Annotated in this window: 42 protein-coding genes; 11 read left to right on the forward strand and 31 right to left on the reverse strand. The window is 65.7% G+C overall.

Going from position 1 to position 40732, the window contains the following annotated elements:
- Positions 1 to 258 precede the first annotated feature (258 nt).
- The 4 genes from BN423_RS08655 to dnaK all read right to left on the reverse strand — a co-directional run bounded on the left by BN423_RS08655 (position 259) and on the right by dnaK (position 4588).
- Positions 259 to 669: a heat shock protein transcriptional repressor HspR gene (locus BN423_RS08655; RefSeq protein ID WP_019247004.1), complete on the reverse strand. Its 411-nt coding sequence runs from the start codon at positions 667 to 669 to the stop codon at positions 259 to 261.
- A 97-nt stretch (positions 670 to 766) separates the two neighbouring features.
- Complete coding sequence (locus BN423_RS08660) at positions 767 to 1723, reverse strand: DnaJ C-terminal domain-containing protein (RefSeq protein ID WP_019239858.1); 957 nt, start codon at positions 1721 to 1723, stop codon at positions 767 to 769.
- A gap of 91 nt (positions 1724 to 1814) precedes the next feature.
- Positions 1815 to 2594 (reverse strand): nucleotide exchange factor GrpE, encoded by a 780-nt coding sequence (locus BN423_RS08665; RefSeq protein WP_019239859.1) that lies wholly within the window; start codon positions 2592 to 2594, stop codon positions 1815 to 1817.
- A gap of 95 nt (positions 2595 to 2689) precedes the next feature.
- Positions 2690 to 4588: a molecular chaperone DnaK gene (dnaK, locus tag BN423_RS08670; protein ID WP_019239860.1), complete on the reverse strand. Its 1899-nt coding sequence runs from the start codon at positions 4586 to 4588 to the stop codon at positions 2690 to 2692.
- A 508-nt stretch (positions 4589 to 5096) separates the two neighbouring features.
- On the opposite strand from dnaK, the gene BN423_RS08675 reads away from it, so the two are divergent.
- Positions 5097 to 5282, forward strand: coding sequence for a DUF362 domain-containing protein (locus tag BN423_RS08675; RefSeq protein ID WP_019239861.1), 186 nt, complete (start codon positions 5097 to 5099; stop codon positions 5280 to 5282).
- 125 nt (positions 5283 to 5407) lie between these two features.
- On the opposite strand, the gene BN423_RS08680 is transcribed toward BN423_RS08675, so the two are convergent.
- A complete protein-coding gene (locus BN423_RS08680; RefSeq protein ID WP_019239862.1) occupies positions 5408 to 5995 on the reverse strand; it encodes a hypothetical protein in 588 nt (195 codons plus the stop codon).
- Between the two features lie 253 nt (positions 5996 to 6248).
- Between BN423_RS08680 and trxA the strand changes: the two genes are divergently transcribed.
- From trxA to BN423_RS08720, 8 genes are all read left to right on the forward strand, one after another.
- Positions 6249 to 6569 (forward strand): thioredoxin, encoded by a 321-nt coding sequence (gene trxA, locus BN423_RS08685; protein ID WP_019239863.1) that lies wholly within the window; start codon positions 6249 to 6251, stop codon positions 6567 to 6569.
- A 138-nt stretch (positions 6570 to 6707) separates the two neighbouring features.
- Positions 6708 to 6956, forward strand: a complete 249-nt coding sequence (locus BN423_RS08690; protein WP_019239864.1) for a hypothetical protein — start codon at positions 6708 to 6710, stop codon at positions 6954 to 6956.
- Between the two features lie 3 nt (positions 6957 to 6959).
- Complete coding sequence (nikR, locus tag BN423_RS08695; protein WP_019239865.1) at positions 6960 to 7403, forward strand: nickel-responsive transcriptional regulator NikR; 444 nt, start codon at positions 6960 to 6962, stop codon at positions 7401 to 7403.
- Positions 7404 to 7415: 12 nt separating this feature from the next.
- A complete protein-coding gene (hypF, locus tag BN423_RS08700; RefSeq protein WP_019239866.1) occupies positions 7416 to 10067 on the forward strand; it encodes a carbamoyltransferase HypF in 2652 nt (883 codons plus the stop codon).
- A 111-nt stretch (positions 10068 to 10178) separates the two neighbouring features.
- Complete coding sequence (locus tag BN423_RS08705; RefSeq protein ID WP_019239867.1) at positions 10179 to 10445, forward strand: HypC/HybG/HupF family hydrogenase formation chaperone; 267 nt, start codon at positions 10179 to 10181, stop codon at positions 10443 to 10445.
- Positions 10442 to 11533 carry a hydrogenase formation protein HypD gene (gene hypD / locus BN423_RS08710; RefSeq protein WP_019239868.1) on the forward strand — a complete coding sequence of 364 codons (1092 nt, stop codon included), beginning with the start codon at positions 10442 to 10444 and terminating at the stop codon, positions 11531 to 11533. The genes BN423_RS08705 and hypD overlap by 4 nt, the downstream gene beginning before the upstream one ends.
- Positions 11534 to 11576: 43 nt before the next feature.
- On the forward strand, positions 11577 to 12599 hold the full coding sequence (gene hypE, locus BN423_RS08715; protein ID WP_019239869.1) for a hydrogenase expression/formation protein HypE: 1023 nt from the start codon (positions 11577 to 11579) through the stop codon (positions 12597 to 12599).
- Positions 12600 to 12675: 76 nt separating this feature from the next.
- A complete protein-coding gene (locus tag BN423_RS08720; protein WP_019239870.1) occupies positions 12676 to 13341 on the forward strand; it encodes an HAD family hydrolase in 666 nt (221 codons plus the stop codon).
- 95 nt (positions 13342 to 13436) lie between these two features.
- On the opposite strand, the gene BN423_RS11030 is transcribed toward BN423_RS08720, so the two are convergent.
- The 3 genes from BN423_RS11030 to pyrE all read right to left on the reverse strand — a co-directional run bounded on the left by BN423_RS11030 (position 13437) and on the right by pyrE (position 16228).
- Positions 13437 to 14900, reverse strand: coding sequence for a zinc-ribbon domain-containing protein (locus BN423_RS11030; protein ID WP_081588358.1), 1464 nt, complete (start codon positions 14898 to 14900; stop codon positions 13437 to 13439).
- On the reverse strand, positions 14839 to 15396 hold the full coding sequence (locus BN423_RS08735; protein WP_019239872.1) for a DUF5105 domain-containing protein: 558 nt from the start codon (positions 15394 to 15396) through the stop codon (positions 14839 to 14841). The genes BN423_RS11030 and BN423_RS08735 overlap by 62 nt, the downstream gene beginning before the upstream one ends.
- Before the next feature lie 148 nt (positions 15397 to 15544).
- On the reverse strand, positions 15545 to 16228 hold the full coding sequence (gene pyrE, locus BN423_RS08740) for an orotate phosphoribosyltransferase (protein ID WP_019239873.1): 684 nt from the start codon (positions 16226 to 16228) through the stop codon (positions 15545 to 15547).
- 372 nt (positions 16229 to 16600) lie between these two features.
- Between pyrE and BN423_RS08745 the strand changes: the two genes are divergently transcribed.
- Positions 16601 to 17764 (forward strand): iron-containing alcohol dehydrogenase, encoded by a 1164-nt coding sequence (locus BN423_RS08745; RefSeq protein ID WP_019239874.1) that lies wholly within the window; start codon positions 16601 to 16603, stop codon positions 17762 to 17764.
- A 53-nt stretch (positions 17765 to 17817) separates the two neighbouring features.
- On the opposite strand, the gene BN423_RS08750 is transcribed toward BN423_RS08745, so the two are convergent.
- From BN423_RS08750 to BN423_RS08820, 15 genes are all read right to left on the reverse strand, one after another.
- Complete coding sequence (locus BN423_RS08750; protein ID WP_019239875.1) at positions 17818 to 18249, reverse strand: HIT family protein; 432 nt, start codon at positions 18247 to 18249, stop codon at positions 17818 to 17820.
- Between the two features lie 98 nt (positions 18250 to 18347).
- The gene (locus BN423_RS08755) at positions 18348 to 19232 is read right to left on the reverse strand and encodes an aldo/keto reductase (RefSeq protein ID WP_019239876.1); all 885 of its coding nucleotides are present in this window, start codon (positions 19230 to 19232) and stop codon (positions 18348 to 18350) included.
- A 141-nt stretch (positions 19233 to 19373) separates the two neighbouring features.
- Complete coding sequence (locus BN423_RS08760) at positions 19374 to 20861, reverse strand: UxaA family hydrolase (protein WP_019239877.1); 1488 nt, start codon at positions 20859 to 20861, stop codon at positions 19374 to 19376.
- A gap of 50 nt (positions 20862 to 20911) precedes the next feature.
- Positions 20912 to 22423 (reverse strand): tagaturonate reductase, encoded by a 1512-nt coding sequence (locus BN423_RS08765; RefSeq protein ID WP_019239878.1) that lies wholly within the window; start codon positions 22421 to 22423, stop codon positions 20912 to 20914.
- Between the two features lie 144 nt (positions 22424 to 22567).
- On the reverse strand, positions 22568 to 23524 hold the full coding sequence (locus tag BN423_RS08770; protein WP_019239879.1) for an aldo/keto reductase: 957 nt from the start codon (positions 23522 to 23524) through the stop codon (positions 22568 to 22570).
- Positions 23514 to 24131, reverse strand: coding sequence for a hypothetical protein (locus BN423_RS08775; RefSeq protein WP_019239880.1), 618 nt, complete (start codon positions 24129 to 24131; stop codon positions 23514 to 23516). The genes BN423_RS08770 and BN423_RS08775 overlap by 11 nt, the downstream gene beginning before the upstream one ends.
- A gap of 13 nt (positions 24132 to 24144) precedes the next feature.
- The gene (locus BN423_RS08780; protein WP_019239881.1) at positions 24145 to 24855 is read right to left on the reverse strand and encodes a YczE/YyaS/YitT family protein; all 711 of its coding nucleotides are present in this window, start codon (positions 24853 to 24855) and stop codon (positions 24145 to 24147) included.
- Complete coding sequence (iolC, locus tag BN423_RS08785) at positions 24852 to 25886, reverse strand: 5-dehydro-2-deoxygluconokinase (protein WP_019239882.1); 1035 nt, start codon at positions 25884 to 25886, stop codon at positions 24852 to 24854. Before iolC ends, BN423_RS08780 begins: the two co-directional genes overlap by 4 nt.
- Before the next feature lie 122 nt (positions 25887 to 26008).
- Positions 26009 to 26209 (reverse strand): hypothetical protein, encoded by a 201-nt coding sequence (locus BN423_RS08790; protein WP_019239883.1) that lies wholly within the window; start codon positions 26207 to 26209, stop codon positions 26009 to 26011.
- 65 nt (positions 26210 to 26274) lie between these two features.
- Positions 26275 to 27393: an iron-containing alcohol dehydrogenase family protein gene (locus BN423_RS08795; protein ID WP_019239884.1), complete on the reverse strand. Its 1119-nt coding sequence runs from the start codon at positions 27391 to 27393 to the stop codon at positions 26275 to 26277.
- Between the two features lie 180 nt (positions 27394 to 27573).
- Positions 27574 to 28251 (reverse strand): RpiB/LacA/LacB family sugar-phosphate isomerase, encoded by a 678-nt coding sequence (locus tag BN423_RS08800; RefSeq protein WP_019239885.1) that lies wholly within the window; start codon positions 28249 to 28251, stop codon positions 27574 to 27576.
- A gap of 259 nt (positions 28252 to 28510) precedes the next feature.
- The gene (locus BN423_RS08805; RefSeq protein ID WP_019239886.1) at positions 28511 to 29395 is read right to left on the reverse strand and encodes a class II fructose-bisphosphate aldolase; all 885 of its coding nucleotides are present in this window, start codon (positions 29393 to 29395) and stop codon (positions 28511 to 28513) included.
- Between the two features lie 87 nt (positions 29396 to 29482).
- A complete protein-coding gene (locus BN423_RS08810; protein WP_019239887.1) occupies positions 29483 to 30595 on the reverse strand; it encodes a PTS fructose transporter subunit IIC in 1113 nt (370 codons plus the stop codon).
- Positions 30596 to 30677: 82 nt separating this feature from the next.
- The gene (locus BN423_RS08815; protein ID WP_019239888.1) at positions 30678 to 30986 is read right to left on the reverse strand and encodes a PTS fructose transporter subunit IIB; all 309 of its coding nucleotides are present in this window, start codon (positions 30984 to 30986) and stop codon (positions 30678 to 30680) included.
- Between the two features lie 86 nt (positions 30987 to 31072).
- Positions 31073 to 31528: a PTS sugar transporter subunit IIA gene (locus BN423_RS08820; protein WP_019239889.1), complete on the reverse strand. Its 456-nt coding sequence runs from the start codon at positions 31526 to 31528 to the stop codon at positions 31073 to 31075.
- Between the two features lie 377 nt (positions 31529 to 31905).
- On the opposite strand from BN423_RS08820, the gene BN423_RS08825 reads away from it, so the two are divergent.
- Positions 31906 to 32700 carry a gluconate 5-dehydrogenase gene (locus BN423_RS08825; protein WP_019239890.1) on the forward strand — a complete coding sequence of 265 codons (795 nt, stop codon included), beginning with the start codon at positions 31906 to 31908 and terminating at the stop codon, positions 32698 to 32700.
- Between the two features lie 426 nt (positions 32701 to 33126).
- On the opposite strand, the gene BN423_RS08830 is transcribed toward BN423_RS08825, so the two are convergent.
- From BN423_RS08830 to BN423_RS08865, 8 genes are all read right to left on the reverse strand, one after another.
- Positions 33127 to 34035: a DeoR/GlpR family DNA-binding transcription regulator gene (locus tag BN423_RS08830; protein ID WP_019239891.1), complete on the reverse strand. Its 909-nt coding sequence runs from the start codon at positions 34033 to 34035 to the stop codon at positions 33127 to 33129.
- Positions 34036 to 34280: 245 nt separating this feature from the next.
- Positions 34281 to 35135: an HAD-IIB family hydrolase gene (locus BN423_RS08835; RefSeq protein WP_019239892.1), complete on the reverse strand. Its 855-nt coding sequence runs from the start codon at positions 35133 to 35135 to the stop codon at positions 34281 to 34283.
- Between the two features lie 262 nt (positions 35136 to 35397).
- Entirely contained in the window at positions 35398 to 36738 is a 1341-nt protein-coding gene (locus BN423_RS08840) for a 6-phospho-alpha-glucosidase (RefSeq protein ID WP_019239893.1), read from the reverse strand.
- Positions 36731 to 37252 (reverse strand): DUF3284 domain-containing protein, encoded by a 522-nt coding sequence (locus BN423_RS08845; RefSeq protein ID WP_019239894.1) that lies wholly within the window; start codon positions 37250 to 37252, stop codon positions 36731 to 36733. The genes BN423_RS08840 and BN423_RS08845 overlap by 8 nt, the downstream gene beginning before the upstream one ends.
- A 124-nt stretch (positions 37253 to 37376) precedes the next feature.
- A complete protein-coding gene (locus BN423_RS08850; RefSeq protein WP_019239895.1) occupies positions 37377 to 38684 on the reverse strand; it encodes a PTS sugar transporter subunit IIC in 1308 nt (435 codons plus the stop codon).
- An 80-nt stretch (positions 38685 to 38764) separates the two neighbouring features.
- On the reverse strand, positions 38765 to 39061 hold the full coding sequence (locus tag BN423_RS08855) for a PTS sugar transporter subunit IIB (protein ID WP_019239896.1): 297 nt from the start codon (positions 39059 to 39061) through the stop codon (positions 38765 to 38767).
- 25 nt (positions 39062 to 39086) lie between these two features.
- The gene (locus BN423_RS08860; protein ID WP_019239897.1) at positions 39087 to 39488 is read right to left on the reverse strand and encodes a PTS lactose/cellobiose transporter subunit IIA; all 402 of its coding nucleotides are present in this window, start codon (positions 39486 to 39488) and stop codon (positions 39087 to 39089) included.
- The coding region (locus BN423_RS08865; protein WP_154820260.1) for a BglG family transcription antiterminator at positions 39485 to 40732 on the reverse strand (1248 nt) is incomplete at its 5' end. The genes BN423_RS08860 and BN423_RS08865, both read right to left, overlap by 4 nt.

Below are 40732 nucleotides of genomic sequence, written 5' to 3' on the forward strand. Positions count from 1 at the left end.
GAAACGAGCGGTTTCTAGGCACCCCTTGAAGTAGCGCGGGGTTGCGCGCCAACGGAACCGCAGGTAGCGAGGCCGCTCCTTCGGGGGCTACTTGGCCATCCCCGTATAAACCGCTCGTTTCGCGTGCTTTGGGTTTCAACGCCGAAGCCAACCCAAGAAAAAACGGCGATATGGCATACAACATGCCATATCGCCGTTCCAACAACGTTCCGCCTACCGCGAACGCGTCCCACGCGCGCCTCGGCGCCCTCGCGCAGCCTAGATGCCGCCACCCAGCAGCCCGCGAAGCACCTGCTCGGGGTCGGCCGAACCGCCGCGCGGCACGAGCGCGGTGATCTTCTTCTGCACCTTGTACTCCGCCACCTCGTCCTCGAGCTCGCGGACACGGGTACGCAGCCGCTCGTTCTCGCGCTCGCGCTCCTCGGCGCGCTCCTTCATGTCCAGGATGCGCACCACACCGGCAAGGTTGATGCCCTCGTCGGTGAGCTGGTTGATGAGCTCGAGCCGCTCGATGTCGGCGCGCGAGTACAGGCGCGTGTTGCCGCCCGAGCGCTTGGGGTTCACCAGGCCCTTCGACTCGTAGACGCGCAGGGTCTGCGGGTGCATGCCCGTCAGCTCTGCCGCCACGGAAATCATGTACAACGGCTTGTTACGCTCGTCCTCTGCCATATCGAACCCCAAATCTCGTCCTCTTCGCGCGCCGCTCCGTGCGCGCACCGCGCATCACGGGAGCGGCTCATGTGGCCGCGCCCGCAGTGCAGCCCCCCTATGCGCTCGCCTTCGACGACGAGCGGTATTGATTGATCGTCGCGCGGTAGTCGCGCGCGTCGGCTTCCATGAGCTTCTCGAGCGATGCGCGCTCGGTGTCGCTCAGCCGCTCCGGCGTGCGGACCTCGACGGTCACGATCAGCGCGCCCGTGCGCCCGCGATGCTTCAGATCCGGCGCGCCCATCTCGTTGAACCGGAACTTCTTGCCCGTCTGCGTCCCCGCAGGGATGCGCAGGCGCACCGTCTTGCCGCCCGGCGTGGGCACGTCCACGCGGGCTCCCAGCGCGGCCTCGTACATCGAGATAGGCAGCGTGAGCAGCACGTCCGCGCCCTTGCGCTTGAAGATGGGGTGCTCGAGCACGTGCGTGCGCACGATCAGGTTGCCGCGGCTGCCGCCGTTCACGCCGAAGTCGCCGCGCTCCTTGAAGTTCATCTTGCCGCCGTCCACGGCGCCTGCCGGGATCTTGACGACCACGCTCTCGCGCGTGCCCGTCGACGGCACGGTGTAGCTCACCTTCTTCGTGACCCCGTGGAACGCGTCCTCGGCGCTCACGTCGATGGTCAGCGAGATGTCGTCGCCTTTGCGCGGGCGGTTCGCGGCGCGGCCGCCCATGCCGCCGAACCCCTGGGCGAAGCCACCGAACCCGCCGCCATCGGAACCGCCAAAGATGGAGCTGAAGAGGTCGTTCAGGTCGACGTTCGCCCCACCGCCGCTATATGTATACGAGCCGCCACCGCCCGGCATGCCGCCGAACATGAGCAGCTGGTCGTATTCTTTGCGCTTCTTCGCATCGGAGAGCGTCTCGTACGCTTCGCTGATCTCCTTGAACTTCTGTTCATCGCCGCCCGCGTCGGGATGGTACTTCTGCGCGAGCTTGCGAAATGCGGTCTTGATTTCCTTGTCGGAGGCGTCGCGCGAAACGCCCAGGACATCGTAGAAATTCTTCTGCGGCATGACGCCTGCCTCCTTCCCTGAGCCGGGGGCTCAGCGCCCCGTCTCATCAAAAGGGCTTCGGAACCTGTGTCCCGAAGCCCTTACCGGTCGTTTACTCGGACGCGCTCTCGGCATCCGCCTCGGGCGCACCCGATTCGGCTTCGGTGGCCGGGGCGGGCTCGTCCGCGGCCTCCGCTTCGGGCGCCGGGCGCTTCTCGCCGCCGTAGGTCACCGTGACCATCGCCGAGCGCAGCACGCGATCGGCCATGCGGTACCCCTTCTGGTACACGTCGTTCACCGTCTCGTCGTACTGCGACGGATCCTCGACGCGGCCCACCGCCTGGTGCTCGAGCGGGTTGAAGGGCTCGCCCTTCGGGTCGATGGCCTCGACACCCTCGTGCGCGAACACGTCGAGCATCTTGGTGCGCACCGCGTCCACACCGTCCACGAACTGCGCGAACGCATCGTCGAGCTGCTGCTGGCGCGCATGGGCGATGGCGCGCTCCATGTCGTCGAGCACGGGCAGCAGCGCGGTCACGAGCTTCTCGGTGGCGCGGGTCTGCTCGGCCAGGCGCTCGGCGGCGGTGCGGCGGCGGTAGTTCTCCCAGTCCGCCTGGAGCCGCTGGGCGCGCTCGTTCGCCTCGGCCACCTTGGCCGCGGCACCGTCACTCGCCTCCTTGGCCTCCGCGAGCTCGCGGCGCACGTCGGCCAGCTCGGCCTGGGCCTGCTCGTATTTGAGCTTGAAGTCGTTCTCGGCTGCTTCCTCGCCTGCGCGGATGGCCGCCTCGATCATTTCCTCCTCGCTCATGGCCTGCTCGGCCTGCGCCTGCTCGGGGGTGTCGTCGTGCGTGGCCTCCACGCCCGCGCCCTCGGCCTGCTCGGTATCGTCCACTGCTTCTACCGGAATCTTCACGTCCCTCTCCTTGGAGTCATCGGGGGCGGCGGCAGCTCCCGCCGCCCCGGTGCGAGCTTCGCGAGCGGGCATGGTTACTTATCCTGATCGTCGTCGACGACCTCGTACTCGGCGTCGACCACGTCGTCATCGGCCGCAGGCGACGCGCCGTCGGTAGCCTGCTGCGCGTCGGCGTACACCATCTGCGCGAGCTTGTAGGCGACCTCCTGCAGCTTGTCGCCGGCGCTCTTGATGGCGTCGACGTCCGAGCCCTCGAGCGCCTTCTTGGCGTCGGCGATCGCGGCGTCGGCCTCGGCCTTCACGTCGGCGGGCACCTTGTCGCCCAGCTCGGAGAGGGTCTGCTCGGTGGAGTAGCACAGGCTGTCGGTCTGGTTGCGGACCTCGACCTCCTCCTTCTGGCGCTTATCCTCCTCGGCGTGCGCCTCGGCGTCCTTCACCATGCGGTCGACTTCCTCGTCGGACAGCGCGGTGGAACCGGAGATGGTGATCTCCTGGCTCTTGCCGGTGGCCTTATCCTTCGCGGAGACCTTCACGATGCCGTTCGCGTCGATGTCGAACGTGACCTCGATCTGCGGCACGCCGCGGCGCGCGGCCGGGATGCCGGTGAGCTGGAACTTGCCGAGGCTCTTGTTGTCGCGCGCAAGCTCGCGCTCGCCCTGCAGGACGTTGATCTCGACGCTCGTCTGGTTGTCGGCGGCCGTGGAGTAAATCTCGGTCTTGGACGTCGGGATGGTGGTGTTGCGGTCGATCATCTTGGTCATGATGCCGCCCATGGTCTCGACGCCGAGGCTCAGCGGGGTCACGTCGAGCAGCAGGATGTCGCTGCCCACCGTGGAGTCGCCGCCCAGGATGGCGCCCTGGATGGACGCGCCGCAGGCCACGACCTCGTCCGGGTTCACGGACATGTTCGGCTGCTTGCCGGTCATGTTCTTCACGAGCTCCTGGACGGCGGGCATACGGGTCGAGCCGCCCACGAGGATGACTTCGGTAAGGTCGGAGAGCTTGAGGTTGGCGTCGCGCAGGGCGTTGGTCACCGGCTGCTTGCAGCGCTCGAGCAGGTCATGCGTGATGCGCTCGAACTCGGCGCGGCTGAGCGTGTAGTCGAGGTGCTTCGGGCCGGTGGCGTCGGCGGTGATGAACGGCAGGTTGATGGTGGCCTGCTGCGCGGAGGAGAGCTCCTTCTTGGCGTTCTCGGCCGCCTCCTTCAGGCGCTGGAGCGCCATCGGATCCTGGCGCAGGTCGATGCCGTTATCGGCCTGGAACTTGTCGGCAAGCCAGTCGATGACGCGCTGGTCCCAGTCGTCGCCGCCCAGGTGGTTGTCACCCGCGGTGGAGAGCACCTCGAACACGCCGTCGGCGAGGTCGAGGACGGAGACGTCGAACGTGCCGCCGCCCAGGTCGAAGACGAGGATGCGCTGATCCTTGCCGCCCTTGTCGAAGCCGTAGGCGAGCGCGGCCGCGGTCGGCTCGTTCACGATGCGCTTGACGTTCAGGCCGGCGATTTTACCGGCGTCCTTCGTGGCCTGGCGCTGGGCGTCGTTGAAGTACGCGGGGACGGTGATGACGGCGTCCGTGATCGTCTCGCCGAGGTACTTCTCGGCGTCGGTCTTCATCTTCTGCAGGATCATGGCGCTGATCTGCTCGGGCGTGTAGTCCTTGCCCTCGATCTCCACCACGGCGCGGCCGCCTTGACCCTCCTTGACCGTGTACGGGACGGTCTTGATCTCCGAGGCGACCTCGGAGTACTTGCGGCCCATGAAACGCTTGATGGAGAACACGGTGTTCTTGGGGTTCGTCACGGCCTGGTTCTTGGCGGCCTTGCCCACCACGCGGTCGCCGTCGGCGCGGAAGCCCACGACGGACGGGGTGGTGCGGTCACCTTCGGCATTCACGATGATGGTGGGGTTGCCACCCTCGAACACGGCCATCGCCGAATTGGTCGTGCCCAGGTCGATTCCGAGAATCTTGCTCATGGTATATCCCTTCCTTTGAGCCGGGCGAGCTGTGGCACGCCGCCACGGCTCTTTGAATCGCGACGGGTGCCGCGACCCTTTTTTCGTTCGGTCTTATAATATCCCGTTTTCAATCGACCTATACCATGTGATTCAGAAAATCTAAGTCAACATATATAAGATTTTCTAGTGCGCCCGCCCGCAGGGGATGGGTTGGTTGGGGACGTGTTCCGTTCAACCCCTTTCCATTCAACCCCTTTTGCTGTTTTGTGAGTACGATCGGCGGGCATGGCGGAATCGTCCGCAAACAAGTACACGCACCTGGAACGAGTTGCCTTAAGCGCTGCACGAGCGCTCGCACGTCCTCTCTTCCGCGCACCCAGCGTGATTGTTTACCCTTCCTAACTCGGCGAACGGTCGAAAAAGGCTTCATACGAGACTTGAAAATGACGACGAGCGGGGTATATTGAAGCCACGCAATCCGTACCGGACGCCGAATCGGTTCCGGGCTATCAAGAGGAGGATTACTATGGCTCATCCTGTTATTGAAGCCGACGAGTGCATCGCTTGCGGCGTCTGCGTCGACGACTGCCCCCAGGGCGTCCTGGAGCTCCAGGACGTCGCCACCGTGGTGGACGAGGATTCCTGCATCGGCTGCGGCGTGTGCCTCGACGGCTGCCCGTCCGGCGCGATCACCGAGATCGCCGAGGACTAAGTCCTCACATACCACCTCTCGGGTATCGAAAGGGGCTCCTGCGGGAGCCCCTTTTGCGTTGCGGGACAGGCAGGTTCGCCGAGCGGCGCGGGCGGAAACCTCGCGAAAACCCGCAGCCCGCCGCGCTAGAGCGGCGAGCCGATCGGCGGTAGCTGCTTGAGATACGCCCACATGCGCTGCTTCGCGCGGGCATCGCCGAGCGCGGCCTCGAAGCCCCCGAGCGCGAGCACGCGGCGGCCGAGCACCCGCGCGACGAGCCCCGGCTCGAGCATCGCGACGTCGAACTGCTCCACCTGCGCGAGCTCCTCGGCATACGCCTCGCGCATCACGGCAGCGGCATCGTCGTCCACGAGCACGACCGCCTCGGGGTCGAGCGCCTCGAGCGCCCAGCGGAACAGCTCGGGGTCGAGCGGCTCGCCCGCGGCGCGCGTGGGGACGACGCCCTCCTCGACCGTGCCCATGCGCGCGGAGAGCACGCAGAAATCCTCCGGCGCGTACCCCAGGCGCTCGAGCGCCGCATGGAACGCCGTGCCGTCGGCACCGGAGAGCACGTCGGCGCCCGCCCGCTCCGCCTCGTTGAGCGCGCCCTTCACGAGAACGATCTGCGAAAACGCGTTCCCGAAGATGCACGCGCCCCGACGCGTCAGCCCCTCGAGCTCCAGGCGCTTCGCACCCAGCAGAGCCTCGCGCTTCTCCGCGCTCGTCGCCGCCATGCGCCTCCCCTTCCACTCGCCGAACCCATCCCCGCCATTGTACGCCGCGAGTCATTGAGTCATTGGGGACGGGTTCAAATGACTCAGTGAGTCAAACGAACCTGTCCCCAATGTCTCACCGAGTCATTTGAACCCGTCCCCAATGACTCACTGCAAGAGGATGCGGCAACTGGGTATAACGTGACCGACTTATATGGCACCGTGCCCGCAGCGAACGCGATCGGGCGCGACGCAACCGTTCCAAGGAGGAACCATGGCCGCAGTACAAGAGGTCAACGCCACCAATTTCGATAGCCTGCTTCAGGAGCAGCTCCCCGTCCTCGTCGACTTCTGGGCACCGTGGTGCGGCCCGTGCCGCATGGTGTCGCCCATCGTCGACCAGCTCGCCGAGGAGCTCGCCGGCCGCCTCGTCGTCGCCAAGTGCAACGTCGACGAGAACCAGGACATCTCCATGCGCTACGGCGTCATGTCCATCCCGACCCTCGTCATCCTGAAGAACGGCCAGGAAGTCCACCGCATCGTGGGCGCGATGCCGAAGCCGAAACTCAAAGAGGAGATCGAGCGAGCGCTGTAAGCTCGGCGCGACCGAACGGTGCCGCGTGAACCGCGCGGCGCGAAGCGCGCTGCACCGGCGCGCGTAGTACACTAGAGCCCCGGGGACACCGGGGCTCTTTTCATATGCACCGCACACCCATCTCGCTGGGAGGACGATATGCACGACGTCGGCATGAACATGAGCCAGCTCTCGATGAGCGTGAAGCACATCGACGACACCATCGCGCTCGCGCGCGCGTGGAGCCACGACCTCTACCATGCGACCGAGGCCTTCGACATGGAGCGCATCGACGAGAAGCTCGAGGCGGCGATGGCGGCGCTCGACGAGGCGCGGGCAGCGCTCGCCGGCTATGACGAGGCAATCGAGGCCGACCACAACGCCGTCGGCTCCGTGCGGCTGGTGTAGACCGTGGGCAAGCGTTCCTGCCCGGGCGACCTCGCCCGCTTCTCCGTCGCCGTCCCGGAAGACCTGCTCGCAGCCTTCGACGACCTGCTCGCCCGGCGCGGCGACGACGCGAACCGCTCGAGCGCCATCCGCGACCTCATGCGCGCGGCGCTCGTCGAGGAGGCGCTCAAGACGCCCGATGCCGAGGTCATCGGGTCGCTCACCATGATCTACGACCACCACACGGGCGACCTCACGCGCCGGCTCGACGAGGTGCAGCACGACTACACGGCAGAGATCGTCTCGACCATGCACGTGCACCTCGACCATCACAACTGCCTGGAGATCCTCGCGCTGCGCGGCACCGGGGCGCGCATCTACGAGCTCGCCGACCGTCTGCTCTCCCTGCGCGGGGTGCGCCATGGCAAGCTCACCTGCTCCGCGACGGAAACGAGCCTAGAGCTCTAGCGGGACAGCGGCATGCGACGCATCCAGATCCACATACGCGGCATCGTCCAGGGCGTGGGCATGCGGCCGTTCGTGTACCGTGAGGCGGTGGCGGCGGGCGTAGGCGGTTGGGTGCTCAACGCAGGAGACGGCGTGCACATCGAGGCGGAGGGCGACGACGCCGCGCTCGACACGTTCCTGCGCGCGCTCCGCGACCGGGCGCCGGCTGCCGCGCGCATCGACGGCATCGAGGTGCGGCAGGTCGACGCGGGCGACGGCGCGCCGGAGGACGGCCGTCCCGCCGTGCCCGGGTTCCGCATCGTCGCCTCGGACGACACCACCGCGCGCACGACCCTCGTCTCGCCCGACATCGCCACCTGCCCCGACTGCCTGCGCGAGCTCTTCGACCCAGAGGACCGCAGGTACCACTACCCGTTCATCAACTGCACGAACTGCGGGCCGCGCTTCACCATCATCCGCGCGCTGCCCTACGACCGCCCCGCGACCTCCATGTCCGCGTTCCCCATGTGCCCCGACTGCGCACGCGAGTACGCCGACCCGCTCGACCGGCGCTTCCACGCGCAGCCGGACGCCTGCTTCGCCTGCGGGCCGCACATCACCTGGCACGAGCGCGGGATGTCCGACGCGCGCACCGGGTCCACGCGCGAAGCGAGCGATGCGATCATCGAGCGCTGCGCCGAGCTCATCGCGGCGGGCGGCATCGTGGCGGTCAAGGGGCTCGGCGGGTTCCACCTCGCCTGCGACGCAGGCAACGACCAGGCCGTGCGGGAGCTGCGCACGCGGAAGCGCCGCCCGCGCAAGCCGTTCGCAGTCATGATGGCGAGCCTTGCGGATGTCGAGGGAATGTGCACGGCGCGGGATGCGGAGCGCGAGCTACTGCAGGGCAGCGTGCGCCCGATCGTGCTCGTGCGGCACGTCGCCGGCTGCGCCCCGTCCGTCGCCTTCGACCTGCCCGAGCTCGGCGTCATGCTCCCCTACACGCCGCTTCAGCACCTCCTGCTCGCCGCTTGCGCCCGGCGCGGCGTGCGCGCGCTCGTCATGACGAGCGGCAACGTGAGCGGCGAGCCCATCGAGACCGACGATGCGCGCGCGTGGGAGCGCCTGGTCGAAGGGGGCATCGCCGACGCGCTCCTGGGCAACGACCGCGCCATCCTCGCGCGCTACGACGACTCCGTCGCACGCGTCGACGCCCGGGGGGCCGCGCGCCTCGTGCGCCGTGCGCGCGGCTACGCGCCGCAGCCGCTTACGCTCCCCACCTGCGGAGATGACGCGCTCCCGACGATCCTCGTGTGCGGGGCGGAGCAGAAGGCGACCCTCGCCCTCACGCGCGAACAGGCGGACGGGGCGGCGCTCTGCTTCCTCTCGCAGCACATCGGCGATGTCGAGCACGCGAGCTCCCTTGCCGCCTGGCACGAGGCCCGCGAACGCATGGAAGGCCTCTTCGACCTTGCGCCGCGCGCACTCGCCTGCGACCGGCACCCCACCTACCTCACGGCGCGCTGGGCGCGCGACGAGGCACAACGGCTTGGAGTTCCACTCATCGAGGTTCAGCACCACCACGCGCACATCGCCGCAGCGATCGCCGAGGCGGCGGCATACGACGGCCTCGACGCGCGCGAACCCGTGGTGGGCATCGCCTTCGACGGAACCGGGGCGGGCACGGACGGCACCGTCTGGGGTGGCGAATTCCTCGTCGCGACCCTGACCGGCTTCGAGCGCGCCGCGCACCTTGCGACCATGCCGCTTCCCGGCGGGGCCGCCGCCATCCGCGACCCGCGGCGCTGCGCCTACGCCCTGCTCTGGCAGCATAATCTGCTCGGGCACCCCGGGGCGGCGCGGCTGCTCGATAGCTTGGGGGGCGGGGCCGCCTCCATCATGGACACCATGCTCGAGCGCGGCATCAACAGCCCGCTCACAAGCAGCATGGGGCGCTTCCTCGACGCCTGCGCCGCGCTCCTGGGCATCTGCGAGCGCGCGAGCTACGACGGTGAGCCCGCCATCGAGCTCGAGGCGGCGGCCGTGCGCGCCGCGGACGCCGGTGCGGGGCAAGAATTTCGCGACGCGTCGCGAAAATTGGTGGCGAAATTCAGATATGCACGATGCGGAACCGCTTCCGAGGCGGTTCGGAGCGACGGTGAGGACGGAAGGCCAGAGAAACCCCAGGATTCCTGTGACCGGGATCGGGCGAGCGTCCGTTCGGAACGGCCAAACGCCGGCTCTGGGGTCGCTGAATCGTGCATATCTGAATTTCACCACCACATTTTGCCGCCGGAGGAGAAAAACTTGGTCGCGCGGCACGGCGGGACCCCGCTTGCGCCCGTCATCATCGACCCGTCGCCGCTTCTCACCGCCCTGCTCGACGGCATCGCGGCCGGAGAGGCCGCCGAGGTGCTCGCACTGCAGGTGCACGACGCCCTCGCACGCATGGCGGCCGAGGTCGCCGGTGCGATCGCGCGGGCACGCGGCATCGACACGGTCGCGCTCGGCGGCGGGGTCTTCATGAACCGTCTGCTCCTCGAGCAGACCCGCGGCCTGCTCGAGGCGGAAAGCCTGCAGGTCATCGTCCCGCAGCGCATCCCCATCAACGACGGCGGCATCGCGTACGGGCAGGCCGCCGTAGCCCGCGCGCGGCTCGCAGCGCGGCTAGACGGAACGTCTGTGTAGATAGCCTTGCAACCACCCCCGCATTTGCCCTTCTGCTACGTGCGGGGTACCATCTGTGACGATGTGCGGCGTGGCACCCAGCGCCGCGCGCACCCAGATGAAGGAGCAGCCATGTGCCTTGCGATACCCGGACAGATCGTGGAGATGCAGCCCGACGGCGCGACGATCGACACGCTCGGCGTGCGTAAACGGATATCGCTCGCGCTCACGCCGTCCGCTCAGGTAGGCGACTGGGTGCTCGTGCACGCCGGCTTCGCCATCGAGGTCGTCGACGCCGACGAGGCCGCGCAGACCATCGAGATCGTCCGCGAGCTCGGCGAGCTGGCAACCGAGGAGCTCGCGGCGAGCACCGCGGAAACCGAAGCCGTCCGCTCATGACGCGTGCGCTCGACCTCGACGCTTTCCGCGATCCCGCCCTCGCGCGCGAACTCATCGAGCGCATCGCGGGCATCGTCGGCGACCGCCCCATCAAGCTCATGGAGGTCTGCGGGACGCACACCATGAGTATCGGTCGCTACGGCTTCCGCTCGATCCTCCCGAAGAGCCTCCAGCTGCTCTCTGGTCCCGGCTGCCCGGTATGCGTGACCGCCAACCGCGACATCGACCACGCCATCGCGCTCGCCCGGCTCGACGGTGCGTGCATCGCCACCTTCGGCGACATGGTGCGCGTGCCCGGCAGCACGTCGTCGCTCGCCGCGGAGAAATCGGCCGGGGCGGACGTGCGCATCGTGTACTCGCCGCTCGATGCGGTCGACCTCGCCGCGCGCAACCCGGAGCTCCAGGTCATCTTCATGGGCGTCGGCTTCGAGACCACCGCGCCCCTCATCGCCGCGAGCATCGTCGCCGCCTCCGAGCGCGGCCTGTCCAACTTCTCCGTGCTCTGCCTGCACAAGACGACGCCGGCGGCACTGCGCGCCATCGCGGGCGACCCGGCGTGCGCCGTCGACGGCTTCATCCTGCCCGGCCACGTCTCCACCATCACGGGCACGGCCCCGTTCCGCTTCCTCGTCGACGAGTTCGCCACCCCCGGCGTCGTGACCGGCTTCGAGCCCGTCGACATCCTCGAGGGCATCGCGCTCCTCGCCGAGATGGTGGTGGACGGCACCCCGCGCATCGCGAACGCCTACCGCCGCGGCGCGCGCGACGGGGGCAACCCCGTGGCCCGGCAGCTCTGCGAGCGCGTCTTCGAGCCGGCCGACGCCACCTGGCGCGGACTCGGCGCGCTTCCGGCCTCCGGCCTGCGCATCCGCGACGACTTCGCCGCCTTCGACGCCGCCCGGCGCTTCCCCGTCGACATCGAGCCCACGCGCGAGCCGCGCGGCTGCCGCTGCGGCGACGTCCTGCGCGGCGTGATGGCGCCCTCCGCCTGCCCGCTCTTCGGCCGCGCCTGCACCCCGGAGCACCCGGTCGGCCCCTGCATGGTCTCGAGCGAGGGCAGCTGCGCCGCCTACTTCCGCTACCGATGATAAAATGGTGTCTGACACCTTTTTATCACTGAAGGGATCCGACATGGTATCCAACGCGACGGTCCAGCTCGGCCACGGGTCGGGCGGCACCATGATGCGACGCCTCATCGACGAGGTGTTCCTCGAGGCGTTCGACGCGCCCGAGCTGCACGCGGGCGACGACGCCGGCATCGCGCCGCTGCCGCCCACGGGGCGCATCGCGCTTTCCACCGACACGTTCGTCGTGACGCCGCACACCTTCCCCGGCGGGGACATCGGCCGGCTCGCCGTGTGCGGGACGGTGAACGACGTGGCGACCTCGGGCGCGCGCGTGCGCTACCTCTCGTGCGGCTTCGTGATCGAGGAGGGCTTCCCCCTCGACGACCTGCGGCGCATCTGCGCGAGCATGGCGGCGGCCGCGCGCGAGGCACACGTCGCGATCATCACGGGCGATACGAAGGTCGTCGAGCGCGGAGGCGCCGATGGCATCTACATCAACACGGCAGGCGTGGGCGAGGTCCCCGAGGGCGTGACGCTCTCGGGCGCGGCGTGCCGGCCCGGCGACGCGGTGCTCGTCTCGGGCACGCTCGGCGACCACGGCATCGCGGTGATGAGCGTGCGCGAGGGCCTCGCCTTCTCCACGGACATCGAGAGCGATGCCGCGCCGCTCAACGGCCTTATCGCCGACGTGCTCGCCGCCGCGCCGCACACCCGCTGCTTCCGCGACCCCACGCGTGGCGGCCTGGCGAGCACGCTCAACGAGTTCGTCACCGCGAGCGGGGTAGAAATCGAGCTCGACGAGGCAGCGATCCCCGTGCGGCCCGCGGTGCGCGCCGCCTGCGACATGCTGGGCTACGACCCCCTGCAGGTAGCGAACGAAGGGAAGATGGTCGCCGTCGTGCCCGCCGACGAGGCCGAGCCCGCGCTCGCGGCCATGCGCGCGAACCGCTACGGGGCGGACGCGGCGATCATCGGGACGGTTCGCGAGGCCGCGCCGACCGGTCCCGCCGTGCTCGTGCGCACGCCCTGGGGCTCGTCGCGGATCCTCGACATGCTCGTGGGCGAGCAGCTGCCCCGCATCTGCTAGAACCCGCGAGCGCCGGATCGTCCGAACCCGTCCCAGACCCCGCCTCTGACCCCCCATGAACCGCAAGGAGCCTTCCGTGGCAGAACCCGCCTTCACGCATATCATCTTCGACCTCGACGGCACGATCCTGGACACGCTCGAGGACCTCGCGCTCGCCTGCAACCACGTGTGCGAGGCGCGCGGCTGGCCCACGTTCCCGCTCGATGCGTACCGCTTCAAGGTGGGCAACGGCATGCGCAAGCTCGTCGAGCGCATCATCCCCGCCGAGTATTACGGGGACGGCGCCGTCTACGAGCAGGCCCTCGCCGAGTTCCGCACCCGCTACGCCGCGCACAAGGAGGACCACACCACCCCCTACCCCGATATCATCGCGGTGCTCGACGCCCTGCGCGCGGCCGGCATCGAGCTCGCCGTCCTCACGAACAAGGACCACGACGCCGCCTGCCCCCTCGTCGAGCGGTATTTCGGCGACCGCTTCGCCCTCGTGCAGGGGGCGACGGCGGCGTTCCCGCCCAAGCCCGCCGCACCGGTCACCCTGCACGTCATCGAGGCGCTCGGCGCGAACCCCGCGACCACCCTCTTCGTGGGCGATAGCGACGTCGACGTGGAGACGGGGCACAACGCCGGCCTCCGCGTGGCGGGCGCCGTCTGGGGCTTCCGGGGAGCGGCGCAGCTCGAGGCCGCGGGGGCGGACTACCTCGCCCGCACGCCCCGCGACCTCCTCGCGATCGCCGGGGTATAGCGCAGCCGGCGGCTCACGGGTGACCGGGCTGCCGGGCGATTCGCGGAAAGGGCTGCCGGGCGAACCGTCAGCCGCGTGACCGCCGCACCCGGCCGCTAGTACCCCAGCATGCCCTCGATCGCGTGCTCCGAGCTCGAATCCATCCACCACACGCCGCTGCTGTCCTGCGTGAACGTGAGCGTCGCCTCGGTGGTCTTCGGCTCAGCCGCGGCGATGACATCGAGCATCATCGCGCCCTCTTGCCGGTAAGCCTCGTCCTCGGTCATGGTCGTGGTGTCGACCGATGCTGCCCACGCGTCGAACTCGTCCTGGAACGCCGCCATGATGTCCGCGTACGACTTGATGGTGACCGACACCTCGACGCTCGCGGTATCGCCGTCGACCGTCACGTCGCCCACCTCGTAGGCGTAGCCGTCAAGATAGGCGTCGGCGAACTCGTCGGCCGTGATGCCCAGCTGGTCGAGCTCCGAGCTCGAGCCGCTCTCGAGCCCCATGATGAAGCCGTTGCGCATGTCGTCATCGGCCTTGAAGTAGGTGTCGACGTCGGAGGCGATGAGCTCCTCGTCGGAGGGCAGGTAGGCCGCGAAGACCGCGTCCCGCAGCTCATCGCCGTCCGCCTTCCAGGTGGAGCCGTCGCGCGTGTACGTGAGCTCGAGCGTCGTCTCCTGGGGCTCGCCGGGGTTGTCCGCCTCGCCCTCGTGGTGCTCGATGAACGAGATGAGCGGGGCGTGCGTGATCGTGGCGGTCGCGGTCGCCGTGGCGCCGTCGTCGGAGACCACGACGTCATCGACGGTGTACGAGGTGTCCTCGAGCCACGCCTCGTACGCGCTCGAACTGGGGTACGGGTAGGCCGCGAGGCCGGAGAGCACGTCGTCCGCCTCGGAAAGGAGCCGATCGCCGTCGCCCGTCGAGGGATCCGAGTACGCGGCGAGGTGCTCGTCGAGGTCCTCCCGGATGACCTCCTCCGGGCCGGTGGCGAAGAAGTTCTGGTAGACGAGGTACCCGCCCGCGCCGATAATCGCGACGAGCGCGATGATGCCGACGACGATCCCCACCACCTTTGCCTTGCCGCCCCGCTTCTTCGGCGGCTGCGGGGCGGGCGCGTCGGCCGCGGGCTGCGGCGGAACCTGGGTGGGCGGGGTGGTCGCGGGCTGCGGCGGCACCTGGGCGGGCGGGACGGTCGAGGCCTGCCCGGCAGCCCAGGACGCGGGCTGCGGCGGCACCTGCGCAGCCGCGGGAGCGGGCGCCGCTTCCGGCATCGGTGCGGCGCCCGTCACCGGCGCTCCGCCCTGGCCCGCGCCGTCGCCCGCCGCGTCCCCGACGGGCATTCCGCACCGCGTGCAGAACCGCGTTCCCTCCGGCAGGTTCGCCCCGCAATTCGTGCAAAACATCAGTCCACCCCACTCTCCAGATAGCGAAGCGCCCCACACCAGGGCGGGGCGCAACGCGTGTCGTCTCGGCAGCGCGCAGCCGCCGTATCCGTGTCGTCTGCCTACGCTACGCCAAAACCACCGACGAGAGCTCCATCTCCGAGCTGGAGTCCATCTCCCAGTCACCATCGGAGTTCTTCGTGTAGTTCACCTCGACGGTCGTGGAAGTAGGCTCGGCGCTGTTCGTCGCGTCGAGGAGCATCTGACCGGCCTGCTTGTAGATCTCGTCCTGGCTCGAGAGCGTGTTCGGGTCGACGCTGTACGCCCAGTCGTAGAAGTCGTTTTGGAACGTGGTCATGATGTCGGTGTACGACTTGATGGTGATGGTGAGCTCGGCCGTCGCGGTGTCGCCGTCGACGGTGATGTCGCCGATCTCGTACCCGAAGCCGTCAAGGTAGGCGGCGGCGAACTCATCAGCCGTGATGCCGAGCTGGTCGAGGTCCTCGCCGGCCGAGGACTCGAGCCCCTCGACGAAGGCCTCGTCCGCGACGTCGACCTCGCCCATGTAGCTCTCGAGGTTCTCGCGGATCAGGTCCTCCGCGGACGCCCCGCCGCACCCACCGAGCACGAGGGTGAGCATGCAGGCGATCGCCACGACCGGAGCGAGCAGGATGCGCTTCTTCATCGGTTCCTCCCAACGCAGCTGTGAAGCGCGGCAGCACGCGCTTCTCTTCATGATGTCTCCATACTATCCGAACGCGCCGGCAAAAGCGTGCGCGGCGTGACATGTTTCGGTAAGCGTTCGGAAACGGCGCGCACAAGGCCGCCCGCGGCTACGCCTTCACGCCGTACTGCTCGTAGTAGGCGTCGAGCGCTGCCTTCGTCGCGTCGTCGATGACCACGCGGCCGTCGATCTCATGGTTGTAGAGCACCTCCGTGACCTCGGCCATATCCACGATACTCGCCACGGGGAAGCCGTACTTCTCCTGGATCTCCTGCTGCGCGGTCACGACGCCGCCCTTGCCCACCTCCATGCGGTTGAGGCTCACGATGAGGCCCTTGACCTCGACGTCCGCCGCCGCCTTCAGGATGGGGTAGGTCTCGTCGATGGACTTGCCGGAGGTCGTGACGTCCTCGACCATGACCACGCGGTCGCCGTCGTGGAGCTCGGCGCCCAGCAGGTTGCCCGCGTCCGCGCCGTGGTCCTTGACCTCCTTGCGGTTGGAGCAGTAGCGCACCTCCTTGCCGTAGAGCTCAAAGAGCGCGATGGCCGTGACCACCGACAGCGGGATGCCCTTGTAGGCCGGCCCGAACACGATGTCGAAGTCGAGGCCGAAGTTGTCGTGGATGGCGCGGGCGTAGTACTCGCCGAGGCGCTTGAGCTGCTCGCCCGTCACGTAGGCGCCGGCGTTCATGAAGAACGGCGAGGTGCGGCCGCTCTTGAGCGTGAACTCGCCGAACTTGAGCACGTCGGATTCGACCATGAACGTGATGAAATCCTGCTTGTACTGTTCCATGGGATTTCCCTTCCCCCGCTGCCGTTTCGGTCGCCCCCATTCTACATGAGACGCCCCGCGCGCCGTCGGGCGAGCCATTGGGCGAGCCATTGGGGACGGGTTCAAATGACTCAGTGAGTCAAACGAGCACGTCCCCATTGACTCAATGAGTCATTTGAACCCGTCCCCAATGACTCACCAATGGCTCATTCGAAAGTCCTATCCGTAAGCCATCGCTCTGTTGTATACTGAAAGTGCAGTTAGATGCACGTTTTTGAGCACAAGGAAACGAAGATTTCCGAAAGCCCAGAGACGAGCGTCCGAAATCAAAACCCGTTGCGGCGGGTTACGCAGGAGCGGCCGCCCAGGCCGCCGCATCATCGAGGAGGATTCATGGCACAAGCCACCGCGCGCACCTTCATCACGCCCCATCACATCATCTACGGCCCCGACGCCCTCGCCGAGGCGTCCGCGCTCATCGCGACCCTCGGCTCGCGCGCGCTCATCGTCACCGACGCCATGATGGGCAAGCTCGGCAACCTCGCGCGCGTCACCGACATGCTCGACGGCATCGGCGTGACGTACCACGTCTACGACGAAGTGAACTCCGAGCCCGTCGACACGATGGTCGCCGCGGGCGTCGAGCGCTACCAGCAGGAGGGCTGCGACTTCATGATCGCGCTCGGCGGCGGTTCACCCATCGACACCATGAAGGCCATCGCGATGTGCGTCTCGAGCGGCCGCGACATCGACTCGTTCCTGGGCGAGGGCTTCTCCGGCCCCGTCTGCCCCATGGTCGCCATCCCCACCACGGCGGGCACGGGCTCCGAGGCCACGCAATTCACCATCATCACGAACACGCAGGCCGACGTGAAGATGCTCATCGCCGGCGCGCCGCTCATCCCCGAGGTCGCCATCGTCGACCCCGCGTTCACCCTCACCGCGCCCGCGAGCGTCACGAGCGCCACGGGTCTCGACGCGCTCTGCCACGCCATCGAGTCCTACACGTCGCGCAAAGCGCAGCCGCTCTCGCAGACGTTCTCGCTCTCCGCGGCGAAGCGCATCTTCGAGAACCTCGCCACGTGCGTGAACGACCCCGGCAACGTCGAGGCGCGCATGCAGATGTCCATCGCCGCCACCGAGGCGGGCATCGCGTTCAACAACTCGTCCGTGACCATCATCCACGGCATGTCGCGGCCCATCGGCGCGCTGTTCCACGTGCCGCACGGCCTTTCGAACGCCATGCTCATGGAGGCCTGCTTCGAATTCGCGCTCGACGGCGCCTACGACCGCTTCGCCGAGGTCGCGCGCTACTGCGGCCTGAGCACCTCCGAGGACGACCGCACCGCCGCCGAGGACCTCATGGCCGCGATCCGCGCGCTGCTCGCCGAGCTCAAGGTGCCCACGCTCGAGGAGTTCGGCGTCGAACGCGCCGCCTTCCACGCGGCGATCGAGAAGATGGCCTCCGACGCGCAGGCGAGCGGCAGCCCCGCGAACACCATCAAGCCCGTCATCGTCGAGGACATGCAGGCGCTGTACCGCAAGGTGTACGCGTAGTCCCCGGCGGAGAGCCTTGCCCCCAGCCCGGTCGGACTGGGGGCGGGCATCTGCTAGAGCGCATCCACGATCTTCTTCGCGAGCTCCGCGTACTCCCCGTCCGTGAGCGTCACGCGGCCGGGGTTCATGGCGAACACATCGCCGAACTCGAAGGAATCGCTCGCGTACTTGGGCACCAGGTGGAAATGCAGGTGGTGCATCGTATCGCCGTACGCGCCGAAATTGATCTTATCCGGCGAGAAGGCCTTGTGCAGCGCCGCCGCGACATGGCGGACGTCCGCCATGAACGCCGCAGACTCCTCCTCCGTGAGGTCGCTGATGTCGTCGACATGCCGCTTCGACGCGACGATGCAGCGGCCGGGATGGCTCTGCTCCTTGAAGAGGATGAGGCGGCTCGCCGGGAGGTCGCACACGGGAATGCCGAACGCCCCCACCAGCTCGTCGTTCTCGCCAATCATGCAATACGCGCAGTCGGTATGTGCCATGCTCTTCCCCTTTCGCGAGCGGCGCGCGCCATGCCGAAACACGTCCAGCGCCCGGCAGCACGCACCCCTATTGATGCACCCCAGTATACCCGCGCGCTCTACTTCACGTTCCCGCGCGCCATCATGTCCTCGAGCGTCTGCGGGCGGTCGAACGTGTTGGGGTCGCCGCTGATCTGGCCCTCCGGGCAGTCGAGCGCGTCGAAGGCCGCCATCTCGGCATCGGTGAGCTCGAAGCCGAACACGTCGAGGTTCTCGCGCATGCGCTCGGCGTGCGTCGACTTCGGGATGATGACATGGCTCTTCTGGATGTGCCAGTGCAGCACCGCCTGCGCGCAGGTCACACCGTGCGCGGCGGCCGCGGCGCGCGCGGGCTCGCTCTCGATGTCGCTGCCGCGCCCGAGCGGCGAGTACGCTTCCACCACCACGCCGAGCTCGCGGCAGAGCGCGTCGAGCTCGGGGCGCCAGAACGCCGGGTGCGACTCCACCTGGTTCACCGCGGGCACCACGCCCGTCTCGTCGACGAGGCGGCGCAGGTGGTCGGGCAGGAAGTTGCACACGCCAATCGATCCCACGAGCCCCTCCTCGACGAGCTTTCGCATGGCGCGCCACGTCTCCACGTAGCGGTCCTGCGTGGGCACGGGCCAGTGGATGAGGTAGAGGTCGATGCGGTCGAGGCCGAGGTCCTTAAGCGACGTCTCGCAGGCGCGCAGGGCGTTGTCGTAGCCCTGGTCGGCGTTGCGGAGCTTCGTCACGGTGTAGACGCTATCGACCATGCCCGTCGCGCGGAGCGCCGCGCCCACGCCGGCCTCGTTGGCATAGGCGGAGGCCGTGTCGATGTTTCGGTACCCGATCTCGAGCGCCTCCTCCACCGCGCGCTGCGTGTCGGCCGGGTCGATCTTGAACGTGCCGAACCCCGCCTGCGGGATCTGGCTGCCATCGTTCAGCGTGATGGTGGGAACGCTCGCGTCGAATGTCTTTGCCATGCGATCTTCCTTCCTCGTGCGTCATAAAGGGACGGGTTCAAAACGTTACTTTTTGCTACATTCGGGGACAGGCTCTGGTAGCGGGTGGGAGATGCGCCGGACAGCCGCGCACCGTGCGCCTGCGCCGGCCACCCTCCCCCGCTAGAGCGTGACGCCGTCCTTCCAGATGGCGATCCCGCGGTAGCCGCGCCGCTCGCTCACGGTCCGCTCGCCCTCGGCGAAGGCGATCACGCGACGGAACAGGTCGGAGGCCGCCTCGTCGATCGAGCGCTCGCCGTCGGCCACCACGCCGGCGTTGAAATCCATCCAGCCGGGCTTGCGCTGCGCGAGCGCCGTGTTCGTGAACACCTTGCACGTGGGGACGGCGCTGCCGAACGGCGTGCCGCGCCCCGTAGAGAAGAGCACGATGTTCGCGCCCGCCGCGGCGAGCGCCGTCGCGGAGACGAGGTCGTTGCCCGGGCCGCACAAAAGGTTCAGCCCGCGCGTGCGCACGCGGTCACCGTAGCCGAGCACGCCGTCGATGGGCGCGGCGCCGCCCTTCTGCACGCAACCGCAGCTCTTGTCCTCGAGCGTGGTGATGCCGCCCGCCTTGTTACCGGGGCTCGGGTTCTCGTACACCACCTCGCCGTGGCGGATGAAGTAGTCCTTGAAGCCGTTGAGCATCGCCGCCGCCTCGTCGAACACCGCGCGCGTGCGGCAGCGCGAAAGCAGGATGTCCTCCGCGCCGAACATCTCGGGCACCTCGGTGAGGATGGAGGTGCCGCCGCGCGCGACGAGCATATCGGACACGCGGCCGATCACCGGGTTCGCCGTGATGCCGGAAAGGCCGTCCGAGCCGCCGCACTTCATGCCGATGACGAGCTCGCTCACGGGCACGGGCTCGCGCGTGAAGCCCGCGGCGTAGCCGATGAGCTCGCCCAGGATCGCGCGGCCGGCGGCCATCTCATCCTCCACGTCCTGGCAGGTCAGGAAGCGCACGCGCGCCGGGTCGTAGTCGCCCAGCTCCGCCACGAACTGCTCGTGCGTGAGGTTCTCGCAGCCGAGCCCCAGCACGAGCACGCCGCCCGCGTTGGGATGGTGCGCGAGCGCGGCCAGGAGCTTGCGCGTCTGGGCGTGGTCCGCGCCCGTCTGGCTGCAGCCGAAGGGGTGCGCAAAGGCCACGACGCCGTCCACGGAGCCGTGCACGAGGTCGGCCGCATCGGCGGCGAGCGCCGCGGCCACCTCGTTCACGCAGCCCACCGTGGGCAGGATCCATACCTCGTTGCGGATGCCCACGCGGCCGTCCGGGCGGCGGAAGGCCCGCATGGTCTCGGGCTCGACCGGCTCGAGGTCGCGCACGGCGGGCTCGTAGGCGTAGGCGACCTCGCCGGAGAGGTTCGTCGTCATGCGCTCTGTGTGCACGTGCTCGCCCGGCGCGATATCGCAGGTCGCGTGGCCGATGGGCAGGCCGTACTTCACCACGTCGTCGCCGGCGGCGAGCGCGCGCACGGCCATCTTGTGGCCCTGTGGGATCTCCTCGGCAACCGTCACCGCGCCCGAGTCCTCGACGTCGAGCACCTCGCCCGCCGCGAGCGGGCGCAGCACCACGACCACGTTGTCCTTCGGGTTGATGCGAACGATCGCCTGCATGGAGACCTCACTCTCGATGTAACAAACCCCCTGGGGTTATTTTGCACGGGCTACTGGGCGGATGCGAACGCAGCCTTCGCGCCGTCGGCGCGGATGGTCGCGAGCGCGGCGGCGACCGCCTCCTCGAGCCCGGCGACCGCGCGCAGGTCCTGGCCCCACATCTGCTCGCAGCCGAGCACCTCGCCCACGAGCTCGCCGTCCGCCATGCCCGCGCGCTCGGCGTAGAAGTCGAGCACCCAGGCATCGTCCTGCGCGGTGTACGCGGTGCCGTCCGCGCGGCGCAGGTGCAGGCCGTCGTCGTCGCGGCCCTCGAAGCCGGTGGTGTAGAACGCGATGAGCGCGGCGAGGCTCACGGTGAGGCAACGCGGCAGCTCACCGGTCTTCTCCACGTAGTCGAGCAGCGTGGGCAGGTCGCGCGCGCGCCACTTCGCGGTCGAGTTCAGGCAGATGGAGAGCAGCTGGTGGTCGATGAACGGGTTGTCGAAGCGGTCCTGGACGGCCGCGGCGAAGGCGCGCAGGTCGGCCTCGTCGAGCTCGGCCGAGAGCGTGGGGATGACCTCCTGCTCGAGCAGCCGGTTCATGAAGCCGCGCACCACGTCGTCGTGCATGCAGTCGCGCACGATGTCGAAGCCCGCGAGCCACGCGCCCGGCACGAAACCGGTGTGCGCGCCGTTCAGGATGCGGACCTTGCGCTTCTTGTAGGGCGTCACGTCCGGCATCACGAACGCGCCGGGCAGCTCGGCCTGGATGAACGGCAGCTTCTGGGCGAGCGCGTCGTCGCCCTGGATGCCCCACATCTGGAAGGGCTCGCGCACGGCGAGGAACGGGTCGTCGTAGCCCAGGCGCTCGGCCACCTGCGCGGCCTCGGCCGCATCGCGGATGCGCCCGGGGACGATGGTGTCAACGAGCGTCGTGCAGAACGTGCAATCCTGGGTGAGCCAGGCGTCGAAGGCGTCCTCCCAGCCCCAGTCGGCCACGTGCTGGCGCACGATGCGCAGCAGCTCGGCGCCGTTGTTGTCGATGAGCTCGCAGGAAAGCACGATCACGCCCGGCTTGCCCGCCGCCCAGCGCGCGTGCAGCACCTGCGCGAGCTTCGCCGGGAAGCTCGCCGGCGGCTCGTCCGTGGGCTGGCAGGAGGGGTCGTAGGCGATGCCCGCCTCGGTGGTGTTCGAGACGATGATCTCGAGGTCGTCCGAGACGGCGACCTCCATCAGGGCGCGGTAGTCGTCCGGGCGGTACGGATTGATGCAGCGGCTGCAGCTCGACACGAGGCGCGCCTCGTCCATCTCGACGCCGTCCTGCTTGCCGCGCATGAGCACGGTGTAGAGGCAATCCTGGTCGTTGATGCCGTCGGCGAAGCCATAGGCGCCGTCGATGGGCTGCACCATGACGATCTTGCCGTTCCAGCCCGTCGCCTCGTTCGCGAGGTCGAAGTAGCGGTCGACGAACGCGCGCAGAAAGTTGCCCTCGCCGAACTGCAGCACCTTCTCGGGCGCGTCCTTCGGCAGCACGTACCCCTCGTACCCGATCTTCTCCAACGTCGCGTAGCTCAGCGTGTCCACGGTGTCTTCCTTTCTATCCTTTTCCCGCACGGGGTGCGGGCGCAGCTTCGGTCGGGGCGGTCCGCCTGCCCCGGGGCGGCCGGATGAGTCAATCGAACCCGTCCCCAATGACTCGGTGAGTCAATTGAACCCGTCCCCAATGACTCAGACGCCGCTCTCGCGGTGGGCGGCGGCCACGCGCTCCGCCCACTCGGCCAGGCGGTCGGGGTGGAACGTGTAGTTGTCGTCCGTGTCATAGCTATCGAGCAACGCCATGTCCTCGGCCGAGAGCTCGAGGTCGAAGACCTCGCTGTTCGACTTGATGCGCGCGGGCTTCGTGGACTTCGGCATGGTGATGAAGCCCTTCTGCAGCGCCCAGCGCACGCACACCTGGCCCGCGTCCTTGCCCAGGCGCTCCGCGAGGGCGATCACGTGCTCGTCGCGCATGAGGCGGCCGCGGCCCAGCGGCGCCCACGCCTCGAGCTGGATGCCGCGCTCCTCGCACCAGGCGACCGTCTCGCGCTGCTGGTAGGTGGGGTTGAGCTCGATCTGGTCCACCATGGGCATGATGCGCGCGTGGCGCTCGAGCGTCTCCAGATGGTGCACGAGGAAGTTCGACACGCCGATCGCGCGCACGCGGCCCGCCTCGTAGAGCTCCTCGAAGGCGCGCCAGGTCTCGGCGATGATCTCCTCCCAGCGGTCCTCGGTGCCGGCGACCTTCGGCCAGTGGATGAGGTAGAGGTCGAGGTAGTCGGTGCCCAGGTCGGAGAGGGTGCGGTCGAAGGCGGCGAGCGTCTTCTCATAGCCCTGCTCGGTGTTCTTGAGCTTGCTCGTGAGGAACACCTCGTTGCGCGGGATGCCGCTCTCGGCGAGCACGCGGCCCACCATGTCCTCGTTGTTGTAGTTCGCCGCGCCGTCGATGTGACGGAACCCCAACTCAAGCGCCGTGCGCACCGCGGCGGCGCCCTCCTCGTCGTTGGGGATCATGTACGTGCCGAACCCCAGGCACGGCACTTCGACCCCGTTGCGCAGCACGTAGCTGTCGCACTTCCCCGCGAGCTCCACCTGCGGCAGTGCGCGGGTCGCAGGCGTGGTAACGGGATAGATCGTCTTACTGGGCATGGGCAGCCATCTCCTTGAACGTCTCGAATGCCTTCATCATATCTGCCTCGGACACCGCGCCCTCGGGCTTCTCGGCCAGATGGTCCACAAGCGCATCGACCGTGAGCACGGTGTAGGAGCACGCGACGCCGCTCGTGTCCGTGCCCGCGTTGAACGCGATGATGTACTCCACGGGCGCGCCCTTCAAAAAGCCGTCGAGCAGCTTCTTCTGGCGGCGCACGTAGGTCACGGGCGAGGGCAGGGCATAGCGCTTGCCGTCGCGCTCGACCGTCCAGCTGCCGGTGTCCTTGCCGGCCATCGCGCCCGACGTCGCGACCGCGCAGATGGCCGCGTGCCCGCGCGTGGAGAACACCGTCGCGAACGTCGCGGCGATGCGCCCCTGGCCGTCGCGGTAGGCGTTGTACACGATGCGGTGCGGCCCGATGCGCTCCTGCAGGTAGTTCGACCTCGACAGGTCGCGCTGCATGCTCATGCGCCAGAAGTACTCGAGGTAGCTGCTGAAGAGCTGCTGGTAGAGCGTACCCTTGTACGAGCTGTAGCCCGTGAACGCCCGAAAGCCCATGATGAGCACGAACACGACGACGATCGCGCCGATGAGGATATCCATGCCTGCCTCCCGTCTATTCCGCCGCCGCGGCGCCCCGGGCGGAGCCGAACGCCGCGCGCTGGAACCGCTCCGCGAAGAGGCGGTTCATGACGTTGATGAACTTCCCCAGGAACAGCGCCGCGATGATGGTGGTGATGCCGAACGCGTCGATGGTATGGAGCACCGTCCACGAGAGGACGAGCGCCACCACCACGTGGCTCGTATCGAAGACCACCTTCACGTCGCCGAAGCGCCGGCGCAGCCGCTCCGCGACCACCTGCACGAGGCCGTCCGGCGCGTTGGGCACGACGCCCATGTTCACCACGAGGCTCACGCCGAACGCCACAAGCGCGAGCGACGCCACCATCGTGGCCACCTGCGCGGGCAGCCCCACCGGGTGGAAGGGCATGACCGCCATGAAGAAGTCCGTGAAGATGCCGATGACCGCCGAGAAGAAGACCTCGAGCAGGATGCGCGGCTGGAACTGGCGGCGCAGGATGAGCGCCTGCGCCACGATGTAGGTGCAGTAGCTCGCCGTGATCATGAAGCCGAGCGTCATGCCCGTGATATCGGCCAGGACCTGCGCGAAGCAGGTGAGCGAGGCCACGCCCAGGCCGGACTCGGTCTGCACGACCATGCCGAGGGCGAGCACCACCACGCCGGCGAGGTACATCGCCAGGCGGAGCGCCGTGCGGCGCCAGTCAACCGCGGCGCCGTCGGGCGCCATCACGAGCAGGGGCCTCATGCACGCGCCACCATCTCGCCGAACTGCGCCTTCTCCTCGGCGATGAACGCCTCGACCTCGGCGGGGCCGGGCAGCGCGTCGGAGCAGTTGTTCGCGCGCACCATCATGGACGCCTCGGCCGAGCCGAACTCCAGGCAGCGCAGGATGTCCCAGCCCTGGAAGAGGCCGTAGATGAAGCCCGAGCCGTAGCCGTCGCCGCCGCCGAAGCCCTTGCGCGCCGTGACGGGGAACGGCTTGATGGAGAACTTCTCGCCGTCGTCGCAATAGGCGGTCGAGCCCTGCATGCCGTGCTTGATGACCACGATCTTGGCATGCTTCCCCTGCCAGTAGGCGGCGCTCTCCTCGTCGGACATGCCGGGCTTGATGAGGCGCTCGGTGAGGTCGAACTCCTCGCGCGAGCCCATGATGATGTCGGCCTGGCCGGCGAGGGCGGAGTAGTAGATGGAGATCTCGTCCGCGTTCTTCCAGTTGTAGGCGCGGTAGTCGATGTCGAAGATGAGCGGCGTGCCCACCTGGCGCGCGAGCATCGCGGCCTTGAGGGCGGCCTCGCGGCTCGGGCTCTCGGCGAGCGCCGTGCCGGAGATGAGGATGCACTTGGCCGAGGCGATGTAGTCCGCGTCCACGTCGTCCACCGAAAGCTGCAGGTCCGCGATGGCGTTGCGGTACATGAGGATGCTCGACTCGCTGGGGCTCAGCATCTCGGTGAACGTGAGGCCGAGCTTCTCGCCGCCCGTGCAGCGGGTGATGTGGCTCGTGTCGATGCCCTCGCGCTCGAAGTACTCGGTCACGAAATCGCCGAACTGGTCGTCGGAGACCTTGGCGATGAAGCCCGCCTTGAGACCGTGGTGCGTCACGCCCACCGCGATGTTCGCCGGGGAGCCGCCCACGTACTTCTCGAAGTAGTGGACGTCCTTGAGCGGCTTGAACTCCTCCTTCACGACGTCGGAGTACGCGGGGTTGAAGTCGATGGCCACGCGGCCGAGCAGCACGATGTCGAGCGGCCGGGACGAATCGAAGTCGATGTAGGCCATGAGCTGGCTCCTTTCTTTAGATGGGTTGGTTGGGGACGTGTTCCTTTCAACCCATTCGGCTCGTCGTCGTGTTCCATGCATGCGCGAATGGGTTGAAAGGAACACGTCCCCAACCAACCCCCTCAGCCGAAGGGGATGAACACGAGGACGAGCGCCACCGCCACGAAGGCGATGCCGAGGGTGCGCGCGAGGTTCTCCTGCCTGCTGTAGGGCTCCGTCGAGCGCGGGGCGCCCACGCGGCGGGTGTACGACATCTTCACCCAGGTGATGAGGGCGAGGCCGATGATGACGCACACGATCTGGATGTACTCGGAAACCTGCACGGGCGCTCCCTTCCACATCGGGGCAGGCCGGACGCGCTCACCCGGCGCCTGCTCCCCTCTCTCGCCTAGTCGCGCGGCACCTGCGGCGCGGGCGCGGCGGGCACGTCGCACGCATCCGAGACCGCTTCGAGCTTCACGATGGCGTCCCAGATGCGCTCGCGCGTGACCGGGTACGGCACGTGCTCGAGCTCCTGGTTGACCTCCGTGGCGGCGAGTACCCCGGTGAAGTCGTCCTCGAGCGTGAGGCCGAGATCCGCCAGGCGCGTGGGCAGGCCGAGCGCACGGTACGTGCGCAGCAGCTCCTGCAAGGCCTCGTCCTGCCCGTCCATGGCGAGCTGTACGAGCACGCCGTAGGAGACGACCTCGCCGTGCAGGTGGTCGCGCTCCACGGAGGGGATCGTCGTGAGGCCGTAGAAGAGCGCGTGGGCGAGCGCGCTGTTGTAGTCGACGCCCACGAGGCCGGACACGAGCCCGGTGCTCACGATGATGTTGAGCGCCGCGTGCTCCAGGTCGGCGCTCACGCGGTTGGCGGCGCAATCGGCGAGCGCGGCCGCGGCGTGGGCGAGGAGCGGGCCTGCACACATGCACGAGATGGCCTGGCCGAGCACTGGCGCGTACGCGGGGCTGTCGCCGCGCATGGAGAACGTGACCTCATGGTACTTGGCGATGGTGTCGCCGATGCCCGCCCAGAGGTACACCTCAGGCGCCTCGGCGATGATCTGCGTATCGATGAAGCAGTGCGCGGGCGGCACGTGGAGCTGCACGATCTCGAGGAAGCTGCCATCGTCGTTGTACATGATGGAGATGCAGCTCACGGGCGAGCAGTTCGAGGCGATGGTGGGGAACGTGTAGAGCGGCTTGCCCAGGCGGTGCGCGAGGATCTTGCACGTGTCGACGGCCTTGCCGCCGCCCATGGCGAAGATGGCGTCCGCCGCCTGCACCGCGGGCTCGGCCGCCAAGCGGTCAACCTGCGCGTACGTCGCCTCGCCGCCGAACCAGAACGAGCCCGTGATACGCACGTCCGTGCCCTCGACCGCGCGCTCGAGCCACCCGAGGCCGGCGGCCATGGCGCGCTCGCCGCCCACGACCACCGCGTTCGCGGCGCCGATCACCTGGGGGACCGCTGCATACGCCTCCGTCCCCACCGTGTATCTCGGCAAGCATTGCGTTGTGAATCCGGTCATCGCGAACCTCCTTCATGAGCCACCGGGACGGGCGCGCCCCCGCATCCGCCGCCGGGGCGATACCCTGGGGCGACGCGCGCGTCCCCGTAGCTCACGTTCGTGCCTCACGTTCAAAACGGAGGGCGCCGCCCAGTGGAAGCGCCCTCCGAAACCATTCGACCTTCTCGCGAACGCGGCGCGTTACGCGGCGAACTCGCGCACGAGCGCCTCGAGCTCGGCGTCCTGGCAGTTGGCGTAGAAGCAATCCAGGAAGGCCGGGGTGAGGGCGGTCTTGACCATCTCGGGGTCGAGGGCGCGGATGATCTCGGGCAGCGGCTTGGCGACGCGCTTCTTCACGTCGTCGAGCAGGCGAACGTTCTTGTTCTGGGACTCCTTGCGGTCCGCCGGGTAGCCCATGCCCTTCGGCGAGCCGAACGCGCGGGTGAAGATGTTCTCGAGGTTGAGCTCAGCACCCCAGCCAAAGCCCTTGGCGTAGGGGATGGAGAGGGCGTTGCCGTCGTTGATCTGCAGGAAGAGGTAGGCGTCCGTGGGCTCGATGCAGTAGCCGCACACGACGCCGGGGTACATGTTGCAGCTCATGAGCGCGCCCTGGCCGGTGCCGCAGCCGGTGACCACGAAGTCGACGGCCTTGGAGTTGAGGAGCAGCGCGGCCTGGATGCCGATGTGCAGGTAGGTGAGGCGCGGGTTCTCCTCGGTGTAGTCGGTCGGGAGGTCGTTGGGGTTATCGACCTGCTGCATGCCGGTGTTGTAGACGGTGTGGCCCATGGGCTCGACGACCTTCTTGAGCTGGCCCAAGATGATGTCGTTCTTCGACGCCTGCGAGAATTCCTGGATGAGGGCGATCTTCATGAGATCCATCTCCTTCTCTTCGTTGGTACACGTCTTGGAGGCGCTGCGCCTCCCGGGAATGGACGGGCAGGCTCACGTGGCCGGGATGGGTTGGTCGGGGACGTGTTCCGTTCAACCCATTCGCCTTCCAAACGGAACGCGAATGCATGCGTGAATGGGTTGAAAGGAACACGTCCCCGACCAACCCATCCCCCCAGCCGCTCGTCAGCCGTTCGTCCGCTCCCGGGAGGCGGCTCGCTGGGGACTGCGAGCCGCCTTCGATATGCTGCTACTCCTTGGAGCCGTTATCGACGTCCTCGAAGGTGTAGCGGTCATTCGAGCCGATGGTGTGGATGTAGTCCTTCACGAACTGCTTCACACCGGCCTCGGCCGCCATCTCCATGGTGAGGTAATCCGCCTTCGGATCCTCCTCGAGCTTGGCGAGCACCGCGGCCTTCGCGGCTGCGAACGCGTCGGTAGCGACGTTGATCTTGTTGATGCCGCCGGCGACGGCCTTCTTGAGGTTCTCCTCGCCGGAGCCGGAACCGCCATGCAGCACGAGCGGCATCTTGAGCGCGGCCTTGAGCTCGGCCAGGCGCTCGAAGTCGAGCTTCGGGACGAAGCCCTCGGGATACTTGCCGTGGGCGGTGCCGATGGCCACCGCAAGGGCGTCCACGCCCGTCTCCTCGACGAACTTCACGGCCTGCTCCACGTTGGTGTACATGTCGTCCGTGCGGCCGTCGCCGTCCGCCGCCTGGCCCACGTGGCCGAGCTCGGCCTCGACGGAGATGCCCATGCCATGGGCGAGCGCCACGACGGTCTTGGTGCGGGCGACGTTCTCCTCATAGGGCAGCGACGAGGCGTCGATCATGACGTTCGTGAACCCGGCCTGCATGGCGCGGATCTCGTCCTCGAGCTTCCCGCCATGATCGAGGTTCAGGGCCACGGGCACGGTCGCGCGCTCGGCGATGACCTTCACGAGCGGCACGATATCCTCCATGTGGGCGAGCTTGGACATCTGGCCCACGCCCATCTGGACGATGATCGGGGAGCGCTCCTCCTCCGCGGCGGTGATGACGGCACGCACCATCTCCATGTTGACGCTGTTGACGGCCATGACGCCATAGTTGTGCTCATTGGCGTGATCAAGGATGGCCTTCATCGTAACGAGCATTGCTTCTAACCTCTTTCAGACCTTGTTTCCCTCAGCAAACCCAGAAGAGCCAGGCGACGGGCGCCGCCTGGCTCGAACGAGGACGACTTAGAAGTCGATGTCCATCTCGACGATCTCTTCCTCTTCTTCCTCGGCCTCAGTCGGCTTCTGCTTGATGATGGCGTAGATGATGCCGGTCGCGAGCGAGCCGGCGACCAGGGCCACGACGGCCCAGACCGGATTCACCATCGCGGGGAAGACGAAGATGCCGCCGTGGCCAGCCACGGACTCGACGCCCATGCCGACCGCGATGGCGCCGGCGAGGCCGGAACCGATCATGGAAGCGGGGATGAAGCGCACGGGGTCAGCAGCGGCGAAGGGCAGCACGCCCTCGGTGATGAAGCACAGGCCCATGGGGAAGGCGGTGATGGCGGTGTCGCGCTCGGTGGTGGTGAACTTGTTGCGCGCGACGAGCGACGCAACGAAGGCACCGATCGGGGGCGTCATGCCGCCGATGATCTTAGCGGACATAGGACCGTAGATGCCGTCCGCGCCGAGGGCGTTCGCGGCCATGGAAGCGGTCTTGTTGATGGGGCCGCCCATGTCGAAGCCCATGCAGGCGCCGATGACGGCACCGATGATGGCCTTGGAGCCGCCGTTGAGCGAGATGATCCAGTTCTGGAAGACATCCATGATCCAGGCGAGCGGCTGCATGAACACGCAGAGGAACAGCATGCCGCACACGAAGGTGGTAAGCACCGGCATGATGAGCACCGGCATGAGCCCCTGGCCCCACTTGGGGAGCTTCCAGGTCTTCATCCAGAGCAGGAAGTAGCCGATGACGAAGCCCATGAGCAGGCCGCCCAGGAAGCCGGCCTTGGACATGGTGCAGACGTAGCCGATGATGAAGCCGGGGACGATGCCGGGGCGCTCAGCGATGGCGTAGGCCATGTAGGCGCACAGGATCGCGACGGCGAAGTTCATGGCATAGCTGGAGAGCATGTTGACGCCCCACCAGAAGCCGCCCCAGGTGAAGGGCTCCATGCCGGAGAACGGCGTGGCCCAGGAACCGGAGACCTCGGCGTAGAAGTCGCCGACCAGGTAGCCGCCGAAGCCCTTCGCGAGAGCTCCGAGGATACCGCCGGCAACGACCATGGGAATCATGTAGGAGATGCCCGTCATGACCGTCTGCATAACGCCGACCTTCTTAATCTGTGCCATGGAACTCCCTCCTTTCTTGTTCTATGCGGGTTCCCCCGCTTGAGCCATTTGGCTCGGAATACCGTTTGATGGGTGAAGCGGCCTACTGGGCCAGCTTCTTCTCGATGGTCGCGATGAGGCTCTTCGGGTTCTTCATCGCGGTGCTGATCGGGATATCGACAACGCGCTTGCCCTTGAAGCGATCCTTCGGCACCTCGATGTCGTGAGCGATGATCACGACATCCGCGGCCTCGATCTCCTCGGGCGTGAGGACGTTGTCCGCGCCGATGGAGCCCTGCGTCTCGATCTTGCACTCGTGGCCGGCAGCCTCAGCGGCGTCCTTGATCTTCTGGGCGACGATGTAGGTGTGCGCGATGCCAGCGGTGCAGGCGGTAACGCCAACGATCTTCATGGTTCCCTCCTCTTCAAACTCCGTTGGGGTCTTTCCCCTCCTCGGTGCGCGGCTCATCCGCGCACCCTATCTCGCGGCGAGCTCCCCTACTCAGCCGTAAGAATCGAAATGATGTCCGCCGGGGTCTCGGCGTGCTGCAGCTTCTCGACGAGCGCGTCGCTGCCGATCTTGCCGGCGAGCTGGGCGAGCAGGCGCAGATGGGTCTGCTCGAAGCCCTTGTCGTTCGAGACGCAGAACAGGAAGAACAGGTTGACCGGCTCGTCGTCGTAGCTCTCCCACTCCACCATGTGGTCGGAGCGGCCGATGGCGATGGTGTTCTGCAGGACGGCGCCGCTCTTGCCGTGCGGGATGGCGACGTGGTTGCCGGCACCGGTGATGCCCATGGACTCGCGGACGTAGATGTCCTTCACGAATTGATCGATATCGGAGATGTAGCCGCCGTCGAGAAGAAGCTGCGCCAGCTCGTGCAGGACCTCATCCTTCGTCGTGCCCTTCACATCCAGGCTGATGATGTCCTCGTGCAAGACCTCGCTCAGTTCCATATGTCTCCCTTCGTCAATCCGGAGGCCCATGCCGCCGGTTTTTACATACCTGTAATACGACGATTGCGCGGAGCGCGAAAGGTGCGCGTCGGCGAACGTTGGCATTTCGAACGTAAACGGTATCTCATTTCACGTAAATTGAAAAGCCCTTGATTCCCGCCCGCCGACTGTCGTATTGTTTTCGCAGGTAATAGCCTATTTTTTTAGATAGCGACCTCTATGATGCGAAGGAAAATAGTCTTACAGTAATTTACGTTTTTGTATTTTACTCAAAGTAATTGACGTTCACACCATAATATTTCTTCGTTTATCTTCGATATAGGCGATTTGCTACGGTAAACGGTGAAAAACGGTTGCGGACAGGAAGGGAACGCGCAATGGAACAGTTCAGGATCGACGGCAAGGTCGCGCTGGTCACGGGCGCTTCGCACGGCATCGGCTTCGGCATCGCGGTCGCGCTCGCGAAGGCGGGTGCGAAGGTGGCCTTCAACTGCCGCACGGCCGAGCGCCGCGACGCCGCCGTCGCCGCGTATCGCGAGGCGGGGGTCGAGGTCGCCGGCTACGTGGGCGACGTCACGAACGAGGACCAGATGCGCGACATGCTCGCCGACATCGCAAAGACCCTCGGCCCGGTGGACATCCTCGTGAACAACGCCGCCGTGATCAAGCGCCTGCCCATGCACGAGATGGACACCGCGGACTTCCGTCGCATCATCGACACGGACCTCACCGCCGCGTTCATCATGTCGAAGCTCGTGCTCCCGAGCATGATGGAGCGCGGTGGCGGCAAGATCATCAACGTGTGCTCCATGATGAGCGAGCTCGGACGCGAGACCGTGAGCGCCTACGCCGCGAGCAAGGGCGGCCTCAAGATGCTCACGCGCAACATCGCCTCCGAGTACGGCAAGTACAACATCCAGTGCAACGGCATCGGGCCGGGCTACATCGCCACCGAGCAGACCGCGCCGCTGCGCGAGCCGCTGCCCGACGGCTCGCGCTCGCCGTTCGACGCGTTCATCGTCTCCAAGACCCCGGCCGAGCGCTGGGGCACCGTCGAGGACCTCATGGGGCCGGTCGTGTTCCTCGCGTCGCCGGCGTCCGACTTCGTGAACGGCCACATCCTCTACGTCGACGGCGGTATCCTCGCCTACCTCGGCCACCAGCCCGAGTAGGTCATTTAGGGACGGGTTCAAAGCGTTACCTTTTGCTACATTTAGGGACAGGCTTTGGTAACGGGCGGGCGCGCCGGGGTTTTCGAGCTCCGGCGCGCCCGCTTTTGATTCCCTTGTTGAGGCACCTCCCCCGCATGAGGCGCCGGAGGAGCCGCGGCAACGGCCTGCCGAGCAGCGTTCGCGGCGAAATGCACAGGACTCCAAACCCAATCTGCGCGAAACGAGCGTTTTATGGGCACCCCCGGAAGTAGCACGGGGGTGCGCACCAACAAAGGTGCAGGTAGCGAGGCTGCCGCTTTTCCGGCTACTTGGCCACCCCCGCGTAAACCGTTCGTTTCGCTCATTTTGGGTTCCGATGGCTCCGCAGTGACGCGCCATGCGTCGGTTTTCCGCACAGCACTCCGCTAAACAACCGCTCCGGCCAGGCTACACGCTCGATTCGATGTGCGCCATCCACTGCCGGCCGCCGGGGTGGTCGCGCGGGCCGCCGATGAGCTCCTCACCGGCGCCGAGCATGCCTTTGCCCGCCTCGTCCGCGAGCACGAGCTGCGCATGCGACCGCGACGCCGCGACCGCCTGGGCCATGATGTCGTCGGGATCCTCGTCCATCACGATGACATCGAAATCCGCGAGGCTCGCGAACGAGATGAAGCTCGGCCGGCGCAGCTTCGATGTGTCCATGAGCACGATATGGCGATTCGAATGGGCGAGCATGCCGCGCTTGATCTCGGCGTTGCCCGTGAACTCCGTCGCGAAGCCCTGCTGCACGTCGAACGAATCCGTTCCCATGAACGCCTTGTCCACGTAAAGGCGGGAGAGAATGTCGTTCGCGATGGACCCCGTGATATAGCGGTGGTTCTTGCGCAGCGCGCCGCCCAGCAGGACCACGTCGGCGTGGGGCAGATTCGAGTCGGCGAAGGTCGCGATGGAGAGGTCGTTCGTCACGATGGTGATGTTGTGCTTGCTGCCGAGCAGGCGCACGAACTCGAGCGTCGTGGTGCCGGAGTCCACGAAGAGCGAATCGCCGTTCATCACGAGGTCGGCGGCGCACTCGGCGACCTTGCGCTTCGCGTCGACGTTGAGGTTCATGCGCTGGTCGGGATAGGAGATGGTGATGGTGCGCGTGATGGAGACCGCGCCTCCGTGCGTGCGCCGGAGCTTGCCGGCACGCTCGAGCTTGTCGAGGTCGCTGCGCGCCGTGACCTCCGAGATGCCGAAGTGCTCGCAGATGTCCGAGACATGGATCGAGGTGCGGCTGTTCACCTCGTCGACGATCATGACCCGGCGCTCGTCCGCGGAAACCTTGCGCGGCTGCTTGTCGTCCGTTTCCCACATGGCTCGGCTCCCCTTCCCGCTCGCGCGGCGGCGCGACGCGAGGCGCACGCATTTCGTTTTCGCAACCATTATGCGCCCAAGGCGCCGAAAAACGAAAGCGGGTCATCGGGAAGTCTGAGGGTGAGTCATTGGGGACGGGTTCGTTTGACTCAGCGAGTCATTGGGGACGGGTTCGTTTGACTCAGCGAGTCATTGGGGACGTGCTCGTTTGACTCACTGAGTCAATTGAACCCGTCCCCAATGACTCACACGAGGCCGAAGTGCTCGAGCGCGGTGGCCACGCCATCCTCCTGCACGGTGTCGGTCACGTAGTCGGCGTAGGCGCGCACCTGGGGCAGCGCGTTGCCCATCACCACGGCGACGTCCGCCGCCTCGAGCATCGACACGTCGTTCTCGGAATCGCCGAAGCCGTAGACCGTCCCCACCTGCACGCCGCGCCGGCGCAGCTCGCTCAGGACGACCTGCATGCCGCTGCGCTTCGTGGTACTGGGCAGTGTGATCTCGTGCTCGCCCACACCGAGGTTCGATATGACGAAATCCTCGCGTATGAAGGGCATTGCAGGGTCGAGCAGGTCGAGCCGGTGGGACTCGAGTACCACCTTGGACACCTCGAGCGTGCCGAGCATGCCGCGGAGCTCGTCGATGCTCGTGTGCTCGTAGCCGATGTCGAACGAAAGGGGCGTCTCGGGCCATTCGACGAGCAGGCAACGAGAGGACGTCTCGAAGAACGCCGACATGCGTGCGCGCGCGAGCTCGTCCACGAGGCGGGCGAGCAGGTCGCGCGGCATGAACTCATGGTGCACGACCTCGTCGCCGAACTCCACGCAGCCGCCCGCGAGCATGATCTTCGCCGTGAACGGGCATGCGCGCAGCGCCGGCGAGACAGTGATGGGCGGACGGCCGGTACAGAGCACGGCGATGTTCCCGCGCGCCGTGAACGCCTCGAGGGCGCGGCACACGCGTTCCGAGGGTGCCGCCTGGTCCTCGGGCACGCCGTCGCGATGGTACGTGAGCGTGCCGTCCACGTCGAAGAACGCGACCGCCGGCGCCGCGGCGGCGTTGCGCGGCGCGTCAGCATCGCGCGGCTCAAGCGAATCCATGTGCACCCCTTCAGCTCGATGGTTCAATCGTGCCGATTCTACCATCTTGGATGTGGGGGTGCGGGGGGCGAGGCGAGGTGGCTATCTGCGCGAACGTAAACGCATTCAAAATCAGAGATCCTCAGGCATAAAATGGCGTGCCGCCCGGATATTTCACCTTGCAGCACGCCAAATGTTGCCTGAAGTTCTAGAGGACGGGACGCCATCGCAAAAGACGGGCTTCAGGCGCAGGAGGACATCCACGCCTGAAGCCCAACGGTGTCTACTTCAACTCAGGCCAGTAACCCTTATTCGCTTCAATCATGTCATCGAGAATCTGCTTCGCAACGCTCGCGGACGGCACGGTCTTCGAAAGCGTAAACGCCTGCCAAAGCTTCTGATAAGACCCCTCGATCCACGCGTCTACAGCCAGCTTTTCGACAGCAACCTGCTGTTCCATGAGCCCCTTCTGGAAGCGAGGAATTGCACCCTGGACGATGCGCTCATACCCGTTCTTGCCAACAATGCAGGGGATCTCGACCATGGCATCACGGTCGAAGTTCTCGATTGCGCCTTCATTCGGCACAATGATAATGAAGCGGCCAAGCGTGTTCTCGGCAAGTGCGCACGCAAGGTCGACGATGTAGTCCGAGTGGTTGAATGGGGTGAAGAGCCGACTGCCCTCGGCTGTGCCCTTCTCAGCAACTTCACGGCACGCAGTGAAAATGAATTTCTCGCGCCCCTCGCGAATCTCGTCGACGCGCGTATGGTTTGGATCGCTATGCTCCACCACGTAATCCGGATAGAGATAATACTTGAGATAAGAGTTGGGGATGGTATCGGGGTCGAGCGCATAGACGTCGCGAACCTTTAGGAAGGTCTCATACCAGCTCTTGTCAGCATGCTGCGTATCGGCCGGCATACCATCGATGAAGCCATTCTTTGCGACATGCTTGCGAATCTCGGGCATAAGGTCGTTGCCCTTATCGTCGTACATGGCGCTCCACCAGCCAAAATGGTTAAGACCATAGTAGCTCACCTGGAGCTTGTGCCAATCGTCGATGCCGCACATGTTTGCAAAGCGGCGCAACGACCCCACGGGCATATCGCAGATGTTGATGATCTTTGAATTGGGACGAAGGCGATTCGTCGCCTCGGCAACGATGGCGGCCGGGTTGGAGTAGTTGAGCATCCACGCGTTCGGGCTGTACTTCTCCATATAGTCGAGAATCTCGATCACGGGACCGATGGAACGCAAGCCGTACGCAATACCGCCAGGTCCACAGGTCTCCTGACCAACCACACCGTATTTCAGCGGAATCTTCTCGTCTTTATCGCGCATGTCATACAGGCCAACACGAATCTGCGCCATAACAAAATCGATGTCCGTGAAAGCCGTCTCTGGGTCGGTCGTGTAAATGAACTCGATTTCAGGAGCAGCCTCTTGCAGGAAGATCTCGCAGGCTTTCGCTACAGTCTCCTGACGCTCCGCATTGTTGTCGTAGAACACGATCTTGCGGATAGGGAACCGCTCCTCCTCCGTAACGAGTGATGCCACGATACCGGGGGTATACGTCGATCCACCACCCGCAACGGCAATGGCATAGCGTTTAGAATCAGACATGGAGAACTCCTTTCAACAGCGAAAACCGCTGTTTTTTCTGTTGCATACGACGAGATTGGGGCTCGATTCCCCGGCGGCGATCCTGTGCTGTTCGCTCGACGGCATACAGGCCGTTGAGCATGCGGCGCAGATACGAAAGCTCCGCCATGTTCCGACGAATGGCGCCTTTACCGGCAAGCATTCGTTCGAACGCGCTCGCATCCTGCCTGAAGGAGACAGAGACGCGCTCTTCAGCGTCAGACTCGCCCGGCACAGGCTCCAAGATATATTCCGTTCGAGCCCACTCAGTACCATCTCGAGCTTCGATCACCATGCGCCGAGGACGTTCAAGCTTCGAAATCCGTGTGCGAATGCAAGGGGTGCCAGCGGCGTTACGCGCGTAATACACCATACCTGCGGCGACGTTCGCCGGCGCCGGTATGTCAGAAGCCTCCTCGATCTCGATACGAAGTTTCGAAACGAGCGCATCGAAGAACTCTTCCGCACTTACATCAAATGTGCGCACGATTTTCATGAGGCGGGCACCCCTTCCTAGCAATGCTCCCAAACCTTGCGCGCTAAGCACCATGGCGCGAGCTAATCGGTGTAGGCCACGGCGGCCGCACGCAAGCAGGCTTGACGGACAAGCAAAACGAAGCTTATGCCTTGGCAGCTTCGGCAGCCTCGGCCTCCTGCTCCTGCTTCACAAGCTGGTGCTCGTACGCCTTGAAGAACGGGTACCAGACGATGCCCGTGGGGATGATCGCCAGATAGCACCACACGGCGTTCATGGGGTTGAGCGAGCCCAGATACTCGGCAAGGCCGATGGGAATATTTCCACCCATGGGAATCCACAGCGGGGTGATGATGCCGGTCATGTAGCCAATGGTGAACCAGACCATGTTCACCAACGGCGCAATGATATACGGAATCGAAAGAATCGGGTTGTACATGATGGGCATGCCGAAGGTAACCGGCTCGTTGATCTTGAACCAACCGGGTACGAGGCCAACCTTGGCAACGGCACGAATCTGCTCGGACTTAGAGCGCAGGCCCATGAGCACAAGCGGCCAGGTGCAACCGGAACCGCCGACCGTTGCCATGCAATTGAAGAGCAACGACGGAGCAAACACGGAAGCTTGACCGGCTGCCACAAGGGCAGCGTTCTCGGCGATTTGTCCGTAGAGCGCGGGGCTCAGGAACGAGGACACCACGAAGTAACCGTGAATGCCGAAGCACCACAGAAGGCAACCGAAGGCGACGATGATGAACATACCGGGCAGTGACACAAGCGCGGAAACCGGCACAGAAAGCAGCGCCAGGAAGCCGGAGGCCAGCGTGTAGGCACCGCCGGTCGCAGCCGAGATACCAGCAGAAGCGGCGACGAAAAGCACCATGCTAAACAAGCACGGAACGATACCGGCGAAACTGTTCTGGAGCGCCTCGGGCACCATGTCAGGCATCTTGATGTACACCTTATGCACCGTGCAGAAATGTTCAACCTGAACAACCACGAACGCCACGAGGAAGCTCACGAACATGCCGGTAGCGCCAAGATAGCTAGAAGCAAGCGCGGCGGCACCAGAAGCATCGGTGGTGTAGGGCGCGGCGACCACGAGGAAGCACGCAACGCACTGGACGGCCGTCACAATGGGCGATTTGACCTCCATGTTACGCGCGTACAGATAGCCCAAAATGGCTACAAGATACAGCGCGATAAGGTTCGTAGTAAAATTATACGGCGTGTACAGGATCTGATAGATAGCGCTATCGGTACTGTACAGGTTGAGCATGGTGGGCCCACCAATCGAGCACACAATCTGAGAGATGGCGCCCACCATGAGCACGCTCATCATCGACATCATCGAATTCTGTAGCGCAGAGACAAAGCGGTTGGCTCCAAGCTTCTGTCCAAACGCCTGCAGTTTGATGAGCACAGGACTATTAAAAATGTCTTCCATTGCCATATGGTTTCCCCTCCTTGTTTCCTTGAGACTCTCGAGTGTCCATGTGGGCACAGCTGTCGCAAGGGCACTGGCCGCGCAGGCTACTGCTGAAGCAGGCCGTCAATAAGTTTGAAGATGTTTTCGCAACGACCGATGCCATAGTCGGCCGGAGCAATGACACCCACAGGGCGCGTCGTTCCCCTCACGACCTCATCCTTGCGATAACTAATCTGCGGTCCGAGCAAAATGCAGTCGTATTTCTCGCACACCTCCTTGAACGACCCAATGCCCACCGCGTTGATCTCGAAATCGATTCCCTGCTCTTCGGCATATCCCCTGAGCTTCTTCATGAGAATGCTCGTCGACATGCCCTGAGCGCATACCAGCAGTACCTTCATGGCGTTTTCTCCCTTCTTATAACGCCTACGCCTGCGTATCCTCAGCAACTGGGCCGGCACACGCACGGTCCTCCTTGCATCGGTACAAATGGATAAGCTCCTCGATAAGCTCCTGTGCGAGCATGGCGGTCATGAGGTGATCCTGCGCGTGCACGAGCATTACATCGACGGGCGTATGGATACCGTTCGCCTCGCGCACAAGCAGCTTCGTCTGCTGATCATGCGAGGCGATAGCGGCCTCCTTAGACTGCGTGATGAGTTCATCCGCGTGCTCGAAATCTCCCGCTCGCGCCGCCTTCAAAGCGCTGAACGCAAGGCTGCGCGCCTGACCCGCCGAACCGATAAGCCCGAACGAAAGCATCTCGAGCTCTTCGGGAGTAAACTCCTTCATCTCATCATCGCCGGCGACCTGTTGCTTGTCGGTCATGATGCACTTCCTTCCTCTTCTCCAATAAGTGACGAAAACGATTCAAAATCTCCGATCTCGCGAAGACGCCTCGTGCCATCGTTGTCGAATAGCAAATTCACGACCACGCGATGAAATTCGCTCATCTCTGACACGTCATCGGTGCCATAGGCCACAAGTAGCACCGTATCCACGGACACGCCCTCCTGCCCCCACGCCACCGGTTCATCAAGGAGAGCCACGCAAGCGAGCGTATTGCCCTTGAGCGCCTCGAGCGGATGCGGGACGGCAACGCCGTTGCCGTACGCTGTGCTCATAAGATCCTCGCGCGCCTGAACCAGCTCGCGAAGCCTAGGGCCATAGCCACCAATCGACGCAAGGTTGCGGCAGAGCATGTCCAGCACTTCTGCCTCGTCATGCGCCTTCAGGTGCGGATAGAAGAGCTCCTCACGGAAGAACCTTCGAACTCCATTTCGGGATACAGGCTCGCTCAGTGCCGTACGAGCTCCCGCAACGTCGTCATCATCCAAGAAGAGCGCAATCTGACGTACCGGGACAGGCAAGTCGGCATCAAGCGGCACGGTGGTAAACACGTAGTCGATGTGAGAAAAGTCGACGTTTTTAACCTGGGTATAATCACAGGTCAGAATCGAATCGAGGTAATCGCCGAACTCCTGCTTACAGCGATATTCGAGGAGTTTCGCTGTTCCACGGCCGGAGGCGCATACAAGCAGCAAGCGCTTCTTTGGAGCAGGCTGCTTCTGGCGCTCAAGCGCAAGTGCGAAGGCAAGAGCAAGATACCCTATCTCATCCTCTGAAGGGCGAGCGCCATAGGTGGTCGCCAGTACCGCCGAAGCATCCACCGCAATGGTGTAGGCAAGCGGGAAGCGGGTCGTGATATCAGAGAGTAGCGGATTCTCAAGCTTCATGTGATATCGCAAGCGATACGCAAGCGGGACGATGTGGCGCGCGAGATTCATACGAAGCTCGAGATCGTTGCGGAAATCGAAGCGGAACGTCTTCCATACAAGGTCGAGCATTCTCGAAACAACCTGCCAAACCTCATCGGTTATGACTGAGGGCTCGGAGATGTTCTCGTAATCGGGTAGTGTCTGACGACCTGCGAGGTGAATCGCGATGTAGGTAACCTCCTCACAAGGCAGCTGTACGCCCATCTCGCGTTCTATAGAACGGGCGATGCGCTCTGCGGCAGCGTATTCGCGCGTTCCGCTCATATCATGGATATGCGCAGAATCAAGCGGGGG

The organism is Enorma timonensis (assembly GCF_000321165.1).
In the GTDB taxonomy this organism is placed as follows: domain Bacteria; phylum Actinomycetota; class Coriobacteriia; order Coriobacteriales; family Coriobacteriaceae; genus Enorma.

Coding starts and splice junctions, on each gene's coding strand:
- BN423_RS08655 (WP_019247004.1), bottom strand. CDS start 669: ATGGCAGAGGACGAGCGTAACAAGCCGTTGTACATGATTTCCGTGGCG.
- BN423_RS08660 (WP_019239858.1), bottom strand. CDS start 1,723: ATGCCGCAGAAGAATTTCTACGATGTCCTGGGCGTTTCGCGCGACGCC.
- dnaK (WP_019239860.1), bottom strand. CDS start 4,588: ATGAGCAAGATTCTCGGAATCGACCTGGGCACGACCAATTCGGCGATG.
- BN423_RS08675 (WP_019239861.1), top strand. CDS start 5,097: ATGGCTCATCCTGTTATTGAAGCCGACGAGTGCATCGCTTGCGGCGTC.
- BN423_RS08680 (WP_019239862.1), bottom strand. CDS start 5,995: ATGGCGGCGACGAGCGCGGAGAAGCGCGAGGCTCTGCTGGGTGCGAAG.
- trxA (WP_019239863.1), top strand. CDS start 6,249: ATGGCCGCAGTACAAGAGGTCAACGCCACCAATTTCGATAGCCTGCTT.
- BN423_RS08690 (WP_019239864.1), top strand. CDS start 6,708: ATGCACGACGTCGGCATGAACATGAGCCAGCTCTCGATGAGCGTGAAG.
- hypF (WP_019239866.1), top strand. CDS start 7,416: ATGCGACGCATCCAGATCCACATACGCGGCATCGTCCAGGGCGTGGGC.
- BN423_RS08705 (WP_019239867.1), top strand. CDS start 10,179: ATGTGCCTTGCGATACCCGGACAGATCGTGGAGATGCAGCCCGACGGC.
- hypD (WP_019239868.1), top strand. CDS start 10,442: ATGACGCGTGCGCTCGACCTCGACGCTTTCCGCGATCCCGCCCTCGCG.
- hypE (WP_019239869.1), top strand. CDS start 11,577: ATGGTATCCAACGCGACGGTCCAGCTCGGCCACGGGTCGGGCGGCACC.
- BN423_RS11030 (WP_081588358.1), bottom strand. CDS start 14,900: ATGGTGACTGGGAGATGGACTCCAGCTCGGAGATGGAGCTCTCGTCGG.
- BN423_RS08735 (WP_019239872.1), bottom strand. CDS start 15,396: ATGAAGAAGCGCATCCTGCTCGCTCCGGTCGTGGCGATCGCCTGCATG.
- pyrE (WP_019239873.1), bottom strand. CDS start 16,228: ATGGAACAGTACAAGCAGGATTTCATCACGTTCATGGTCGAATCCGAC.
- BN423_RS08745 (WP_019239874.1), top strand. CDS start 16,601: ATGGCACAAGCCACCGCGCGCACCTTCATCACGCCCCATCACATCATC.
- BN423_RS08750 (WP_019239875.1), bottom strand. CDS start 18,249: ATGGCACATACCGACTGCGCGTATTGCATGATTGGCGAGAACGACGAG.
- BN423_RS08755 (WP_019239876.1), bottom strand. CDS start 19,232: ATGGCAAAGACATTCGACGCGAGCGTTCCCACCATCACGCTGAACGAT.
- BN423_RS08760 (WP_019239877.1), bottom strand. CDS start 20,861: ATGCAGGCGATCGTTCGCATCAACCCGAAGGACAACGTGGTCGTGGTG.
- BN423_RS08770 (WP_019239879.1), bottom strand. CDS start 23,524: ATGCCCAGTAAGACGATCTATCCCGTTACCACGCCTGCGACCCGCGCA.
- BN423_RS08775 (WP_019239880.1), bottom strand. CDS start 24,131: ATGGATATCCTCATCGGCGCGATCGTCGTCGTGTTCGTGCTCATCATG.
- BN423_RS08780 (WP_019239881.1), bottom strand. CDS start 24,855: ATGAGGCCCCTGCTCGTGATGGCGCCCGACGGCGCCGCGGTTGACTGG.
- iolC (WP_019239882.1), bottom strand. CDS start 25,886: ATGGCCTACATCGACTTCGATTCGTCCCGGCCGCTCGACATCGTGCTG.
- BN423_RS08795 (WP_019239884.1), bottom strand. CDS start 27,393: ATGACCGGATTCACAACGCAATGCTTGCCGAGATACACGGTGGGGACG.
- BN423_RS08800 (WP_019239885.1), bottom strand. CDS start 28,251: ATGGATCTCATGAAGATCGCCCTCATCCAGGAATTCTCGCAGGCGTCG.
- BN423_RS08805 (WP_019239886.1), bottom strand. CDS start 29,395: ATGCTCGTTACGATGAAGGCCATCCTTGATCACGCCAATGAGCACAAC.
- BN423_RS08810 (WP_019239887.1), bottom strand. CDS start 30,595: ATGGCACAGATTAAGAAGGTCGGCGTTATGCAGACGGTCATGACGGGC.
- BN423_RS08815 (WP_019239888.1), bottom strand. CDS start 30,986: ATGAAGATCGTTGGCGTTACCGCCTGCACCGCTGGCATCGCGCACACC.
- BN423_RS08820 (WP_019239889.1), bottom strand. CDS start 31,528: ATGGAACTGAGCGAGGTCTTGCACGAGGACATCATCAGCCTGGATGTG.
- BN423_RS08825 (WP_019239890.1), top strand. CDS start 31,906: ATGGAACAGTTCAGGATCGACGGCAAGGTCGCGCTGGTCACGGGCGCT.
- BN423_RS08830 (WP_019239891.1), bottom strand. CDS start 34,035: ATGTGGGAAACGGACGACAAGCAGCCGCGCAAGGTTTCCGCGGACGAG.
- BN423_RS08835 (WP_019239892.1), bottom strand. CDS start 35,135: ATGGATTCGCTTGAGCCGCGCGATGCTGACGCGCCGCGCAACGCCGCC.
- BN423_RS08840 (WP_019239893.1), bottom strand. CDS start 36,738: ATGTCTGATTCTAAACGCTATGCCATTGCCGTTGCGGGTGGTGGATCG.
- BN423_RS08845 (WP_019239894.1), bottom strand. CDS start 37,252: ATGAAAATCGTGCGCACATTTGATGTAAGTGCGGAAGAGTTCTTCGAT.
- BN423_RS08850 (WP_019239895.1), bottom strand. CDS start 38,684: ATGGCAATGGAAGACATTTTTAATAGTCCTGTGCTCATCAAACTGCAG.
- BN423_RS08855 (WP_019239896.1), bottom strand. CDS start 39,061: ATGAAGGTACTGCTGGTATGCGCTCAGGGCATGTCGACGAGCATTCTC.
- BN423_RS08860 (WP_019239897.1), bottom strand. CDS start 39,488: ATGACCGACAAGCAACAGGTCGCCGGCGATGATGAGATGAAGGAGTTT.